Source organism: Nocardia sp. NPDC059236, assembly GCF_042754085.1.
Lineage (GTDB): Bacteria > Actinomycetota > Actinomycetes > Mycobacteriales > Mycobacteriaceae > Nocardia.
In genome coordinates this window covers 1-57,671 of record NZ_JBHZAF010000023.1, presented here as the reverse complement: position 1 = coordinate 57,671, position 57,671 = coordinate 1, and the positions used below count along the sequence as shown (strand labels likewise).

50 protein-coding genes and 1 pseudogene are annotated in these 57,671 nt (G+C 69.6%); 14 read left to right on the top strand and 37 right to left on the bottom strand.

The window, feature by feature from the left end; translation table 11 throughout:
- The first annotated feature begins 65 nt into the window (after positions 1-65).
- Positions 66-644: a TetR/AcrR family transcriptional regulator gene (locus ACFXIV_RS39735; RefSeq protein WP_379401658.1), complete on the top strand. Its 579-nt coding sequence runs from the start codon at positions 66-68 to the stop codon at positions 642-644.
- A gap of 52 nt (positions 645-696) precedes the next feature.
- Here the strand turns inward: ACFXIV_RS39735 and ileS are convergent, their stop codons facing one another.
- The 21 genes from ileS to ACFXIV_RS39630 all read right to left on the bottom strand — a co-directional run bounded on the left by ileS (position 697) and on the right by ACFXIV_RS39630 (position 25,848).
- Positions 697-3,876, bottom strand: coding sequence for an isoleucine--tRNA ligase (gene ileS / locus ACFXIV_RS39730; RefSeq protein WP_379401657.1), 3,180 nt, complete (start codon positions 3,874-3,876; stop codon positions 697-699).
- A gap of 311 nt (positions 3,877-4,187) precedes the next feature.
- Positions 4,188-4,391 (bottom strand): hypothetical protein, encoded by a 204-nt coding sequence (locus tag ACFXIV_RS39725; protein WP_379388941.1) that lies wholly within the window; start codon positions 4,389-4,391, stop codon positions 4,188-4,190.
- Positions 4,392-4,517: 126 nt separating this feature from the next.
- Positions 4,518-5,348, bottom strand: a complete 831-nt coding sequence (locus ACFXIV_RS39720; protein ID WP_357005481.1) for a DivIVA domain-containing protein — start codon at positions 5,346-5,348, stop codon at positions 4,518-4,520.
- A gap of 72 nt (positions 5,349-5,420) precedes the next feature.
- Entirely contained in the window at positions 5,421-5,723 is a 303-nt protein-coding gene (locus ACFXIV_RS39715) for a YggT family protein (RefSeq protein ID WP_040856625.1), read from the bottom strand.
- 449 nt (positions 5,724-6,172) lie between these two features.
- Positions 6,173-6,970, bottom strand: a complete 798-nt coding sequence (locus ACFXIV_RS39710; RefSeq protein WP_379401656.1) for a cell division protein SepF — start codon at positions 6,968-6,970, stop codon at positions 6,173-6,175.
- A 104-nt stretch (positions 6,971-7,074) separates the two neighbouring features.
- Positions 7,075-7,848, bottom strand: coding sequence for a YggS family pyridoxal phosphate-dependent enzyme (locus ACFXIV_RS39705; RefSeq protein WP_379401655.1), 774 nt, complete (start codon positions 7,846-7,848; stop codon positions 7,075-7,077).
- On the bottom strand, positions 7,845-8,585 hold the full coding sequence (gene pgeF / locus ACFXIV_RS39700; RefSeq protein WP_379401654.1) for a peptidoglycan editing factor PgeF: 741 nt from the start codon (positions 8,583-8,585) through the stop codon (positions 7,845-7,847). Before pgeF ends, ACFXIV_RS39705 begins: the two co-directional genes overlap by 4 nt.
- Before the next feature lie 140 nt (positions 8,586-8,725).
- Entirely contained in the window at positions 8,726-9,985 is a 1,260-nt protein-coding gene (gene ftsZ / locus ACFXIV_RS39695; RefSeq protein WP_379401653.1) for a cell division protein FtsZ, read from the bottom strand.
- A 320-nt stretch (positions 9,986-10,305) separates the two neighbouring features.
- A complete protein-coding gene (locus ACFXIV_RS39690; RefSeq protein WP_379401652.1) occupies positions 10,306-11,166 on the bottom strand; it encodes a cell division protein FtsQ/DivIB in 861 nt (286 codons plus the stop codon).
- A 6-nt stretch (positions 11,167-11,172) separates the two neighbouring features.
- A complete protein-coding gene (gene murC / locus ACFXIV_RS39685; RefSeq protein WP_379401732.1) occupies positions 11,173-12,618 on the bottom strand; it encodes a UDP-N-acetylmuramate--L-alanine ligase in 1,446 nt (481 codons plus the stop codon).
- A gap of 77 nt (positions 12,619-12,695) precedes the next feature.
- The gene (ftsW, locus tag ACFXIV_RS39680; RefSeq protein ID WP_379401651.1) at positions 12,696-14,189 is read right to left on the bottom strand and encodes a putative lipid II flippase FtsW; all 1,494 of its coding nucleotides are present in this window, start codon (positions 14,187-14,189) and stop codon (positions 12,696-12,698) included.
- Positions 14,186-15,628: a UDP-N-acetylmuramoyl-L-alanine--D-glutamate ligase gene (gene murD, locus ACFXIV_RS39675; RefSeq protein ID WP_379401731.1), complete on the bottom strand. Its 1,443-nt coding sequence runs from the start codon at positions 15,626-15,628 to the stop codon at positions 14,186-14,188. The genes ftsW and murD overlap by 4 nt, the downstream gene beginning before the upstream one ends.
- A 49-nt stretch (positions 15,629-15,677) precedes the next feature.
- Entirely contained in the window at positions 15,678-16,754 is a 1,077-nt protein-coding gene (mraY, locus tag ACFXIV_RS39670) for a phospho-N-acetylmuramoyl-pentapeptide-transferase (protein WP_354843024.1), read from the bottom strand.
- The gene (murF, locus tag ACFXIV_RS39665) at positions 16,751-18,235 is read right to left on the bottom strand and encodes a UDP-N-acetylmuramoyl-tripeptide--D-alanyl-D-alanine ligase (protein WP_379401650.1); all 1,485 of its coding nucleotides are present in this window, start codon (positions 18,233-18,235) and stop codon (positions 16,751-16,753) included. The genes mraY and murF overlap by 4 nt, the downstream gene beginning before the upstream one ends.
- Positions 18,232-19,848 (bottom strand): UDP-N-acetylmuramoyl-L-alanyl-D-glutamate--2,6-diaminopimelate ligase, encoded by a 1,617-nt coding sequence (locus tag ACFXIV_RS39660; RefSeq protein ID WP_379401649.1) that lies wholly within the window; start codon positions 19,846-19,848, stop codon positions 18,232-18,234. The genes murF and ACFXIV_RS39660 overlap by 4 nt, the downstream gene beginning before the upstream one ends.
- Positions 19,849-20,088: 240 nt before the next feature.
- Complete coding sequence (locus tag ACFXIV_RS39655) at positions 20,089-22,044, bottom strand: peptidoglycan D,D-transpeptidase FtsI family protein (RefSeq protein ID WP_379401648.1); 1,956 nt, start codon at positions 22,042-22,044, stop codon at positions 20,089-20,091.
- Positions 22,045-22,078: 34 nt separating this feature from the next.
- Positions 22,079-22,747, bottom strand: a complete 669-nt coding sequence (locus ACFXIV_RS39650) for a hypothetical protein (RefSeq protein WP_379401647.1) — start codon at positions 22,745-22,747, stop codon at positions 22,079-22,081.
- A 55-nt stretch (positions 22,748-22,802) separates the two neighbouring features.
- On the bottom strand, positions 22,803-23,783 hold the full coding sequence (gene rsmH, locus ACFXIV_RS39645; RefSeq protein WP_379401730.1) for a 16S rRNA (cytosine(1402)-N(4))-methyltransferase RsmH: 981 nt from the start codon (positions 23,781-23,783) through the stop codon (positions 22,803-22,805).
- Positions 23,784-23,967: 184 nt separating this feature from the next.
- The gene (gene mraZ, locus ACFXIV_RS39640) at positions 23,968-24,399 is read right to left on the bottom strand and encodes a division/cell wall cluster transcriptional repressor MraZ (RefSeq protein WP_213560465.1); all 432 of its coding nucleotides are present in this window, start codon (positions 24,397-24,399) and stop codon (positions 23,968-23,970) included.
- A 457-nt stretch (positions 24,400-24,856) separates the two neighbouring features.
- A complete protein-coding gene (locus ACFXIV_RS39635; protein WP_379401646.1) occupies positions 24,857-25,282 on the bottom strand; it encodes a DUF3040 domain-containing protein in 426 nt (141 codons plus the stop codon).
- A gap of 125 nt (positions 25,283-25,407) precedes the next feature.
- Positions 25,408-25,848, bottom strand: a complete 441-nt coding sequence (locus tag ACFXIV_RS39630) for an SAV_6107 family HEPN domain-containing protein (RefSeq protein ID WP_379401644.1) — start codon at positions 25,846-25,848, stop codon at positions 25,408-25,410.
- Positions 25,849-26,057: 209 nt separating this feature from the next.
- Between ACFXIV_RS39630 and ACFXIV_RS39625 the strand changes: the two genes are divergently transcribed.
- The 5 genes from ACFXIV_RS39625 (at position 26,058) to ACFXIV_RS39605 (ending at position 31,175) form a co-directional block, all read left to right on the top strand.
- Positions 26,058-26,669, top strand: coding sequence for a GNAT family N-acetyltransferase (locus ACFXIV_RS39625; protein ID WP_379401643.1), 612 nt, complete (start codon positions 26,058-26,060; stop codon positions 26,667-26,669).
- Complete coding sequence (locus ACFXIV_RS39620) at positions 26,666-28,282, top strand: phytoene desaturase family protein (RefSeq protein WP_379401642.1); 1,617 nt, start codon at positions 26,666-26,668, stop codon at positions 28,280-28,282. Before ACFXIV_RS39625 ends, ACFXIV_RS39620 begins: the two co-directional genes overlap by 4 nt.
- Positions 28,279-29,220 carry a carotenoid biosynthesis protein gene (locus ACFXIV_RS39615; protein WP_379401641.1) on the top strand — a complete coding sequence of 314 codons (942 nt, stop codon included), beginning with the start codon at positions 28,279-28,281 and terminating at the stop codon, positions 29,218-29,220. Before ACFXIV_RS39620 ends, ACFXIV_RS39615 begins: the two co-directional genes overlap by 4 nt.
- Positions 29,221-29,328: 108 nt before the next feature.
- Positions 29,329-30,012 (top strand): LppM family (lipo)protein, encoded by a 684-nt coding sequence (locus tag ACFXIV_RS39610; RefSeq protein WP_379401729.1) that lies wholly within the window; start codon positions 29,329-29,331, stop codon positions 30,010-30,012.
- Positions 30,009-31,175, top strand: coding sequence for a glycosyltransferase (locus ACFXIV_RS39605; RefSeq protein ID WP_379401640.1), 1,167 nt, complete (start codon positions 30,009-30,011; stop codon positions 31,173-31,175). Before ACFXIV_RS39610 ends, ACFXIV_RS39605 begins: the two co-directional genes overlap by 4 nt.
- A gap of 9 nt (positions 31,176-31,184) precedes the next feature.
- Here ACFXIV_RS39605 and ACFXIV_RS39600 read toward each other — a convergent pair whose 3' ends face one another.
- A complete protein-coding gene (locus ACFXIV_RS39600) occupies positions 31,185-31,970 on the bottom strand; it encodes a hypothetical protein (RefSeq protein ID WP_379401639.1) in 786 nt (261 codons plus the stop codon).
- A 93-nt stretch (positions 31,971-32,063) separates the two neighbouring features.
- On the bottom strand, positions 32,064-33,062 hold the full coding sequence (locus ACFXIV_RS39595; protein ID WP_379421417.1) for a methylenetetrahydrofolate reductase: 999 nt from the start codon (positions 33,060-33,062) through the stop codon (positions 32,064-32,066).
- A 175-nt stretch (positions 33,063-33,237) separates the two neighbouring features.
- On the opposite strand from ACFXIV_RS39595, the gene ACFXIV_RS39590 reads away from it, so the two are divergent.
- The 4 genes from ACFXIV_RS39590 (at position 33,238) to ACFXIV_RS39575 (ending at position 38,682) form a co-directional block, all read left to right on the top strand.
- On the top strand, positions 33,238-34,347 hold the full coding sequence (locus ACFXIV_RS39590) for a polyprenyl synthetase family protein (RefSeq protein WP_379401727.1): 1,110 nt from the start codon (positions 33,238-33,240) through the stop codon (positions 34,345-34,347).
- Between the two features lie 25 nt (positions 34,348-34,372).
- Positions 34,373-35,986 carry a phytoene desaturase family protein gene (gene crtI / locus ACFXIV_RS39585; RefSeq protein WP_379401637.1) on the top strand — a complete coding sequence of 538 codons (1,614 nt, stop codon included), beginning with the start codon at positions 34,373-34,375 and terminating at the stop codon, positions 35,984-35,986.
- 63 nt (positions 35,987-36,049) lie between these two features.
- The gene (locus tag ACFXIV_RS39580; protein WP_379401636.1) at positions 36,050-37,714 is read left to right on the top strand and encodes an alpha-(1->6)-mannopyranosyltransferase A; all 1,665 of its coding nucleotides are present in this window, start codon (positions 36,050-36,052) and stop codon (positions 37,712-37,714) included.
- Positions 37,715-37,740: 26 nt separating this feature from the next.
- Positions 37,741-38,682 (top strand): phytoene/squalene synthase family protein, encoded by a 942-nt coding sequence (locus ACFXIV_RS39575; protein WP_379401726.1) that lies wholly within the window; start codon positions 37,741-37,743, stop codon positions 38,680-38,682.
- An 88-nt stretch (positions 38,683-38,770) separates the two neighbouring features.
- Here the strand turns inward: ACFXIV_RS39575 and ACFXIV_RS39570 are convergent, their stop codons facing one another.
- Positions 38,771-39,139 carry an Rv2175c family DNA-binding protein gene (locus ACFXIV_RS39570; RefSeq protein ID WP_354843075.1) on the bottom strand — a complete coding sequence of 123 codons (369 nt, stop codon included), beginning with the start codon at positions 39,137-39,139 and terminating at the stop codon, positions 38,771-38,773.
- A gap of 120 nt (positions 39,140-39,259) precedes the next feature.
- On the opposite strand from ACFXIV_RS39570, the gene ACFXIV_RS39565 reads away from it, so the two are divergent.
- On the top strand, positions 39,260-41,260 hold the full coding sequence (locus tag ACFXIV_RS39565) for a PASTA domain-containing protein (RefSeq protein WP_379421416.1): 2,001 nt from the start codon (positions 39,260-39,262) through the stop codon (positions 41,258-41,260).
- A gap of 215 nt (positions 41,261-41,475) precedes the next feature.
- Here ACFXIV_RS39565 and ACFXIV_RS39560 read toward each other — a convergent pair whose 3' ends face one another.
- Complete coding sequence (locus tag ACFXIV_RS39560; protein WP_354843080.1) at positions 41,476-42,864, bottom strand: class II 3-deoxy-7-phosphoheptulonate synthase; 1,389 nt, start codon at positions 42,862-42,864, stop codon at positions 41,476-41,478.
- A 138-nt stretch (positions 42,865-43,002) separates the two neighbouring features.
- On the opposite strand from ACFXIV_RS39560, the gene ACFXIV_RS39555 reads away from it, so the two are divergent.
- The gene (locus tag ACFXIV_RS39555) at positions 43,003-43,500 is read left to right on the top strand and encodes a polyadenylate-specific 3'-exoribonuclease AS (protein WP_354843238.1); all 498 of its coding nucleotides are present in this window, start codon (positions 43,003-43,005) and stop codon (positions 43,498-43,500) included.
- A gap of 63 nt (positions 43,501-43,563) precedes the next feature.
- Here the strand turns inward: ACFXIV_RS39555 and ACFXIV_RS39550 are convergent, their stop codons facing one another.
- The 10 genes from ACFXIV_RS39550 to ACFXIV_RS39505 form a co-directional block, all read right to left on the bottom strand.
- A complete protein-coding gene (locus ACFXIV_RS39550; protein WP_357005413.1) occupies positions 43,564-44,289 on the bottom strand; it encodes a lysophospholipid acyltransferase family protein in 726 nt (241 codons plus the stop codon).
- 283 nt (positions 44,290-44,572) lie between these two features.
- The gene (locus tag ACFXIV_RS39545) at positions 44,573-45,568 is read right to left on the bottom strand and encodes an ROK family glucokinase (RefSeq protein WP_379388841.1); all 996 of its coding nucleotides are present in this window, start codon (positions 45,566-45,568) and stop codon (positions 44,573-44,575) included.
- On the bottom strand, positions 45,565-46,458 hold the full coding sequence (locus tag ACFXIV_RS39540) for a hypothetical protein (protein WP_379401634.1): 894 nt from the start codon (positions 46,456-46,458) through the stop codon (positions 45,565-45,567). Before ACFXIV_RS39540 ends, ACFXIV_RS39545 begins: the two co-directional genes overlap by 4 nt.
- Positions 46,455-47,780, bottom strand: coding sequence for an ArsA family ATPase (locus ACFXIV_RS39535; protein WP_379401725.1), 1,326 nt, complete (start codon positions 47,778-47,780; stop codon positions 46,455-46,457). Before ACFXIV_RS39535 ends, ACFXIV_RS39540 begins: the two co-directional genes overlap by 4 nt.
- A 47-nt stretch (positions 47,781-47,827) precedes the next feature.
- Positions 47,828-48,265, bottom strand: a complete 438-nt coding sequence (locus ACFXIV_RS39530) for an SRPBCC family protein (RefSeq protein WP_379401633.1) — start codon at positions 48,263-48,265, stop codon at positions 47,828-47,830.
- 19 nt (positions 48,266-48,284) lie between these two features.
- Positions 48,285-48,677, bottom strand: coding sequence for a polyketide cyclase / dehydrase and lipid transport (locus ACFXIV_RS39525; protein WP_364616259.1), 393 nt, complete (start codon positions 48,675-48,677; stop codon positions 48,285-48,287).
- 141 nt (positions 48,678-48,818) lie between these two features.
- A complete protein-coding gene (locus ACFXIV_RS39520) occupies positions 48,819-49,973 on the bottom strand; it encodes a glycosyltransferase family 4 protein (protein WP_379401632.1) in 1,155 nt (384 codons plus the stop codon).
- Positions 49,974-50,046: 73 nt separating this feature from the next.
- Complete coding sequence (locus tag ACFXIV_RS39515) at positions 50,047-51,057, bottom strand: peptidase MA family metallohydrolase (RefSeq protein WP_379401631.1); 1,011 nt, start codon at positions 51,055-51,057, stop codon at positions 50,047-50,049.
- Positions 51,058-51,168: 111 nt separating this feature from the next.
- On the bottom strand, positions 51,169-52,203 hold the full coding sequence (locus ACFXIV_RS39510) for an NlpC/P60 family protein (protein WP_379401630.1): 1,035 nt from the start codon (positions 52,201-52,203) through the stop codon (positions 51,169-51,171).
- A 227-nt stretch (positions 52,204-52,430) separates the two neighbouring features.
- Complete coding sequence (locus ACFXIV_RS39505; RefSeq protein ID WP_379401629.1) at positions 52,431-53,045, bottom strand: C40 family peptidase; 615 nt, start codon at positions 53,043-53,045, stop codon at positions 52,431-52,433.
- Between the two features lie 671 nt (positions 53,046-53,716).
- Here ACFXIV_RS39505 and ACFXIV_RS39500 point away from each other — a divergent pair.
- Both ACFXIV_RS39500 and ACFXIV_RS39495 read left to right on the top strand, forming a co-directional pair.
- Positions 53,717-55,456 (top strand): DEDD exonuclease domain-containing protein, encoded by a 1,740-nt coding sequence (locus tag ACFXIV_RS39500; protein WP_379401628.1) that lies wholly within the window; start codon positions 53,717-53,719, stop codon positions 55,454-55,456.
- Positions 55,457-55,564: 108 nt separating this feature from the next.
- A complete protein-coding gene (locus ACFXIV_RS39495; protein WP_379401627.1) occupies positions 55,565-56,185 on the top strand; it encodes a class I SAM-dependent methyltransferase in 621 nt (206 codons plus the stop codon).
- A 79-nt stretch (positions 56,186-56,264) separates the two neighbouring features.
- Here ACFXIV_RS39495 and ACFXIV_RS39490 read toward each other — a convergent pair whose 3' ends face one another.
- Together ACFXIV_RS39490 and ACFXIV_RS39485 are read right to left on the bottom strand one after the other, a co-directional pair.
- The gene (locus ACFXIV_RS39490) at positions 56,265-57,224 is read right to left on the bottom strand and encodes an AraC family transcriptional regulator ligand-binding domain-containing protein (RefSeq protein ID WP_379401626.1); all 960 of its coding nucleotides are present in this window, start codon (positions 57,222-57,224) and stop codon (positions 56,265-56,267) included.
- Positions 57,225-57,337: 113 nt separating this feature from the next.
- Positions 57,338-57,671: pseudogene (locus ACFXIV_RS39485) on the bottom strand (cytochrome b); the annotation flags it as partial.

The following is a 57,671-nucleotide window of genomic DNA, read 5'->3' as shown; positions in this document are numbered from 1 at the left end:
TTAGCCGCCGCCGCGACACCTGTCAAGACGAGACGTTCCGTCTCGTTCGGCGGTATGATGGAGCCATGCCCCAGCCGCCCAATCCCGAACTGCGCAGCGCCAAGTCCCACCAGGCGATCCTCGACGCGACCTTCGAACTCGCCGTGCGCAATGGCTACGGCAAACTCACCATCGAGGCCATTGCCGCCAAAGCCGGCGTCGGCAAGCAGACCATCTACCGCTGGTGGCCCTCCAAGGGCGCGATCGCCCTCGAGGCCATCAATGACCAGATCGGTTCGGCCACCGACTTTCCCGACACCGGTGACATCGCCGCCGATCTGAAGGCGCAGATCGGCGGCCTCGCCCGAATGCTGGCAGGCGATGTCGGCTGCGTCTACCGCGGCGTCATCGCCGAGGCCCAGAACGACCCGAAGCTCATGCAGATGGTCCGTGAGACCTTCGTCGAACCCCGGGCCCGGAAGGGTGGGCTCCGGCTCGAATCCGCCATCCGCGCCGGGCAGATCCGTGACGATCTGTCAGTGCTCGCCATGACCAATATGCTCTACGGCCCGGTCTACCTGCGGTTCCTGCTCGGCGTCGGCGGCGTCCTCGACGCCCCGGAACTGGTGGACCCCATCCTCGACGGACTGCGTCCCCGCTCCTGACGCAAAAGGGAAGGGGCGGAACCGGGTTCGGTTCCGCCCCTTGTCGCTTCGGCTACGCCTTGACGATCGAGACCTTCACGCCGCCGACGACCTCGGAGGCATCGGCACCCACCTCACCGAGAGACAGTGTGGTGGCGAGGATTTCGCCCGCGATCAGCTCGCGGTGGGTCTCCGCCCAGCCCAGGCGCTCGGCCGGGACGTCGAGCACGACCGTGATGCGGTCGGAGACGTCCAGGCCCAGGGACTTGCGGGTCTCCTGCAGGTCGCGGATGAGGTCGCGGGCCCAGCCCTCGGCCTCCAGCTCCTCGGTGACCGCCGAATTCAGCACCACCAGACCGATATTGCCGGGCAGGGCGGCGGTGGATTCGGGTTCGGCGGCGACCAGCCGCTGGGTGTACTCCTCCGGCAACAGGACGATGCCGGCGGCGGAGACGGTGCCGTCGGCGGCCTCGCTCCACTCCCCGGCCTTGACGGCCTTGATGACCGTCTGGACCTCCTTGCCCAGGCGCGGTCCGGCGGCGCGGGCGTTCACCACGAGCTCGAAGCGGCCGTGCGCGGCCACATCGGTGGTGAGGTCGACCTTCTTGACGTTCACCTCGTCGGCGATCAGATCCACGAAGGGCCGCAGGCGTTCCGCGTCGGCGGCGGCCACGGTGACCTCCGAGAGCGGCAGGCGCACGCGCAGGTTCTGGGCCTTGCGCAGGCTCAGCACCGTGGAGCAGACGGTGCGGACCTCGTCCATGGCCGACACCAGTTCGGCATCGTGCGGCAGGTCGGTGTCGCTCGGCCAGTCGGCCAGGTGCACCGAGCGCTCGCCGGTGAGACCGCGCCAGATCACCTCGGTCAGCAGCGGCAGCAGCGGGGCGGCCAGCCGGGTGGTCACCTCGAGCACCGTGTGCAGGGTGTCGATGGCGTCGCGGTCCTCTTCCCAGAAGCGCGAACGCGACCGGCGCACATACCAATTGGTGAGCGCGTCGGCGAAGGTGCGCAGCTCGTCGCAGGCCGTCGCGATGTCGTAGATCTCGAGGGCGTCGGTCATGACGTCGCGGGTCTGCGCCAGCTTGGCCAGGATGTAGCGGTCCAGCACGTTCGGCGAGTCCGTGCGCCAGGTACCCGGCTTGGAGGCGTAGAGCTGCAGGAAGGTCCACGCGTTCCAGAGCGGGCGCAGGGCCTGGCTGACACCCTCGCGGATGCCGCGCTCGGTGACGATGAGGTTGCCGCCGCGCAGCACCGGAGACGCCATGAGGAACCACCGCATGGCATCGGAGCCGTCACGGTCGAAGACCTCGTTGACGTCCGGGTAGTTGCCCTTGGACTTGGACATCTTGAGTCCGTCGTCGCCGAGCACGATGCCGTGCGCCACCACCGATTTGAAGGCCGGGCGATCGAACAGCGCGGTCGAGAGGATGTGCAGGTTGTAGAACCAGCCGCGGGTCTGGCCGTTGTACTCGACGATGAAGTCGCCGGGGCTGTGCGCGGCAGCGACGGCGGTGCCGTCCGTGGACTCCGTGGGGGTGCCCTCGAACCATTCCTTGTTCTCGAACGGGTAGTGCACCTGCGCGTACGGCATGGAGCCCGACTCGAACCAGCAGTCCAGCACCTCGGGCGTGCGCCGCATCATCGACTTCCCGGTCGGGTCATCAGGATTCGGGCGCACCAGCTCGTCGATGCCGGGCCGGTGCAGATCGCTCGGCCGCACGCCGAAGTCCTGCTCCAGCTGATCCAGCGAGCCGTACACGTCCACGCGCGGGTAGGCCGGGTCGTCGGAGATCCACACCGGGATGGGCGCACCCCAGTAGCGGTTGCGGCTGATGTTCCAGTCGTGCGCGTTCTGCAGCCACTTGCCGAACTGGCCGTCGCGGATGTGCTCGGGAACCCAGGTGATCTCCTTGTTGAGCTCCACCATGCGGTCGCGGAAGGTGGTGACCGCCACGAACCAGGACGGCACCGCCATGTAGATCAGCGGCTGGCCCGAGCGCCAGCTGTGCGGGTAGGAGTGCTCGATGGTCTCATGCCGCAACAGCTTTCCGGCGGCCTTGAGGTCCTTGATGATGACCGGGTTGGCGTCGAAGACCATGAGGCCCTCGTAGGGCGGCACCATGGAGGTGAACTTGCCGCCCGGATCGAGGGGCTGCACGACCTCGATTCCATTGGCGGAGGCCACATCCATGTCCTCCTCACCGAACGCGGGCGCCAGATGCACCACGCCGGTACCGGAGTCGGTGGTCACGTAGTCGGCGTTGAGCACCCGGTGCGCGTTGGGGTGGCCGAGGAAGAAGTCGAAGGGCGGCAGGTAGTGCAGGCCCTCCAGCGCCGCGCCCGAATACTCGGACAGCACAGTCGGTTCCTCGCCCAGCTCGCGCGCGTAGTGCGAGACCCGCTCGGCGGCAAGCACATACCGCTTGCCGTCCTTGCCCTGGACATGGGCGTAGGTGATGTCGGGGTGCACCGCGATCGCCAGGTTGGACGGCAGCGTCCACGGCGTGGTGGTCCAGATGAGGGCGTTGGCGCCATCCAGGGCGTGCAGCGGGTGCTCGGCGGGAACCCGCAGCACCATGTCGACGGTGACCGCCGGATCCTGGCGCATCCGGTAGGAGTCGTCGAGCCGCGCCTCCTGATTGGACAGCGGGGTCTGCTCGTACCAGCTGTAGGGCAGCACCCGGAAGCCCTGATAGATCAGGCCCTTGTCGTACAGCGACTTGAACGCCCACATGACCGATTCCATGAAGTCGAGGTCGAGGGTTTTGTAGTCGTTGTCGAAGTCGACCCACCGGGCCTGGCGTGTCACATAGTTACGCCACTCGTTCGTGTAGCGCAGTACCGAGGATTTGCACGCGGCATTGAATTCCGCGAGACCCATGGCATCGATCTGTGATTTGTCCGTGATACCGAGCTGCTTCTCCGCTTCGATTTCCGCGGGGAGGCCGTGAGTATCCCAACCGAATCGTCGTTCCACCTTCTTCCCGCGCATGGTTTGGAATCGCGGGATCAAATCCTTGACGTATCCGGTGAGCAGATGGCCGTAGTGCGGCAACCCATTGGCGAAGGGCGGGCCGTCGTAGAAGACGAATTCCTCTGCATCGGAACGGTTCTCGATGCTGGCGCGGAAGGTGTCGTCGGCGGCCCAGTAGTCCAGGACCCGCTGCTCCAACTCGGGGAACGACACCTGACCGGACGTCCGGCTCAGGTCAACGCGCGGATATGCGCTTCGGGTGGTGGTCTCGTCCGCCATCGCGGCCTCTCAGCTCCTCGTGCCAGCACTGTGGGCACGGGGACGATGCCGGCGCCCGGTGCGCCGTAACCGCGGTACCACCCCGCTTGCCCGGTCCAGGATCACGAAAACCCTGGCAGGACCGAGCCTCTCGTTGTGAGCTGTGACGGGCTCACCCGTTCGGTTCTAGTGAGCGAGGCCCTGTCGTTCACTGCTGAACGCAGATGCCCGCCGTTCTTCCGAAAGCTCCCCGGTGATGGCCGGATCAACGCCGTATAGCTCTCTACAGTCTAGCGGGGCCGGTCCAGCGGATATTCCGCGGACCCGCCCCACTAGTGCTTCGCATGTCTTCCGCTCGGCCGTGACGAGGTGTCCTCGTCATCGGTCCGCAGCGACAACGCACTGACGAGCAGCAGCACCGCGCCTATCACGCACACGATGATGCAGCCCCATGCCCAGATCACCGAACCGGTGGTCAGTGCGGTCACCAGCAGGCCGAAACCCACGGCTGCGAGCGCGAGCGTCACCACGAGCAAGTGCACCACCCCCTCGTTGGGCTTCGATAGCGATGGCTATCGGAGGACTCGAAAGGTTGGCGGCGATACCGCGCCACCCGGGAGTTCGTCCCGCGCGACCTGGCATCGCTGGCCGTATCTACGACTTTACTTGCTGCCCTTGAGAAGTGCGCCGTTGCCGGACGCATCCTGGCCGAACTCGCCGCCGTCGACCGGGACCGCCGAACCACGGTTCTCCAGCTCCTCCAGCTGCGATTCCAGGTAGGACTTCAGGCGCACACGGTATTCGCGCTCGAAGGTCTTGAGCTGCTCGATCCGGCTCTCCAGCACGCTGCGCTGCTGGGTGATGGTGGCCATGATCTCGGTGTGCTTGCGCTCGGCGTCGGCCTGCAGGGCGTCGGCCTTCTCCTTCGCCTGGCGCAGCTGGGAATCCGAGCGGGTCTGCGCGTCGGACAGCATGGCCTCGGCCTTCTGGCGGGCATCGGCGATCATCGCCTCGGAACGCGTACGCGCGTCGCTGACCAGGCGCTCCGAGTTGGCCCGGGCGTTGGCCAGCAGCTGCTCGGCCTCGGTCTTGGCATCGGAGGTGAGGCGGTCGGCCATCTCCTGGGCCAGCGAAAGCACCTTGGCGGCCTGCAGATTCGCGTCCGCGGAGGGTGCGTCCTGCTTGACGGCGGCCACCGGGACCGGAGCCGGCATCGGGGCCGGGGGCGGCGGCGGAGCGGCCTTGATGGGCTCCGGCGCGACGGGCGCCTTCACCGGCTGAACCGCGGGACCCCGATTCTTCTTGGCGTCAGCCAGTTCCGCATCCAGCTCGGCAACTCGCTGGCGAAGATCAGCGTTCTCCTCGATGAGGCGTGAGAGCTCCTGCTCGACCAGGTCGAGGAAGGCATCGACTTCATCCTCGTTGTAGCCGCGCTTCCCGATCGGCGGTTTGCTGAACGCGACGTTATGAACATCGGCGGGGGTCAGCGGCATGGAACGATCCCTTCACGCTTCGTATGGAGATCTAGCGGTAGATCTGGGCAAGCTTTCTTTCCGGCCATTCTGTCACACCTGAGCTATCGACTGCCCTGCCTGGCCCGTGATCGTCATCAAGATGAACACGATGAAAAGCAGGACCATAATGGACAGATCGAGCCGAATTCCCCCAAGATTCACTGGGGGTATCAAACGCCTCAGAAGTTTCACCGGAGGGTCGGTGACCGTGAAGATCACCTCCAGGATGATCACCACGAAGCCCGTCGGCCGCCAGTCTCGCGCGAAGCTGCGGATGAACTCGACGATGACTCGGCTGATCAGCAGCAGCCAGAAGAGGAACAGCAGTAGGTTCAACACCTGGAACAGGGCCACCGCACCACTGTGCCCTAGATTCCATGATCGGCAAAATAGAAACACTGGGCCCGATTGCCCTCCGCTTCGCTCCGGGCGGATTCGCGGCCCTGTCACCTCGGCCTTCCCTCCTCCGCTCCCCCGCTTCGCTCCTCCGCTCCAAGCGCGGGGAGGCGGAGCGCAGTCCAGGCCGAGGCGGGCCGCGAACTTCGAGTGGGACCGCAGCACGGACCGCATGAAGAGCAGCAAAGGACCACATCCAGAGCCCGAGTCCAGGCATGTGATTCATGACATGCCCATCTGAATGAGCGTGCGATACCCGACAACTCGGGCGCAAGACTCCCCCGCGAATCCCCCGCGACTATTTCGCAACCCCCGTTGACGAACGCAATTCGTTGCCGCCGTTCAGTTTTGGCGCAACGGTCGAACCCCGGCTGCCGCCTCCGCGCACTCGCGGCTGCGGCAGCTCGTCACTTCTGGTTGTAGAAGCCGTTTTCCGCGATCCGGCGGCGCTCCTCGGCGGAGACGTCCACATCCGCCGGTGAGAGCAGGAACACCTTGGTGGCGACCTTGTCGAACGAACCACGCAGGGCGAAGGCCAGGCCCGCGGCGAAGTCCACCAGGCGGCGGGCGTCGGAGTTGCTCATCTCGACCAGGTCCATGATCACCGGGGTGCCGTCGCGGAAGCGCTCACCGATGATGGCGGCCTCCGCGTAGGTGCGCGGGCGCAGTGTGGTGATCTTGGACAAGGTGCCTCCGTCCTCGAAGATCTGGGGACGGCGGGCCGCCTCGATCCGGCGCTCCTGCTCCCGCAGTTCCTCGATGCGCCGCTCCGCGTCGGTATCCATCGCGAGCGCGCCGCGGGTGCTGCCACGCACCGAGGGCGCGCTGCCGCCCATGGCACGGGTGCGGCTGGACGGGGCGGTGTCGATGCGGGTGGGACGACGGGGCGCGTCGTAACGGTCGTCGGCGTCGTAGCGGTCGCGGTGGTCGCGCTCGCGGTGATCGTCGGCGTAGTCGTCCCGGCGGGACGCGCTGTACCCGGGCTTGTAGGGCGCCTTGTAGGACGGCTCGTAGGCGGGCTCGTCGTCGTAGCGGTCCTCGCCGTATCGGTCGTAATCACGCTCGCGTTCGGCGTAGGGCCGGGGACGACGCTGGACACGCTCATCGGCGCTCCGGGCGGCTCCGCGGTCGTCGACGTAATCGTCTTCGTAATCCTCGAGCGGAACCATCCCGAAGTACGCCTTGAACTTGTGCAGCGTGCTCATCTGGTCGACCTTCCTTCGGCCCCGGTTGGCCTGGGGTGTTGTCCTGCTCAGTCCTCGTCTGCCACCAAGCATATGTTTCGAATGTGACTGGTGAGGTTTCTTTGCTACGCCGAGGTTATCGGTCGCGTGCCCATCAGGGCTGTACCGACACGCACGCAGGTGGATCCATGGCGGATGGCCGACTCCAAGTCGCCGGACATACCCGCCGACAGTTCTTTCGCATCGGGGTGGACGGTTGTTAATGCGGCGTGGATGCGGGCCAGTTGCTCGAAGGCGGCATCCGGTTCCATGTCCAGCGGCGGGATGGCCATCAGGCCTGCGAGCTGCAGGGATCGCGAGGCGGCGACCTGATCGGCGAGCGCGTGCAGGGCCGCGTCGCGGGCGCCGCCGCGGGACGGGTCCGCGTCCAGGGACACCTGGAGCAGCACGCGCAAGGGGGTGGTGCGGGATCCGTCGTCCAATGCGGCCTCCGCGGCGGCGTCGAGGGCGCTCGCGAGCCGGTCGCTGTCCACCGAGTAGACCGTATCGGCCCAGCGTGCAACGGATTTCGCCTTGTTCCGCTGCAGCCGTCCGATGAAGTCCCAGCGTATCTGGGACAGGTGTCGCAGCTGCGCCACCTTGCCCGCCGCCTCCTGCTCACGGGACTCGCCGAACTCGCGGCAGCCCAATCCATAGAGGATCTCGATATCCGAGGCGGGGAAGAACTTGGTGACCGGCAGCAGGCGCACCGACCCCGGCGCCCGGCCCGCGGCCGCGCACGCTGCGTCGATTCGCTCGATGAGTGCCGACAGGGCGGTGGCGAGCTCGCCGACGCGGCCGGCGCCGGACGTGACCTGCGCCGCATCGGATCCCTGTGCGGCGGTGAAGCTTTCGGTCATTCTGAAACTCCCTCGGATGACATCCAAATCACACCGGCGAGTCGGCCGGTCGGCGCGTCGCGGCGGTGCGAGAACAGCGTCCGGTCCTCGATGGTGCACCGCGGATCCACCGCGACCGCGCCCACGCCGGCCGCCTCCAGTTGCCGGCGGATGCCCGCGCGCAGATCCAGGCCGGGCGTGCCCTTGGCCGTGGTGGTCGCGCTGCCGGGCAGATGCGCCTCGACATCGGCGCGCATGGCGGCGGGCACCTCGTACTGGCGACCGCTGGCCGCCGGGCCGAGGAACGCGCCGATGCGCTCGGGCTTCGCGCCCACCGACACCATGGCCTCCAGCACTCGCGGCACGATCCCGATCCGGGCCCCGATCCGCCCCGCGTGCACGGCGGCGATGACGCCGGCCTCGTCGTCGGACAGCAGGATCGGCACGCAGTCGGCGGTCAGCACCACCAGCGCGAGATCGCGCCGGGTGGTCACCAGCGCATCGGTGGCGGGCACCGGCTCGGTCCGCGGACCGTCCACGATCTCCACGTTCCGCCCGTGGATCTGCTCCATCCACACCAGGTGGTCCGGCGCGAGCCCGATGTTCTCCGCAAGCCGAACCCGATTGCGCCGCACCGCCTCCGGATCGTCACCCACGTGATCGCCCAGGTTGAACGAGTCGTACGGCGCGGCCGAGAACCCGCCCGCCCGCGTCGTCACAACCCGTCTGGTCCGAAATATCCGTGCCGCTGCTGTCATGCCTTCGAGGGTAGTAGTCACCGCCGGGCAACCCCGAACTCACCACCGCCCCCCTGAACGACACCACCGCCCGGAAACGACATCGCGCCCGCTCCGGAGCCGGAGCGGGCGCGATGGATGAATCCGTCAGGGGCGCAACGTCAGCGGCGCATGAAGGAGGGGACGTCGACGTCGTCGTCATCGGCGTCCGGGGGCTGGATGTGGCCGCGAGTGTTGCTCGCGACCGTCGGGTCGACGGCCGGCCGGGGCGCGCTGTAGGACGGGGCCGGGCCGCGCTCGGCGACCGGCTGCGGCGGCGGGGCCGGCGCGGGCTCGGAGCGCGGGGCGGGAGCGGGCTCGGAGGTGCGGGCCGAGGTGTATTCGTGTGAGCGGCCGACGCTTCCGGCGCTGGCGCTCGCGGTGCCGCTGGTATTGGTGAACCGGCTGACCGCGGGTTCGATGCGCCGGGAGGGGCCGCTGCCGTCGAAGCCGGCGGCGATCACGGTGACGCGGACCTCATCGCCGAGGGAATCGTCGATGACCGTACCGAAGATGATGTTGGCCTCGATGTGCGCGGCCTCCTGCACCAGCGAGGCGGCCTCGTTGATCTCGAAGAGGCCGAGGTCGGAGCCGCCCGCGATGGACAGCAGCACGCCGTGCGCGCCGTCCATGGATGCTTCCAGCAGCGGCGAATTGATCGCTGCCTCAGCGGCCTTCACCGACCGGCCCTCGCCGCGGGCCGAGCCGATGCCCATGAGGGCCGAGCCCGCACCGGACATGACCGACTTGACGTCGGCGAAGTCGACATTGATCAGACCCGGGGTGGTGATCAGGTCGGTGATGCCCTGAACACCGTTGAGCAGCACCTCGTCCGCGGAGCGGAAGGCGTCCATCAGGCTCACGGCCGCGTCGCCGAGCTGCAGCAGCCGGTCGTTCGGAATGACGATGAGGGTGTCGCAGGACTCGCGCAGCGCCTGGATGCCGGCCTCGGCCTGGTTGCTGCGGCGCTTGCCCTCGAACGAGAACGGCCGCGTCACGACACCGATGGTGAGCGCGCCGAGCTTGCGCGCGATGGAGGCCACGACCGGCGCGCCGCCGGTGCCGGTGCCGCCACCCTCGCCGGCGGTCACGAAGACCATGTCGGCGCCCTTGAGGACTTCCTCGATCTCGTCCTTGTGATCCTCGGCGGCCTTGCGGCCGACCTCCGGATCGGCGCCGGCGCCCAGACCGCGGGTGAGTTCCCGGCCGACATCGAGCTTCACGTCCGCATCCGACATCAACAACGCCTGCGCGTCGGTGTTGACGGCGATGAACTCGACTCCCTTGAGTCCCTGTTCGATCATCCGGTTGACGGCGTTCACGCCGCCGCCGCCGATACCGACGACCTTGATCACAGCAAGGTAGTTGTGCGGGGGCGTCATGGGCTCTCGCCTTCCTTCGATCTGAAACAGCTTGTCGTCTTCGGCTACTCGCAAAATACCGGCACGATGGTCTCGGTCCGGTAAACCCTCAACCATAGCTTCAGCGTTATGTCAAGTATCCGACTGGTGCCGAACGGTATTCGCAGCCACCGCGTTACGGGCGCAGGCGCGCCGAACCGAGCATCAGAATCTTGTGTGATTCGACTCGTCCGACCCACCCGAGCATCGTATCGTGGACGGTTGCCCTCCGGTCCTGGATCGGAACCGACGGTGCCCTTCCGGCAAACCACCGAAAATTTCGGCAGCCCAATGGGTATCGCTCACTTTACCGTGACCAGATTCGGACTCGAAACATCGAATACCTTGCCCGGCTGGGAAAGCAGGGGTCCGACCACCGCGGCCTTGCGCGCGGAGTCCCCGGTTCCGCCCCAGAGCACGGTCCGGCCGTCACGCAACTCCAGGGCAATATCCGAAACCGAGCGGGCCACAACCGCTCCCACGCCGACCTCGTCGCGCAGCGGAACAGGAATCGCGGCCATGACGGCCACCGCGGCCTTGGTCACCGGGTCCGATCCGCCCGGATGATCGGTCACCAGTTTGGGTATCCCCGGTCCCGGCGGCTCGATCGCGAATTCCACGCTGTCGCAATCGAGCAGATGGGCACCGTCGGGACTGTCGAAGTACAGCACGGGGATGCGCTCCACCACCGTCACCCGGACCGTGGACGGGAACACCCGCTGCACGCGCACGGAACGGACCTTGGGCAGCTGTGACACCCGTTCGGCCATGGCATTGGTGTCCAGCCGCATCATGGACAGACCGTCCGGTACCTGCAGCGCGTCCTGAACCTGTTGTTCCGGAACGGCACTCAGCCCTTCCACCTGCACCGTGCGCACCGACAGCAGCGGCGTGAACCAGGCGACCAGTCCGAACGCGATCAGCACCACGACCCCAGCCAGAGCGCCCCACCGTACCCGGCGCGACCGCCACGAGGTCACGATCCGCGATTCGCGGCGAACCCGCCCACGGCGCAGCCGGGCCCGCCGGGCCGCCGCGCTCTCGCCCGCGGATTCGGCGCTGTTGTCCGCTGCCGCAGCGGATTCGGTGTCGTAATCGTCCGCGTCGTAGCTATCGCCGGCGGCCGGATCCGGCCGATCCGCCGCTCCCCCACCCGAGCCCACGGTGGCTCACCGTCCGTGTGAGGGTCGTGCGCGCAGCCCGTCCAGAATCTGGCTGCCCAGCATGGTCACATCGCCCGCGCCCATGGTGATCACCACGTCGCCGGGCCGCGCCAGCGCGCCCACCTGCTTGCCGACCCGGGACATATCCGGCTGGTAGTGCACGGGTTTTGTGACCGCGTTGGCCACCAACGCGCCGTTCACACCCGGCAGCGGTTCTTCACGCGCGCCGTACACATCGAGTACCACCACCTCGTCGGCCAGCGACAGCGCCGCGCCGAACTCGGTCGCGAAAGTGGCGGTGCGGCTGTACAAGTGGGGCTGGAACACCACGATCACCCGGCCCGGCCGCGAGCGCGCGCCGTCGCGCGCCTCCTGCGCGACCAGTTCGGCGGCTGCGGAGAGCACCGCGCGCACCTCGGTCGGATGGTGGGCGTAGTCGTCGAAGACGCGCACGCCGTTCTCACGTCCGGTGAGCTGGAAGCGGCGGTGCACGCCGCCGAAACCCTCCAGGCCCTGGATGATCTCGCCCATGTCGGCGCCGGTCGCGCGGGCGGCCAGCAGCGCGCCCAGCGCATTGAGGGCCATGTGCCGGCCGGGCACCGACAGGCGCAGGGTGCGCGGGGCATGCTCGTCGGCGAGCTGGAAGACAGCCACGCCGCCGACATCGCGCGGCTCCCAGGACAGCAGCTGCGCACCGACCGGGACACCGGACGTGGCGAAATCGCCGGAGCCGTAACCGATCACCTGGATGCCGCGCGGATCCTCGGCCAGCCGGGCCGCCGACCGCTGCGCCAGGCCCAGCGAACCCGGATCGTCCACGCACACCACCAGGCGGCCGCCCGGTTCCAGCCGGTCCACGAAGTCGTCGAAGACCTGGACGTAGGCCTCGTCCGTACCGAAGTAGTCCAGGTGGTCGGACTCGATATTGGTGACCACCGCGACGTCGGGCGCGTACTGCAGCAGCGACCCGTCGCTCTCGTCGGCCTCGGCCACGAAGATGCCGCCGGTGCCGTGGTGGGCATTGGTGCCGGCCTCGTTGAGTTCGCCACCGACGGCGAAGGACGGGTCGTACCCGCAGTGCTGCAGGGCCACCACCAGCATCGAGGTGGTCGAGGTCTTGCCGTGCGTGCCCGACACCAGCAGCGTCTTGTGACCCTGCATGAGCGAGGCCAGCACGGCCGGGCGCAGCAGCACCGGCACACCGCGCCGATGCGCCTCCACCAGCTCGGGATTGGTCTTGGGAATGGCGGCGTAGGTGGTCACCACGGCGGTGGGCCCGCCGGGCAGCAGGTCCAGGGCGCCGGCGTCGTGGCCGATGCGCACCTGCGCGCCGCGCGCCCGCAGGGCCAGCACGCCGCGGCTCTCCTTGGCGTCGGAGCCGGAGACCATGCCGCCACGCGACAGGAGAATTCGGGCGATCCCGGACATACCGGCACCACCGATGCCGATCATGTGCACGCGTTGCAGATGGTCGGGTAGGTCGGTGTGAGTCTCGGCGGTTCCCACATCGCTGTCCGGCCGCTCCACTGTCACCTCGAATTACCCCGTTCCCTGGCGTGTTTCATCGGATAGTTGGGCTCCCAGGCCCGGGTGCTGCGCCACGACTCCGTGGAGCGGCTGGTGCGCCGGGCCGAATCCGAATCTATCGACCGCCGCGCCGCCGACTCCGAGCCGCCCCGGCTCCGACCCGAGGGTAGCGCGCGCCGCTGCGGGGCGGACTTCACCTTGGCCTTCGCCTTGGCCTTGGTGCGGGCCCGGGAGGCCTGCGCCCGCGCGGGCGAGTACAGCTCGGGTTTCGGCAGGCGCAGCAGCCGGCTGAAGCGGCCGTCCTGGCCCGCGTGCAGGGCCGCCACCGCCTCGGGCTCGTGCCGGGCGGCATTGGCGATGATGCCGAACATGAGCAGCGTGATGGCCAGCGAGGAACCACCCGCCGACACCAGCGGCAGCTGCAGGCCGGTCACCGGCAGTAAACCGACGACATAGCCGACATTGATCAGCGCCTGACCGGTGATCCAGGTGGTGGCCGAGGCGGTGAGCAGCCGGATGAACGGATCCACCGAGCGGGTCGCGATGCGCAACCCGGCGTAGACGAAGAGTGCGAAAAGCCCCAGCACCAGCGCACATCCGAGGAACCCGAGCTCCTCGCCGATGATGGCGAAGATGAAGTCGTTGTGCGCGTTGGGCAGATAGCTCCACTTGGCCCGGGACTGACCCAGCCCGCGACCCCAGATGCCGCCGTCGGCGAGCGAGTACATGGCCTGCCGGGCCTGGTAGCCGATGCCCTGCGGGTCGTCGCCCGGGCTGAAGAAGGCGCGCATGCGGTCGGACCGGTAGCCGGCCGAGAGGGCCAGGATCGCCGCCGCGACACCGCCCGAGACCGCGATGGTCACGAACATGCGCAGCGGCAGCCCGCCGAACCACAGCAGGGAGGTCAGCACGATGCCCAGCGCGATGGTGGTGGACAGGTTGGGTTCCAGCACGACCAGGAAGCACACCAGCAGGCCCGCGGGCACCAGCGGCATGAGAATGTCCTTGTACCCGGCCTTTTCGGTCTGCCGGGAGGCCAGCAGGTGCGAACCCCACACCACCAGCGTGACTTTCACGATCTCCGACGGCTGTACCGACACCACGCCGAGGTCGAACCAGCGTCGCGAACCCTGCACCTCGCTGCCGATGCCGGGGATGAGCACCAGCACCAGCAGCACCACCGACAGCGCGAAGATCGGGAACGACAACCGGCGCATCACCCGCATCGGAACCCGCAGCGCGATATAGAACAGCACCGCGCCGAAGACGGCCAGCACCGCCTGCTGGATGAACAGCCTGTAGGCCGAGCCGCCGTCGGCGTAGGACTCCACGCTGGACGCCGAGAGCACCATGACCAGGCCGAGCACGGTGAGCAGCACCGCGATCGCCACCACGAGATGGAACGACGCCAGCGGGCGGGCCAGCCAGGCCCCGAACCATCCGATTCTCGGTCGCTGGGTCTGGTTCCCGGCCCGCCGCGGCGTCGCCGTCGTCATTCGGTTCTCCCGATGTCCTTCTCGTCCAGGGCCTGCACGGCGGCGGCGAAGCTGCGGCCGCGGTGCGTGTAGTCGGCGAACATGTCCAGGGACGCCGCGGCCGGGGCCAGCAGCACGGTATCGCCGCGGTGGGCGAAGCCGGCCGCCACGCGCACCGCGCGCGCCATCACCGCTTCGGGCTCGATCTCGGTGAAGGGGTCACCCATCCGAGCATCGTCCCCCGAATTCAGCTCCACGACCGGCACATCGGGCGCGTGTCGCGCCAGTGCGGCCGCGATCGCCGCCGCGTCCTGGCCGAACAGCACGGCCGCGACGAGATGGTCGCGGCATTCCTCGATGAGGTCCTCCACGCTGGCGCCCTTGAGCTGACCGCCGGCCACCCAGATCACGCTGGGGTGGGCCAGGATCGAGGAGCGCGCGGCGTGCGGGTTGGTGGCCTTGGAGTCGTCGACGAATTCCACGCCGGACAGCTCCCGCACGAAGGCCGCCCGGTGCGGGCCTACCTTGTGCTCCTGCAGGCCCTCCTTCACGAACTGCGGTGCCACGTCGATGGATCGGGTCAGGGCGGCGGCGGCCAGGGCGTCGGCCACACCGGCCGGGCCCTGCGGGCTGATGTCGCCGACCTCGGCCAGGATGGCGGCCTTGGTGAAGGCGCGGTCGAGCAGCTTGCCGTCCACCACGCCCAGCTCGCCGTCGGCGGGGACGCCGATGCGGAAGCCGACGGTGCGGCGCGCCTTGGACTTTCGCGCCAGCGCGGCGGCGACGGCGTCGTCCAGGCCGACCACGCCGACCCGTCCGGTCAGCGCGCGCGCCTTGGCGGCGGCGTAGGCGTCCAGGCCGCCGTGCCAATCCAGGTGATCCTCGGCCACGTTCAGCACCACGCCGGCCTCCGGTCGCACCGACGGCGCCCAGTGCAGCTGGAACGAGGACAGTTCCACCGCCAGGATCTGCGGGCCCGGGGTGCGGCGCAGCGCGTCCAGGATGGGCAGTCCGATATTGCCGCAGGCCACCGAGGGAATCCCGGCGGCGCGCAGGATGGAGTGCGTCATCTGGGTGGTGGTGGTCTTGCCGTTGGTGCCGGTCACCACCAGCCACTTGCGGACCGGGCCGTAGATCCGGGCCTGATCGACCCACCAGGCGAACTCGACATCGCCCCACACCGGGATGCCCTCGGTGACGGCCGAGACCAGCACCGGGGAGTCCGGCCGCCAGCCCGGGCTGGTGATCACCAGCGCGAAGCGTTGCAGCGCATCGGGTTTGAGCAGGTCGGCACTGGTGGCGGTGCCCAGGCCCAGTTCGGCGGCCTCGGTGAGCGCCTTCTCGCCGCTGTCGGTGACCACCGGGCGCGCGCCGATGTCCTGCAGCGGCTCGATCAGCGAGCGTCCGGAGACGCCCCAACCGGCCACCAGCACATCACGGCCACGCAGGAATTCGAGCATGGGCCCCGGCGATCGCAGGACCCTCGGAGAATGTTCGGACATTGCTCACTCACCCTGCCGCAGAGAGGTATTCGCTGTAGAACAGGCCCAGTCCGATCGCCGAGGCCATACCGGCCAGCAACCAGAACCGGATGATGACCGAGGTCTCGGCCCACCCGCTCAGCTCGAAGTGGTGATGGAACGGTGCCATCTTGAACAGGCGATTGCGCGTGGCGCGGAAGACCGCCACCTGCAGCACCACCGACGCGGCCTCGGCCACGAACAGCGCGCCGATGACGACCATCAGCAGCTCGGTGCGGGTGGTGATGGACAGGCCCGCGAGCAGACCGCCCAGCATCAGCGAGCCGGTGTCGCCCATGAAGATCTTGGCGGGCGCGGCATTCCACCAGAGGAAGCCGATACAGGCCGCGCCGCCCGCGGCGCAGACCAGGGCCAGATCGAGCGGATCCCGAACCTGGTAGCAGCCCGCGACCGCGTGTGCGGAGCAGGAGTTACGCCACTGCCAGAAGGTGATGATCATGTACGCGCCCAGCACCAGGCTCATCGAGCCGGCGGCCAGGCCGTCCAGGCCGTCGGTCAGGTTCACCGCGTTGGACCAGGCCACCACCAGCAGGCAGACGAATGCCAGGAAGACCACCACGCTCATCGACAGCGTATTGATGTCGCGCGTGTAGGACAGGCGCTTGTCGCCGGGGGTCAGGCCGTGAATGTTCTTGAACTGCAGGGCCAGGACGCCGAAGACGACGGCTGCGGTGAGCTGGCCGATGTACTTGCCGGCCGCGGTCAGGCCCAGGTTGCGCTGCTTGCGCAGCTTGATCAGGTCATCGGTGAAGCCGACGAAGCCCAGCGCGGTGGCCAGTCCCATGACCAGCAGGCCCGAGGCCGAGGGACCCGGCTCGCCGTAGGTCATGGAGATCAGGTGCGAGCCGAGGTAGCCGGCCCACATGCCGATCATGATGGCGACGCCGCCCATGGTGGGGGTGCCGCGCTTGGCCTTGTGGCTCTCCGGGCCGTCGACCCGGATCTCCTGTCCGAAGCCCTGTTTGGCGAAGTAGCGGATCACCACGGGGGTCAGCAGGATGGAGACGGTCAGCGCGATGGCCGCCGACAGCAGAATCTGGGTCATCGCGCGGCCTCCTGCTCCGCACCGATCAGGTGTTCGGCGACCGTCCACAGGCCGACCGACTTCGAGGCCTTCACCAGCACCACCGCACCCGGCTCCAATTCCTCGTCGAGCAGGGCGATGGCGGACGCGATATCGGGCACGTGGATGGCCTCCTCACCCCAGGAGCCCTCCTGCACCGCGCCCTGGAACAGGGCGCGCACCGGACGGCCCTGGCCGACCACGATCAGGCGGTCCACGTCCAGCCGCACCACCAGGCGGCCGATCCGGTCGTGTTCGAGGACGGATTCCTCGCCCAGTTCACCCATTTCGCCGAGCACCGCCCAGCTGGGGCGCGGCTCGGTCCCGGCCTTGGACATGGTGACCAGCGCCTTGAGGGCGGCGCGCACCGAATCCGGGTTGGCGTTGTAGGAGTCGTTGACCACGGTGACGCCGTCGGCGCGGGTGCGCACGTCCATGCGGCGGGCCGAGACGGGGGTCGCGCCGGACAGCGCCCGCGCGACGGTCGCGAGGTCCGCGCCCTGGTCCAGGGCGACGGCCGCCGCGGACAGCGCATTGCCGACCTGGTGCTCACCGTGCACGGCCAGCTGGATCTCGATCGATTCGCCGTTGGCGTGCAAGGTGAATCGGGCGCGGGCCCGATCGTCGAGCACCACGTCGGAGGCGCGGACATCGGCCTGCGCGGCGTGGCCGACGGTCACCACGCGGGCGGCGGTCCGTTCGGCCATCTTGGCGACCAGGTGGTCGTCGGCGTTCAGGACGGCCAGGCCGGAGGCCGGAAGCGCCTCGACGAGTTCGCCTTTGGTCTGCGCGATGACCTCGCGGCTGCCGAACTCGCCCAGGTGCGCGGTGCCGACATTGAGCACCACACCCACGCTCGGCGGGGCGATCTCGGTGAGGGCCTTGATGTGCCCGGGTCCGCGGGCGGACAGCTCGAGCACCAGGAAGCGGGTGCCGGCGTCGGCGCGCAGCGCGGTCCACGGGTGGCCGAGCTCGTTGTTGAACGAACCGGGCGGGGCCACAACGGGTCCCAGCGGGGCGAGCACCGCCGCCAGCAGATCCTTGGTGGAGGTCTTGCCCGAGGAACCGGTCACCCCGACCACCGTCAGGTTCCCGGCCCGGACCAGCCGGTCCACACTGACGCGGGCCAGGGCGGCCAGCGCGTCCAGCACCGCCGCGCCGGAGCCGTCGATGTCGTGGGCCAGCGCGATGGCGCGTGTGTTCCCGGGACGGGGTGCCACCACGATGGCGGGCACCCCGACGGGCCGGGCGGCCAGCACCGCGACCGCGCCCTGCGCGACGGCCTGCGCCGCGAAGTCGTGGCCGTCGGCGCGCTCACCGGGCAGCGCCAGGAACAGGTCACCGGAACCGATACGGCGCGAATCGAATTCGGCCGAGCCGGTGACCTTCGCCTCGGGATCGGGGGCGTCGTGCAGCGTGCCGCCGACGACCTCCGCGATCTCCCGCAAAGTCATCTCGATCATGAAAGCGTCAGGTTCCTCGTCTTTTCCGACAGGGCGGCCGCGAGTACCTCGCGGTCGTCGAACGGATGCTTCACGCCTGAAATCTCCTGCCCTGTCTCATGTCCCTTGCCCGCGACCAGCACCACGTCGCCGGGCTGCGCCCAGTCGACGGCGGTCCTGATCGCGGCCGCCCGGTCCCCAACCTCCCGGACCTCACCGCGTTCCGCGACCGGTACCTCTTCGGCACCGGCGAGCACCGCGGCGCGGATGGCGGCCGGGTCCTCGCTGCGCGGATTGTCGTCGGTAATGATGGCCAGGTCACTGCCGCGCGCCGCCGCCGCACCCATCAGGGGCCGCTTGCCGGCATCGCGATCACCGCCCGCGCCCACCACTACGGCCAGACGGCCCTCCCCCTGTTCGGACAACCACGTGCGCAGGGTCGCCACGACCGATTCGATCGCGGCGGGCTTGTGCGCGTAATCGACCACGGCCAGAAACTCCTGACCCTTATCCACCCGCTGCATACGGCCCGGCACATCGACCGTGCCGAGCGCCGCAGCGGCAGTCTCCGCCTCGACCCCGGCTGCCGCGCACACCGCGACGGCCAGGATTCCATTGGCGATGTTGTACGCACCCGGAAGCCGCAGCCGCACATCCACATTGACACCCGGCCCCGAAGCGGTGAACTCCTGGGTGCCGCCGAGCCCGGCGGTGGCCGCGCCGGCGGTCCAGTCCGCGGGCACCCCCGGCCGGATGGCCACAGTGCGGAGGCGGCCGGTGGTATCACCGGATCCCGCTGCGAGGCAGTCGGATACGTCGTCTGCCAGGCGCCGGCCCCACATGTCGTCGACGCAGATCACGGCCGTGCGCGCGGCCACCGACGGGCGCGCCGCGGCGGCCGAGTCCGGCCCGTCCGGAATGAACAGGCGGCGCTTGGCGGCGAAATAGTCCTCGAAATCGGAGTGGAAGTCGAGGTGGTCCTGGGACAGGTTGGTGAACGCGCCGACCGCGAAGCTCACCCCGTCCACCCGGCCCAGCGCCAGGGCATGACTGGAGACCTCCATGACCACCGCGTCCACACCCCGCTCGACCATGAGCGCGAACATGGCGTGCAGCTGCGGAGCCTCGGGCGTGGTGAGCGCCGAGGGCACCCGGACGCCGCCGATGCGGGTCTCGATGGTGCCGATGAGGGCGGTGCTCAGCCCGGCCGCGGCGAGCCCGGCCTCCACCAGATACGACGTGGTCGTCTTGCCGGACGTACCGGTGATACCGACGATGCGGAGTTTGCGAGACGGATCACCGTAAAGGGCCGAGGACAACTCGCCGAGCACCGCGCGCGGCGCATCATGCACGAGCACCGGGACGGCGATCTCGCCGATCAGTTCCGCGCCCGCCGGATCGGTGAACACCGCGACCGCGCCACGCTCGACCGCGTCGTGGGCGAAACGCGCGCCGTGCGCGTGGGCTCCGGCCAGACCGGCGAACAGGTCACCCGGCAGCACCGCGTTCGAGCGCTGCTCGATGCCGGTGACCTGGATGTCCTCGAGAGATGCTGCGAATTCCGCGGGCCGCGCGCCCGTCAGCTCCGCCACCGCGCGCAGGGTAGTCGCCGGCGGCGCGGCGGGCCGAAGCACCTGCGGCTCCGCCGTTCTTCCGCTCGGCGGCTCTGCTCGATCACCGCTGTACGGAACCGACTGCGCGGGCACGAAGCTCCTCTCCAAGGGGCGGTCATATGCATGAATCGGTCCGGATGACCGGATCGACGTGTCAGGTTACCTGTGTTCGATCGCCGCGCGATCGGCACGGCGGAGTTCGGTCACCCGCCGGTGCACGCACCACGCGGCGGTGGGCGTCACAACCATCCGCTCCCTGCTCTAACTCGCCTGCAGAATCAGCTGTTTGGCAGGCGGCGACGGCGGGATGCGGTCGCGCTGCAACAGCCACGAGGCGATGCTGTGGAACAGGGGCGCGGCCGAACCGCCGCCACTGCCGTCGGAGCTGCGCACCGGCGCATCCAGCATCATGCCGATCACATAGCGGGGATTGTCGGCGGGGGCCATGCCCGCGAAGGTGATCCAGTAGCGGTCGCTGGAGTAGCAGTGGCACTTCGGGTCGATCTGCTGGGCCGTGCCGGTCTTCCCCGCGATCTGATAGCCCTCCACGGCGGCCGGGCTGCCGGTGCCGCTCTGGATACCGCGCGGATCCTTCTGCACGATGGCCTGGAACATCTGGCGCAGCGTCTGCGCGGTCTGCGGGGTGACCACCCTGACGCCCTCCGGCGGCTCCTCCTCGGTGCGGGTGCCGTCCGGGGCGATCTTGGCCTTCACGATGCGCGGCGGCATCCGCACGCCATCATTGGCGATGGCCTGGTACATGGCGGTCATCTGCAGGGTCGTCATCGAAAGGCCCTGGCCGATGGGCAGGTTGGCGAAGGTGGAGCCGGACCACTGGTCCCGGGCGGGCACCACGCCCGCGCTCTCACCCGGCAGTCCGACACCGGTGCGCTGGCCCAGGCCGAACTTCTTGAGCATGTCGAAATAGCGGTCCTCGCCGACGCGCTGCGCCAGCATGAGGGTGCCCACGTTCGAGGACTTACCGAAGATGCCGGTGGTGGTGTACGGGGCCACGCCGTGCTCCCAGGCGTCGTGCACGGTGACACCGCCCATGAAGATGCTGCCCGGAACCTGGTGCACCTCATCGGGAGTGGTGAGGCCGTACTCGATGGCCGCGGCCGCGGTGACGATCTTGTTCACCGAGCCCGGCTCGAACACCTCCTGCACCGACGGATTGCCCAGATCGGTGGTGGACCAATACTGCGGTCCCATGGCGGGATTGAAGGTGTTGTCATTGGCCATCGCCAGCACCTGGCCGGTGTGCACGTCCAGCACCACCGCCGAGGCCGCGCTCGCGCCCGAGAGGTCCTTGGCCTGCTGCACCTGCTGCTGCACGTAGTACTGCAGATCCGAATCCAGGGTGAGCTCGAGGCCGTAGCCGTTCACCGCGGGCTGGCGATCACGCCACGAACCCGGGATCACCGCGCCGTCGGAGCCGCGGTCGTAGGTCTCCGAGCCGTCGGAGCCGGCCAGCAGCGCGTCCATCGAGGACTCCAGGCCGATCTGGCCGTGCCCGTCCCAGCCGGTCGCGCCGATCACATTGGCGGCCAGGGATCCACCCGGGTACTCGCGCATATCCTGCCGATCCATCCCGACCTCGGGGAACTGCAGAGTGATGTCCGAGGCGACCCGGGGATCCACATTCCGCGCGAGGTACACGAACGGCTCGTCGCTCTTCAGCTTGGCCAGGATGTCCTTCTCGGGCGCGTCATTGCCCAGCTTCTCGTGAATGTATTTGGCGATGGCCGCCAGCCGATCGTCCGGATCCGGCGCGGTCTTGGGCGTCTTGTCGTGCGCGTCCGCCAAATCCTTGCGCACCCGCACCGGCTGAAAGCTCAGCTCCTTCGCCGCGATGGTGAATGCCAGCGACTTCCCGTACCGATCCGTGATCGGCCCCCGGTTGGCCGGATCGGCCACCTTCACGGTGCGCTGGCTGGCCGCCTCCGCCGACAGCTTCGGCGCGGAAATACTCTGCACCCACAGCAATTGGATGGCCGCCACCGCGAGCGCCACCAGCATCACCAGCCGGCCCACCCCGAACCGGAAGCGCGCGCTCGAGTCCAATCCCGGAGCGGGCCGCGGTCTGGACTGCCGGCCCGGCCCCGAACCGGCACGGCCCGAACCCGACCGGCTCCGGCCGGCGGCGACCCGCCCTCGACCGGAATCGGACCGGCCCCGGCCGGAATCGCGCCCGCGCCCCGCGCGGGTAGGGCTCATCGACCAGCCCCGTTCGCCGGCGCTGCGGTGCGGCTCATCGGGGCGCTCCGTTCGCCTGCACCTGCGGGTTCTGCGGAGTCGCGACCGGCGCCGCCGGAACGGGATTCGCGGCGGTGGTGGTCGGCGGGGCGGGCGTCGTGGTCACCGGGACCACCCGCTCGCCCTGGGCCTGCTGCAGCTTCGGCGGCTGCGCGGCGGCCGACGGCGTCGTGTTGAGCGGCGGCGCGGGCGCGCCCTCAGCGGGCTGCGGGTTGCCGACCACCGTGACCTGACCGTCCGGGCCGATCACCAGCCGGGCCGGATCCTTGGCCGGAATCATGCCCAGTTCGGCTGCGCGCTTGGCCAATTCGGGAGCCGAATCGGCGGAGGCCACCTCACGCTGCAGCGCGTCCCGCTCGTCGGACAGCTTCTGGTTGGCGCGGCGCTGATCGCCGAGCTGATAGCTGTCCTCGGTGGCGCGGGTGGTGAGCAGCAGCGTCAGCGCCAGGCCGCAGCCCAGCAGCGCGATGATGGTGGCCACGAAGGACATACGGCCGCGCGGCATCGGATCGCTGCGCCGACCGCGGCGCATACCCGGCAGGTCGGCCCCGCCCTCCCGATTGCGCCGGCGCGCGTAGGCCCGTTGCGCCGCACCCGATTTCACTCGTTCGGCGGCCTGCACCCGGCGGGCCCCCCGGCCCGTCGCCTGCGTCCTGATCGTCATAGTGCGGCTCCGATCCAGCGGATGCCCGCTCGACGCGCCGTTCCACCCCGGAACCTCACGATTGCTCCTCCCCTACGATCCGTTCGGCCGCCCGCATGCGCACCGGAGCGGCCCGCGGGTTGTCCTCGATCTCCTGCTCGGTGGCCTTCTCCGCGCCGCGGGTCAGAATCCTGAATTCCGGTCCCATACCCGGCAATTCGACCGGCAGGTCCAGGGGGGTGCGCGACACCGACCGCTTGGCCAGCGCCGCCTTCACCACCCGGTCCTCCAGGGACTGGTAGCTCATGACCACGATGCGGCCGCCCGGGGCCAGCGCGTCCAGTGCCGCGGGCATCGCGGCCTCCAGGGACTCCAGTTCGCGGTTGACCTCCACCCGCAATGCCTGGAAAGTGCGCTTGGCCGGATGCCCGCCCGTGCGCCGGGCCGCGGCCGGGATGGCGTCGTAGAGCAGCTCCACCAGCTGCGCGCTGGTGGTGAACGGGGTGCGCTGACGACGCCGCACGATCTCGGCGGCGATCTTGCCCGCGAACCGTTCCTCGCCATAGGTTTTCAGCACCCGGGCCAGCTCACCGTGGCTGTAGGTGTTGAGCACGTCGGCGGCCGTGGGGCCGGTGCTGGAGTCCATCCGCATGTCCAGCGGTGCGTCGATGGAGTAGGCGAAGCCGCGATCGGCCTCGTCCAGCTGCATGGAGGACACACCCAGGTCCATCAGGATCGCGCTGACCGAACCCTTGTCGGGTAGCCCGGCCTGCTCGAGCGCGGGCGCGATGCCGTCATACCTGGTGTGCACCAGGGTGATCCGGTCCCGGAACGGGGCTAGTCGCTCGCCCGCCAGCTTCAGCGCCGCGGTGTCGCGATCCAGCCCGACCAGGCGGATGTTCGGATACGTCTGCAGGAAGTACTCGGCATGACCGCCGAGCCCCAGCGTGCAGTCCAGGTAGACCGCGCCCTCGGAATGCAGTGCGGGACCGAGGATTTCATCGGCGCGATGGAGGAGAACCGGAACATGGCGGGGGCCGTCACTGCCTCGGTGCACCTCGACCTCCCGGAATTCCTGCCTCACGTTTCATTCGCACGGCCACCTGGGGTCGCTAGCGAAAAGGACCTTCGAATTGGGCGAATGCCCCGTGGTCTCTGACCGAAGCACCGCACCTGGCGTTGGGGAAGTACGTCAGGGTCGGTGTCGGGCAGAGGCCGCAGGGCACTCGCCTCGCTGCGGGCTAGAAGATCTCGCCCAGCGACTCGTCTCTGGCCTGCGAGTAATCCTCCTCGTGTTCGGCGAGGTAGGAATCCCACGCCGTCTTGTCCCATATTTCGAGGAAGTCGACCGAGCCGATCACCACGCAATCCTTGGACAGATTGGCGTAGCGGCGATGCTCGGCCGACAGCATGATCCGGCCCTGTGCATCCGGACGCTGCTCATCACTGGAAGCCGCCAAGGCCCGGACGAATGCGCGGGCCTGCGGATTGGACCGGGATGCCGCCGCGGCTCTCCGCGCCAGCGCGGTGAACTCGTCCTTGGGATACACGGCAAGGCTGTGGTCCTGTCCCTTCGTGACCATCAACCCTCCCGCCAGCTCGTCCCGGAACTTCGCAGGCAACGTCAGTCGCCCTTTGTCGTCCAACCGAGGGGTATAGGTCCCGAGAAACAAGCCTCGACACCTCCTGCCGGATCACCCTCTCGACTGTTCGGCCTCCTGTAGTGCGGGCTCCACATTACCCCACTTTCCCCCACTTTCAATCGAAAGCGTCGGTGATCTCGGTCCCCGCTTGGCGAACTTCGCAGGTCACACCAGCTATCACCGAGGTGGGGAAGATTTCGTGCAGTTCCCCCGACACGCGCGACGCGCGCCGGCGAGCATCCGACAACCGCCAGCAAACCCGCAGATAGCGTGCATTTCCGGCATTCGTGGGGCGCGGCGGGGAGGCTCCGTGGGGAGGTGTGGGGAATCCTGGACCGCTCCCGACACGCCGAATCGGCACCAACGAGAAACGCCGTGACGCCACACCCCAAATCGGTGTGGCGCCACGGCGTGTCGCTGAATCTTCAGTTAGCCGATCATCCGCTGCCGCGCGACGCCGAAAGCCTTCGGCGGCACGGCAGCCCGGTCAACTGTCCTGTTCGAACCTCTTGCGGAACCGGTCCTCCATCCGCGCGGAGAACCCGCCCTGCTTACGGGGCTTCCCGCGGCCGGCGCCGGGAGCGCCACCCGCGCTGGGATGCGCGTCGGCGCCGCGACTGCTCGGCGCGCCCATCCGAGGGCCACCGATCAGCAACAGCACACCCGCGCTGAACATGACGATGAATCCGACCAGACTGATGATCGGGAAGCCGCCCGGCTTGAACGGTGCGGCAATACCGGCCACCAATAGGAACAGACCGAGGACGAACAGGGCGGCCGCCTGAAGTCTGCGTCGACCAGTGGCAGAACGTAACCGTCCACCCCGAACAGTCGAGGCGAACTTCGGATCCTCAGCATAGAGCGCGCTCTCGATCTGTTCGAGCATGCGCTGCTCGTGCTCGGAGAGTGGCACGGTACCTCCCCCGGCACTAGGTGGTGGCTGTCGTCTCCGGGTAGACGACGGATAGCCGACCTTGGCGGCTGTCTGCCACCAATAATACGAGTTCGATCAGACCGCGACCACCTACTCGCCGATACTCACGCCAGCATTCCGGTTACCCACCCTGAACTGGGCCGCAGCCGGGCCGCGGCGGCCAGCAGGTCCGCCACGTCGTGTAGGAATGCGTTTACCCGCGAAGCGAACTCGTCCGCGCGGCGATCATCGATGGGCCGCGGCAACCCGGCCTCCAGGGCCGCCCTGGTCTCGGATTGACCGGTGAAGTAGTCGGCCCACATCACGAATTCCGGTGCCGCGCGCTGCATCAGGACCCAGGCGTTGCGAGAACGCGCGCGGGGCGCGCGGTCTGCCCCCGTGAGGGCCAGCACGGCGCCCGCACCGCGGAGGGCGGCGAGGTAGGCCGTACGGAAGCGCTCCGCCGGGTCGGTTTCCCCCTGGGCTGCCAGCAATAGACCGTCCGCCTTGCGCAGTAGATCGCCGGCGCGGCCGGGATGGCTCGGTCGTTCAGTTTTCCCGCTCATTTCGGGTACCTCCCCACTCGTACACCTGATTCACCTTCCAGGAGGACATCCGGTCCCGATCAGGCATTTCGCCCGCTGGAAAGATCGAACAGATATTCGAAGGTTTCTCGTGGGTTTGAATATAGAGAGACCCACCGACAAGTTGACGCCGCCACGTGGCGCTACTGTCGACCACATCCGTCCGCGCCAACGAGAGTTGCGTCCAGCCGATGACCGCAGTCACCCCCAAACCGACGCCCGCGCCCGTGGTGGTCGACCTGTCGGCCGCGACCCTGCGGCACCGGCTGCACGACGCCCTCTCGGTCTACGTGGCGGCGATGGACTACCCGCGCGGCACCGAACACCAGCGCGCGCCGATGTGGACCGAGCACACCACCCGGCCCGGCTGGCAGGCCGTGGCGGCGGTGCTGCCCGACGACGACGGACGGCTCGACCTGCGCACCGCGCCCATCGTGGCCATCGCCTACGGGTATCACGGCGCGCCGCACCAGTGGTGGCACCAGCAGGTGTACAGCGGCATGCGGCGCACCGGATGGCCCGAACACGCCGCGCGAGAACTGCTTTCGGACTACTTCGAGCTCACCGAGCTGCACGTGCACCCGGCGGCGCAGGGCCGCGGGCTCGGCGAGATCCTGCTCACCCGGCTGCTGCAGAACCGGCCCGAGCCGACCGTGCTGCTGTCCACGCCCGAGGTGGATCGCGAATCCAACCGGGCCTGGCGGCTGTATCGGCGGCATGGGTTCGGAGATGTGGTGCGGCACTTCATCTTCTCCGGCGACACCCGGCGATTCGCGGTGCTCGGCCGGCGGCTGCCCCTGTGAGCCGCGGCGACCTCGGCGCCCGCCGCGTCGTCATCGTCGGTTCCGGGCACAATGCGCTGGTCGCGGCCTGCTATCTGGCGCGGGCCGGGCATCGGGTCGAGGTGCTCGAGCGCGACACCGTGCTGGGCGGGGCGGTGTCGACGGTGGAGCGGTTCCCGGGTCACCTGGTCGATCGGGGCTCGTCGGCGCACATCATGATCCGGCACACCGGGATCATCGAGGAACTGGAGCTGGCCCGGTTCGGGCTGCGGTACATCGACTGCGACCCATGGGCTTTCGCGCCCGCACCGCCCGGGAGCGGGCAGCCGCCGATCGTGTTCCATCGCGATGTGGACCGGACCTGCGCGTCCATCGCGGCGGCGTGCGGGGAACGAGATGCCGAGGCGTATCGGCGGTTCGTGACCGTGTGGGGGCCGCGCAGCGCCCGGGTGATGCGGGCGTTCTCGGCGACGCCGACCGGCGGGAACCTGCTGAAGGCGTTCTGGGGCATGGACCCTCGCGAGGCCGCCGGGGCGACCGGCCGCACCAGTGCCGGGGCCCTGTCGCGGGAGATGATGCAGACCGGAGACGCGCTGCTGGACAGCCTCTTCGACAGTGAACGGCTCAAGGCCGCGCTGGCCTGGTTCGGCGCGCAGTCCGGGCCACCCATGTCCGAACCCGGGTCCGCGCCCATGGTGGGATTCGCGGCGCTCATGCACACGCTGCCGCCGGGCCGCGCGGTCGGCGGCAGCGGGGCGCTGACCGCGGCGCTGGTGGCGCGGCTGGAATCCGATGGCGGCATCGTGAGCGCCGGGGACGCGGTCACCGCCATCGCCCGGGCCGGGGACACCTGGGAGGTACGCACCGCGGACGGCCGAAACGTGCAGGCGGACACCGTGATCGCGGGCACCCACATCCTCACCACGCTGAACCTGCTGGAGCAGGGCGGATTCGACGCCGGGGTGCTCGCCGGCTGGCGGCGGCGCATTCGGGTGGGGCCGGGCATCGGCATGGTGGTGCGGGCCGCGCTCAGCGACCTGCCCCGGTATCCGGGCGCGGAGACCGCCGAATCGGCCCACGGCCTACAGCTTCTCGTCACCGATCGCCGCGAGCTGCGCCGCGCGCACGGCGCCGCGCTGGCCGGGGATCTGCCGCCGCGACCGGTCGTGCTGGCCATGAGTTTCAGCGCCCTGGATCCGAGCATCGCGCCCGCGGGCGAACATCAGGTCACGCTGTGGTCGCAGTGGCATCCCTATGACCTGGCCGACGGCACCGCCTGGTCCGCGCACGCCGACCGCGAGGCCGACCGCATCATCGCCGAAGTCGACGCGCACGCACCGGGATTCGCCGGGACGGTGACGCAGCGCTTCGTCCAGACGCCCGCCGACCTGGAACGCGAGATGGGCCTGCTGGGCGGCAATGTCATGCACGTCGAGATGTCCATCGACCAGATGTTCATGTGGCGGCCGCTGCCCGAGCTCTCGGGGCAGCGGGTTCCGGGGGCGCCGGGGCTGTACCTGACAGGCGCGTCCACGCATCCCGGCGGCGGCGTCTCCGGTGCGAGCGGACGCAGCGCGGCCCGCCTGGTCGAACACGACCTGCGACCACGCCGTCTGTTTCCGCTGCGCCGATGACCTCCCCGGGCCTACCCGAGCCCACCACGAATCCCACTGCGGCCGCGCCCAAACCGGCGTGGCCGCGGTGGCCGGCGCAGGAGCCATCGCCTCGGCGCCCCGGACGTCCGACACCGATCGGCGCGGGACGAGCGGAGACCGGATTCCGCGGCCGGGCCGTGGCGATCGCGGCGACGCCGGCGGTGTTGCTGGTGCTGGTGCAGATCACGTACCCGCTGGCGCACGGGGTCGGGCGGGATGGGGTGACCGTGGTGGTCGTATTGCTCTCGCTGGGGACCGCTCTGGCGCATGCCGGGGTAACCCGCGGGGCGCGGTGGGCTGCAGGTTTGCTGGCGATCGTGTTCTGGATCGGGTTCGGTGCGGAGGTGCTGGGGATCGCGACGGGGTTTCCGTTCGGTAGCTACGACTATGTGAGCGGGCGGCTGGGGCCCGAGCTGCTCGGGGTGCCGCTGATCGTGCCGCTGGCCTGGACCGGTGGGCTGTATCCGGTGTGGGTGGTGGCCGGGATGCTGGGTCATGGTGCAGCCGGGCGGATTTCGCTGACGGCGCTCGGGGCCGTCGGGTGGGATCTGTTCCTGGATCCGCAGATGGTCGCGGATGGGCAGTGGACGTGGCGCTCGACGGTTGCGGGTTTGCCGGGTCTGGGCCAGATTCCGGTCACCAACTATCTCGGCTGGTTCGCGGTGGCGCTGGTGATGGCGGGACTGCTGGAGTGGTGGGATCGGACCGCTCCGGATACCGGCGCGGCGCGGATGGTTCCGGTGGCGGTGTTCCTGTGGACCTGGCTGGGCTCGACGCTGGCGCACGGGGTGTTCCTGGGGCTGCCGATCTCGGCCGGCTACGGGTTCTGCGGGCTCGGTCTGCTGGGGATTCCGCTGGTTCGGATGCTGAGCGCCCGTCGAATCACCCTGTGGCCCGGGGCGCATGGCACGATGTGACCCGTGCAGCCGAGTCCCAACATGTCGACAGCAGAGGAAACACCCGAATCCATGACACCGTCGGATCCCAGCGCATCGGGAGCGCGGCGACCGCGCTGGTGGGTGCGGATGCTGGCCGTGGTCCTGTTCGCGGGGCTCACCGTCATGCTGACCGGATGCCTGCGGGTGCAGGTGTCGATGGGTGTGTCCTCCAATGACCGGGTGTCGGGCCGCATCGTCGCGGCGGCCGTGCCCCAGAACGACAAGGACAAGGGGCCGCAGCTGAAGGCGCCCGACGGGTTGCAGGGCAAGGTGCGGGTGGATTCCTACGCACAGGACGGATACGTCGGCAGCCAGGTGTATTTCGACGACCTCACCTTCGGTGAGGTGCAGCAGCTGGGCGGCATGTCGGACCAGACCTCCGGCATGTTCAACCTGGTCTTCAGCCGCACCGGCGACCTGGTCACCCTGACCGGCCGGGTGGACCTGAAGAGCCTGCCGCCCCAGGGTTCCGACGTGCAGCTGACCGTGGCCTTCCCGGCCCGCGTCGCCACCACCAACGGCACCCGCGAGGGCGACTCCGTGGTGTCCTGGAAGCTCCCCGCCGGCGATGTCAGCACGCTGCGCGCGGAAGTCGGCTACGCGGACCCGAATACGCGCTCCTTCGCCGGCTGGGCGGGCATCGTCGGCGGCATCACCCTCGCGGTGGCGGCCGTGGTCGCGGTCCTCGCCTTCATGACCCGCAACCCCGACCCGCCGGCCTACGTCCGCGCGGCCCGCTGGCTGCGCCCCGATCGCACCAAGACTCGATGACCCTCGCCGCCAGGGCGGTGGCGGCCGGTAGCGCCGTCGCCGCCCTCGGCGCCGCCACCGCCCTGGCGAACCGCCTCGGCACCCGCCGCCTCCGGCCGACCGGCCGGGCCGTCACCGAACCGGTCACCGTCTGCGTCCCCGCCCGCAACGAGGCCGTCCGCCTCCCCGCCCTCATTGCCGATCTGCGCGCCCAGCAGGGCATTCCACGGCTCCGGATCCTCATCCTCGACGACGGCTCCACCGACGGCACCACCGCCGCCGCCCGCACCGCCATCGGCGACGACAACCGATTCCTGCTCTCCCGCAACGACATCGACCCCGCCCCCGGATGGACCGGCAAGACCGCCGCCTGTGCCCGCCTGGCCGACCTCGCCCTCGAGCCGCCCGCACCCGGATCCCCCGCCGGCGCGCTGATCTTCCTCGACGCCGACATCCGGCTCGCGCCCGCCGCGCTGGCGGCAGCCGTGCGCGAATTGCGTTCGGCCCGGGCCGACCCGCTGTGCCCGTGGCCCCGGCAGCGCGCCGAATCGCCCGTGGAGCGCCTGGTCCAGCCACTCCTGTGCTGGTCCTGGGCCTCGACCTTGCCCATCGCCCTGGCCAACCGCACGCTGCGCCCCTCGATGGCCGTAGCCTGCGGCCAGTTCCTTGTCTTCGACGCCGCGGCCTACGCCGCCCTCGGCGGTCACGCGGCCGTGGCCGACAGCAAGACCGAAGACCTGGCGATCGCCCGCCGCCTCCGCCGCACCGGACGCCACACCGCCCTGGTCACGGCCGGTCCCCTCGCCGAAACCCGGATGTACCGCAACACCACCGAACTCATCGAGGGATACACCCGCTGGCTGTGGTCCGCCTACGGCGGACCGGCCGGCAGCCTCGCGGTCGGTTCGATTGCGGCCCTGGCGTTCTGGGCCCCGCCACTGGCAGCGATCTGCGGGCGGGGACGGCTGCGCCGGATGGGACTGCTGGGTTACGGCGCAGCGGTTACCGCCCGGCTGCTGGCCCGCTCGACCGAGAGCGGGGGCACCGCGGGCGGCGCGGATCTCGCTGCCGCGCTGGCACACCCGCTGTCGGTCGCGGCCTACCTGACGCTGTCGCTTCGCTCCCATCGCGCGTACCGGGCGGGCGGGCTGCGGTGGAAGGACCGCTCACTCGGCACTCGCTGACCGTGCCGGTCAGGGGACGGGGGTCATGCCGACGGTCGGGAGGAAGAAGCAGGTGGAGGTGCCGTTGCGGACGGTGCCGAAGACGGCGGCGAGAACGGTGCCGGAGCCGGTGGTGACGGGGACCGCGCGGACGCCGCCGACGGGGAGGGCGGCGGTGAAGTAGTCGTGGACGGCCTGTTCGACCATGGGACGGAGTTCGGCGGGGACCTGGGGCGGGATCATGGCGTTGAGGACCTGGCTCAGCGGGCCCATGGGGACGAGGCCGCCGCGGCCGGTGGACAGGTTGAACCAGGCGACCTGCATGCCGGAGGTGTCGGCGCCGTCGGGGCTGATGCCGTAGGGGACGAAGGCGAACATGGTCTGACCCGCCTTGACGGCCGAAAGATCAAGGCCGGGAATGGAAACCGTGTACTTGGGCCACGGGCCGGGGATGGCGCCCGCCACGCCGGGGGCGATGCCGAGGGTGGTGCCGCCGAGGCAGAAGGGGGCGGCGGTCGGGTAGAGGAAGGGCTGGATGCCCAGGGCCTTCAAGCCGTCGACGGCTTGATCGTAGGCGGAGAGCCAGTCGGATGGGCCGGCGGTAGTGGATCTGGCCGATGGATCGGACCCGGCGGTCTTGCCCGCGGCGGTGATGGCTGCCAGAGCGGCCGCCGCCTCCTGGGCCACGGCCGCCGCAGGCGAATCGGCGGGGGCCGCGGCGGCTGGGCCGGCCAGGGTTGCCGGACCGGCGGCAGTCAGGACGGCGCAGGCGCCGACGGCGCCTGCGACACGGACGAGACTGTGGAACACGGACATGGGTAGCTCCCCTCGAGGTCACGATTCGAGGGCGACGCTACTCCGCTGACCAGCGCATACCGGGCATTTGATCCGGCATGCCGGGTGGTTGGATCAGGCGTTCGCGGGAGTCGCCGACATGGTGTAGCCAAGGTTTGCTAGGACTTCGCTGGTGGTCTTGGCGAAATTCAGGGTGATGAAATGCAGGCAGGGCGCGCCCTCGGCGATGAGGCGCTGGGCCATCTCCGTGGCGATCTCGATGCCGACCTCGCGGACCGCCGCGCGATCCTCCTCCGGCCCGTCGCCCGCGGCCTTCCGCAGCCGCTCCATCACCGCGTCCGGCAGCGGACGGCCCGACAGCTCCTCCGCGCGCTGCACGGTGCGCAGCGAGGTGACCGGCATGAGCTCGGGAATGATCGGCTTGGCGCCCTCGACCGGATCGCAGGCGATGGCCCGATCCCGCAGGCGCAGATAGTGCTCCACGTCGAAGAACATCTGGGTGATCGAATACTCCGCGCCCGCACGGAGTTTCGACACCAGGAAGTGGGTGTCCTGGTCGAGGTCGGTGGAGCGCGGGTGGCCCTGCGGGAACGAGGCCACACCCACGTGGAAGTCGCCCAGGTCGCGGACGATGCGCACGAGTTCGTCGGCGTACTCGACGCCCTCGGGGTGCTTGATCCACTCTCCCAGCACGTCGCCGGGCGGATCGCCGCGCAACACCAGCAGATTCCGGATGCCGGCGTCGGCGTAGGCGCCGACGATCGACCGCAGCTCGGCGACCGAGTGATCCACCGCGGTCAGGTGCGCGACCGTGAGCAGCGTGGTCTCGCGCGCCAGCTGGCCGGTGACCCGGATGGTGCGGTCGCGGGTGGAGCCGCCCGCGCCGTAGGTCATGGACACGAAGGCCGGATGCAGCCGCTCGAACTCGCGTGCGGCCCGCCACAGGCGCGCCTCACCGGCGGCGTCGCGCGGCGGATTGAACTCGACCGAGAACGGGATCGACCCGTCCGGGCGCGGGCCCAGCTGCTGAACTATGGAGCGAGTTCCGGACACTCGAGGCGTGCGGGAAACTCGGCCTGGGGTCGAATATCCCCGTACATTGTCGAAACTCACGCGGACATTTTACGAGCCCGTACCGGGTGCTGGACCGCGACCTGCGCTTATCCCAGCAGGTGAGACCGATTCGAACCCGACCGATTCCCGTCGGCGACCCGGTGGTCGGTAGAGTCGGACACAACCCCGCTGGCTGCGCACGCGCCGCGCCGCGGCTCTCACCAAGGAGGCCCCCCTGTCCGCCGGACCCGGTACCCCGACCCGCCACCCGGTCGGCGCGGGATCACTCGTCGCCGCCGTGGAGGACCGTCTCGCCGCCTTCTTCCGCACCCGGCAACCGATCGTCGCGCCGCTCGGACCGGTGTTCATGGACGCGGCGGCGGCCCTGGAGGACTTCGTCATTCGCGGCGGCAAGCGGACCCGGCCCTCCTTCGCGTGGACCGGCTGGCTGGGCGCGGGCCGCAGCACCGACGATCCGAACGCCGACGCCGTGCTCACCGCGTGCTCCGCGCTCGAACTGGTGCAGGCGTGCGCGCTCATCCACGACGACATCATCGACTCCTCGCGCACCCGGCGTGGCTTCCCGACCGTGCACGTGGATTACGAACAGCGGCACCGGGATCAGCACTGGGCGGGTGACAGCGACCACTACGGCGTGAGCGTCGCCATTCTCATCGGCGATCTGGCCCTGGCCTGGGCCGACGACATGACCCGCGACGCCGGCCTGCCCGCCGACGCCGCCGCGCGTTTCGCCCCGGTGTGGGCGGCCATGCGCACCGAGGTGCTGGGCGGGCAGCTGCTCGACATCCACGGCGAGTCCGCCGGCGACGAGACCGTGGAGGCCGCGCTGCGGATCAACCGGTACAAGACCGCGGCGTACACCATCGAGCGCCCGCTGCACATGGGCGCGGCGCTGGCCGGGGCCTCCCCCGAACTGGTCGCCGCCTACCGCGAGTTCGGCACCGATATCGGCATCGCCTTCCAGCTGCGCGACGACCTGCTCGGCGTCTTCGGCGATCCCGCCGTCACCGGCAAGCCCTCCGGTGACGACCTGCGCGAGGGCAAGCGCACCGTCCTCATCGCCGAGGCCCTGCAGCGCGCCGACGCCACCGCCCCGGCCGCCGCGGACCTCATCCGCTCCAGCCTCGGCACCGACGTCACCCCCGAGCAGGTCGCCGAATTGCGTACGGTCCTCACCGAACTCGGCGCGGTCGACGCCGTGGAGAAGCGGATCGGCTCGCTCACCGACCAGGCGCTCACCGCCCTGGACGCCAGCACCGCCACCCCGGACGCCAAGCGGCAGCTGCGCGCCATGGCCCTGGCCGCCACCGCGCGCTCCTACTGACCGGCCGGGCGCGAGGGTGCGGGGCATGAGAACTGTTGGGGGACCGGCCGATCGGGTCGTGGTGATCGGTGCCGGACTGTCCGGGCTGGCCGCCGCGCTGCACCTGGTGGCGGCCGGACGGCAGGTGACCATCCTGGAACGCGATGATCGCCCAGGCGGGCGGGTCGGCGCGTATCGCGGACCGGACTACGAGATCGACTCCGGGGCAACGATTCTCACCCTGCCCGAGCTCATCGACGAGACGCTCGCGATGGTCGGGCAGACGCGCGAGTCGGTCGGCCTGCGGATTCTAGACCTGGCCCCGGCGTATCGGGCGCGGTTCGCGGACGGCTCCCAGATCGGCGTCTACGCCGACGAGGAGCAGATGGCGGCCGAGGTCGCGCAGGTGCGCGGGCCGGGCACGGCACACCGCTACCGGCGGCTGCGCGGCTGGCTGAAAGACGTGTACGAGGCCGAGTTCCGGCAATTCATGGACACCAACTTCGATTCCCCGCTGGACATGGTGCGGATTCCGGAGAAGCGGGTGGCGCTGGCGAAACTGGTGCGGCTCGGCGCGTTCGGGCGGCTCGGGCCCAAGGTCCGGCGAATCGTGCGGGACCCGGAGGTCGCGCGGCTGTTCAGCTTCCAGGCCCTGTTCGCGGGGATGGCGCCGAACCGGGCGCTCGGGGTGTACGGCGCGATCCCGTACATGGACACCTGCCTGGGCGTCACCTACCCCGAGGGCGGGATGCGGGCCATCGCCGAGGCGCTCGGCCGCGCGTTCACCGCCGCGGGCGGGACGCTCGAACTGAACACCGAGGTGATCGGCATCGACTACGCGGGCCGATGGGCCACCGCCGTGCGCACCGCCGACGGACGTGCTTTCGACTGCGACGCCGTCGTGGTAACCGCCGACCTCGGATCGCTGCCGCGCTTCGGGCTGCGGCGCCGGATCGGACTGCGGGCCTCACCGTCGGCGGTGGTGGCGCACGGCACGATTCCCGCCGCCGTCGCCCAGAGTTGGCCCGTGCAGGCACATCACACCATCGACTTCGGCCAGGAGTGGGACCGGACCTTCCGCGAGATCGCCGCCCGGCGCGGCCGCGGGCGGCTGATGAGCGATCCCTCGCTGCTGCTCACCCGGCCCGCGCTCACCGATCCGGCCCTCTACATCGAGCGCGCCGAACAGCACATCGACCGGGACGGGCACCTGCGCGACACCGTCCGCTACGAGCCGCTCTCGCTGCTGGCTCCGTGCCCGAATCTCGAGGCCGCGCCACTGGCCTGGGAACAGCTCGGCCCGCACTACCTGCGCGAACTGCTCGCCACCCTGGAAGAGCGCGGCTATCAAGGCATTTCGCGATACTTCCGGATCGACCACCTCGACACCCCGCGCACCTGGCGGGACAAGGGCATGATCGCCGGCACCCCGTTCTCGGCCGCGCACCTGTTCCGGCAGACCGGACCGTTCCGCACCCGGAACCTGGTGCGGGGCCGCGCGAATGTGGTTCTCGCAGGCTCGGGCACCGTGCCCGGTGTCGGCGTGCCGACCGTGCTGTTGTCCGGGAAACTGGCAGCGGCGCGCCTGACGGGTGATCCACGACATGCCGGGCTCGGATCCGCCGACTCCGGGGCTGTGGCCCCCGCGCCCACACACTAGACTGACCGCGTCCTGAACCAACGCGGCTGCCGCCGCCTACCTTTCCGGGGGGAACGACCGCCTATGCCGACCCCCTCCATGGACGCCGCCACCCCGGAGGCCGCGGGCGCCACGCGCCTCGCACCGGCCGAACCGGCCATCCCGAGCGTCCCCGCCACCGACGGCACCGCCACGCAGCGCTGGCTGCGCCACGCCTCCGACTTCACCCGCAGCCCCGAAGGACACGCGGCGACGCTCGGATTCTTCGGCGCCCTGCTGATCACCTTCGGCGGGTTCGGCGCGGGCAGTGTGCGGCGCAGCGACCCACTGCTGGAGGTCATGCACCTGTCGTGGCTGCGGTTCGGGCACGGGCTGGTGCTGTCGTCGGTGTTCGTGTGGCTCGGCGTCATCGCCATGATCACCGCGTGGGTCCGGCTGGGGCGCATCGTGATCGGCAAGCAGCCGGGCGCCACCGTGTCGCTCAACGAGCTGCGCGCGATCGTCGGCATCTGGATCTTCCCGCTGCTGTTCTCGGTCCCCCTGTTCAGCCGCGACGCCTACTCGTATCTGGCCCAGGGCGCGATGCTCCGCGACCACATCAACCCGTACGTGTTCGGTCCGTCGGAGTTGAAGGCGAATGCCGCTGCGGTACTGGACAATGTGAGCCCCGTCTGGCTCAACACGACCGCGCCGTACGGTCCGGTCTTCCTGCTGATCGGGCGGGCCATCACCACCATCACCGGTGACAATGTGGTGGCGGGCACCATCGCGCTGCGGCTGGTGATGCTGCCGGGCCTGGTGCTGATGGTGTGGGCGATCCCGCATCTGACCAAGCACCTGGGCGGCAAGCCGACCATCGCGCTGTGGCTGGCGGTGCTGAATCCGCTGGTGCTGATCCACCTGATCGGCGGCGTGCACAACGAGATGCTGATGGTGGGCCTGATGGCCGCGGGCATCGCGCTGGTGCTCGAGCATCATCACGTGGCGGGGATCGTGGTGGTCGCGATCGGGGTGGCGGTGAAGGCGACCGCCGGTGTGGCACTGCCGTTCCTGGTGTGGATCTGGATGATTCACGAACGCGAGCGACGCGCGGCGCAGGACGAGGGCGATCTGCCGCATCCGATCCGGACCTTCGCCAAGATCACCGCGCTGGGCGTGGCCATCTTCGCGGCCGTGTTCGTGCTGGCCACCTGGGCCACCGGCCTGCGGGACCACCAGATCGGCTGGCTCACCGCGCTGTCCGGGTCCAAGAAGATCATCAACTGGCTGTCGCTGCCGACCATCATGGCGCACGTGGTCAGCTGGGTGACCCCGTTGCCGTTGGAGTCGGTGCTGCCGTGGACCCGCACCCTGTGCGCGGTGGTGATGGTGGCCGGCCTGGTGTGGGCCTGGTGGCAGTTCCGGAACAGTGAACGGGAGGCCGTGCTCGGCATTCTCGTCGCGTTCGTGGCCATCGTGATCCTCTCGCCCGCGGCACTGCCCTGGTACTACTCGTGGCCGCTGGCGCTGGCCGCCGGATTCGCGCTGTCGACCCGGACCCTGCAGGTGCTGGTGGGGTTGTGCACCTGGCTCATGCTGGTGTTCCAGCCGGACGGTTCGCCCGTGACCAATTCCGTGCACGGCACGCTGGCCATCCTCGCGGCCGTGGTGGCGGCGCTGTCGCTGTGCACGGTGGATCCGCTGAAACTGCGGGCCGCCCGCCCGCAGACCGATCAGCTCGGCGTCGCGCCCGCGCCCGGCCCGGCGTGAACCAGCCCGCCGCGCCCGACCAGGCCGTGCTGCCGGATCGGTCCGGACGACTCGACCGCGCCTACCGCGACTGCCGCCGGATCGCGGCCGCCCACGGCCGCACCTACTTCCTGGCCACCCGGCTGCTGGAACCGGAGCGAAGACCGGCCGTACACGCGCTGTACGCCTTCGCCCGGATGGTCGACGACATCGTCGACGCGAGCGACGCGCCCAGTCGCGCAGCGGAATCCGCGGCGCGGCTGGATCGGATCGAACACGAGCTGCGGGCCCGCCTGGTGGACGCGCCCGTCGACGCGGGCGACGGGCCCGAGGACCCGGCGCTGCTCGCGGTGTCCGACACCATCCTCCGGTATTCGATTGCCGCCGAACACTTCTGGGTGTTCCTGGACTCCATGCGGATGGACATCCCCGGCGGGCCGCAGTATCGCGACCGCTACCCCACCATGGCCGACCTGCGCGACTACATGCGCGGCTCGGCGGCCGCCATCGGACTGCAACTGCTGCCGGTGCTGGGCACGGTCGTCCCGGTGGCCGATGCCGAACCGGCGGCGGCGGCGCTGGGAGAAGCCTTCCAGCTCACCAACTTCCTGCGCGATATCGGCGAGGACCTCGATCGCGGGCGGGTGTATCTGCCCGCCGACGAACTGGCGGCCTTCGGCGTGGACGCCGAACTGCTGCGCCACTGCCGGGAATCCGGCCGCACGGACCCGCGGGTACGACGCGCGCTGGCCCACCTGATCGCCATCAACCGCGGCGTCTACCGCCGCGCCACCCCCGGTATCGAACTGCTCAGCCCCCGCGTGCGCCCGGCCATCCGCACCGCGGCCACGCTCTACGGCAGCATCCTCGACGAGATCGAACGCGCCGACTACGCCGTCTTCACCCGCCGAGCGGTGGTACCGCAGCATCGCCGGTTGCGCGTCGCGGCACGGGAACTTGCCACTACCCGGCGCATCAACCAGAACTGACCGCGGGCCGATCGACCTACATGAGGGGGCTCCCCACGACCGGCAAAAGGCGCGGAGAGGCGGACGAGCCGCGGGGAGGCGGGCGAGCTCAGAAGGGGTCGGCCGCGGCGCGGCGCAGGACCTCACGGGCCAGCGGGCCGTGGATGGCGTCGATGGGACGGCCGGGGAGGCTGTCGTCCTCGGTGTAGATCCACTCGAGGATTTCCTCGTCGGTGTACTTGCCGTCGCGCATCACCGTGATCAGACCGGTCAGATGCTTGGCGACGGCGCCCGTGGAGTCGAAGAACTCCTTCGGGATGCCGGCCACGCCGTCCCGGCGGACGGCGAGGATCTGGTGGTCGCGCAGCATCTGGTGAACCCGGGTGACCACCATGCCCAACTGGTCGGCCACGTCGGGCAGCGGGATCAGGGTCACCGAATCCGGCAGGACGTCTTCGCTGCATGGAAAGGCACTCACGCCGACCACGGTAGTCTCTCGCGTCGCGACCGTCGCATCACACCCCGACGCGACTACCATCGGGTGAGCCGCACCGGGCGGACTCGGGAAAATCGGAAGGGTTGCAGTTTGATCGGCCAGATGCTGGAAGGGCGCTACCGCATCGACGCGCCGATCGCGCGTGGTGGCATGTCCATGGTGTTCCGGGGGGTCGATACCAGATTGGATCGACCGGTCGCCATCAAGGTGATGGACCCGAAGTTCGCCAGCGACCCCCAATTCCTCACCCGCTTCGAGCTCGAGGCGCGGGCCGTGGCCAAACTCAAACACCCGTCGCTGGTCGCGGTCTACGACCAGGGCGTGGACGGCGACCATCCGTTCCTCATCATGGAACTGGTCGAGGGCGGCACACTGCGCGAACTGCTGCGCGAACGCGGGCCCATGCCCCCGCACGCGGTGCGGGCCGTCGCCGAGCCCGTGCTCTACGCCATCGGCGTGGCCCACGCGGCCGGGCTGGTGCACCGCGACATCAAGCCCGAGAACGTGCTCATCTCCGACTCCGGCGAGGTGAAGATCGCCGACTTCGGACTGGTGCGCGCGGTCGCCGAAGCCAAGATCACCTCCGACAGCGTGATCCTCGGCACCGCCGCGTACCTCTCGCCCGAGCAGGTCACCAGCGGCACCGCCGACGCCCGCAGCGACGTCTACTCCGCGGGCATCCTGATCTTCGAAATGCTCACCGGCCGAACACCCTTCACCGGCGACAACTCGCTGTCCATCGCGCTGCAGCGGGTCGAGAAGGACGTGCCCAGCCCGGGCCGCCTGATCAACGGCGTCCCACCGGAAATCGACGAGCTGGTCGCGCACGCCACCGCGCGCGAACCCATGCACCGCTACACCGACGCCACCGAGATGGCGAACGACCTGCGCCGCATCGCCCGCGAACTGCAGCTGCCCGACTACCGGGTGCCCGCGCCCACCGAATCGGCCGAGCATCTCAGCGCCAAGTACCGGATCGGGCCCACCCCCGCACCGCGCGGACCGGTCTCGCCGCCGTCCCGGCCCCTGCCGGGCGCGGCCGATCTCACCACGCGGCTGCCCGCGGACCCGCCGACCGTGCACATGCAGCCGCAGGCGCAGCAGACCCGGGTGATGACCGCGGCGCGGGAACTCCCGCCGGAGTACCAGCCGCAGCCCGAGTACGCGCCGCCGCCCGGAGCGCCGGGCGGCCACGGCTACGGCTCGGACCTGATCGAGGATCGCGGCAAGTCGCGGCGCAAGGTCGTCATCTGGTTGAGCATCGTGGTCGCGCTGGCGGTGCTGCTGGGCCTCGGCGGCTGGTGGCTCGGCGTGGGCAGATATTCGGCGGTGCCGTCGATCGCCGGCATGGACACCCAGAAGGCCGTTTCCACACTGCAGGGCGCGGGCTTCAAGACCGAGACCCGGCAGAAGGCCTCGGACATGATTCCGGTGGGCAATGTGGTCGGTACCGATCCGCCCGCCGGAACCCGGGTCACCAAGGGATCATTGGTCGCGGTGCTGGTCTCCAGCGGCAAGCCGAAGGTCCCCGACATCCAGCCCGGACAGGACGTCACCTCGGTCGACAAGGCCATCAGAGACGCCGGACTGACGCCGGTGGACGCCGGTGAGATGGGCAGTACCGCACCGAAGGGCACCGTCGCCAAGGTGGATCCGGGACCCGGCACCGTACTCCCGGCCAATGCCCAGGTGAAGGTCTACCGCAGCAAGGGTTCCCAGCCGGTCAAGGTGCCGGATGTGCGGGGCAAGACCGAGGACGAGGCCAGGACGGCCCTGCAGAAGGCCGGGCTCACCGTCAGCTCCACCCGCGACCAGTACGACGCCAAGATCAAGTCCGGGCAGGTGATCGGCACCGATCCCGCCACGGGCACCAGCACCGAATCCGGCAGTGGCGTGGTCCTCATCGTCAACAGCGCGATCGACATGCCGAACCTGCTGGGCGCCAACGTCTCCACCGCGCGCAGCAAACTGCAGGCCCTCGGCCTCTCGGTCACGGTCCGGCAGCTGGCCAACAACGACAGCTCGATCGTCATCTCGCAGAGCACCGCACCCGGCGACGCCGTCCAGCCCGGCTCCACCATCACCCTGGTGGCGATACCGTAGCCGCCTCCCCGGGACTTCAGCGGACAGCCGAGAGCCGTTGACCGCAATGCATCCGTGCCGGCGGTCGGGTTCCGAACCAATTATGGGCGTACCTGACGAGTTACCCCGCCGGTACGAAATCAGTTGTCGCCTTGGGCGACGAGATACGAAAAGCCGAGAGCCCAGGCCGCTTACGTGGCCCAGGCTCTTGGCTGTTACGGAGCGCTATCAGGCAATTAGCGCAGCATCTCCGCAACGAGGAAGGCCAGCTCCAGCGACTGCTGGGTGTTCAGGCGCGGGTCGCAGGCGGTCTCGTAGCGCTCCTCGAGGTTGAGGTCCGAGATGTCCTGCGCGCCGCCGAGGCACTCGGTGACGTTCTCACCGGTGAGCTCGATGTGCAGGCCGCCCGGGTGGGTGCCCAGCGCGTGGTGCACCTCGAAGAAGCCCTGCACCTCGTCGACGATGCGGTCGAAGTGCCGGGTCTTGTAGCCGGTGGAGGACTCGTGGGTGTTGCCGTGCATGGGGTCGCACTGCCAGATCACCTGGTGGCCGGTGGCCTGCACCTTCTCGATGATCGGGGGCAGCACGTCACGGACCTTCTGATTGCCCATGCGCGCGACCAGGGTCAGGCGGCCGGGCTCGTTGTTGGGGTCCAGGCGCTCGACGTACTCCACGGCCTGATCGGGCGTGGTGGTCGGGCCGATCTTGAGGCCGATCGGGTTGGCCACCAGTTCAGCGAAGGCGACGTGCGCGCCGTCGAGCTGACGGGTGCGCTCACCGATCCACAGGAAGTGCGCCGACAGGTCGTAGAGCACCGGCTCGCCCGAGACCGGGTGCTCGCTCAGGCGCAGCATGGCCCGCTCGTAGTCGAGCACCAGCGCCTCGTGGCTGGCGTAGAGCCGGGCGCTGGACAGGTTGGGATCGTTGACGCGACAGGCCTTCATGAAGGCCAGCGCGCGATCGATCTCGGTGGCCATCTGCTCGTAGCGGGCGCCGGCCGGGGACTGGCTCACGAACTCGCGGTTCCAGTCGTGCACCTTGTGCAGGTCGGCCATGCCGGCGGAGGTGAGCGCCCGCACCAGGTTCATGGCCGCCGAGGCATTGGCGTAGGCGCGGACCAGTCGAGACGGATCGTGTTCGCGCAGCGCCGCATCCGCGACCAGCGAGTTCACCATGTCACCGCGGTAGGACCGCAGGCCCAGCGAATCGATGTCGGCGGAACGGGGTTTGGCGTACTGACCCGCGATGCGGGCCACCTTCACCACCGGCAGGCTGGCGCCGTAGGTGAGCACCACGGCCATCTGCAGCAGGGTGCGGATATTGCCGCGAATGTGCGGCTCGGTGTTGTCGGCGAAGGTCTCCGCGCAGTCACCGCCCTGCATGAGGAACGCCTCGCCGCGGGCCACCTCGGCCAGGCGCAGGCGCAGCTCCTCGACCTCGGCGGGCACGCAGATCGGCGGCACGCTCTCCAGCACGGTGCGCATCTTGGCGGCCTGCTCTGGATCCCAGGACGGCTGCTGCAGCGCCGGGCGGGCCAGCGCGTCGTCGAGACGCCGACGGAGCTCAGCGGGCAGCGGAGGAAGTTCCGGCAAGCGATCGATCGGTACGTCGACGGTCCAGTTCACGAGTTCAGAATACGGATTGCTCTCCGTGAACCGGACCACCCCCAGGGCTCGAGTTCCTCACACCGGGTCGCCGCCTACGCTGGGACCCGATGATCTGCCCATCCGACCCGGACCTGAGCTGAGGAGAGACCCATCTCACTGCGGTACTTTTACGATTCGGAATTCATCGAGGACGGGACCGTCATCGACCTCGTGTCCATCGCGGTGGTGTGCGAGGACGGACGCGAGTTCTACGCGGTCTCCACCGAATTCGATCCCGAGAAGGCCGGGCCGTTCGTCCGCCGCAATGTCCTGCCCAAGCTACCGCCGCCGTCCTCGCCGCTGTGGCGTTCGCGCGAGCGCATCCGCGACGACCTCTACAAGTTCCTGGTCCCCCGCCCCGGCGTGGAACCCGAACTGTGGGCCTGGGTCGGCGCCTACGACCACGTGGCGCTGTGCCAGCTGTGGGGCTCCATGGTCGATCTCCCCAACGCACTGCCCCGCTACACCAATGAGCTGCGCCAGCATTGGGAGCAGCACGGCCGGCCGCCACTGCCGCCGGTACCGAAGGACGCGCACGACGCGCTCGCCGACGCCCGCCACAACCTCGCCAAATTCGAGGCCATAGAGGCGGCCCGGCGCCTGCGCGCGGTCTGAGATCAGCATGCGAAAGGCCCCGGGAGACTTGGTCTCCCGGGGCCTTTCCGGTGATCCGGCAGGCTAGCCCGCCATGGTCTCCGGAATGCGGTCCGCGTCGGGGCGGCTGCCCGACGGCACGCCCTTCTTCAGGCTCGCGGCGTACACATCGACGTACTCCTGATCGCCCATCCGCATGAGCTCGTACATGATCTCGTCGGTGACGGCGCGCTCGACGAAGCGGTTACCGCCCATGCCCTCGTAGCGCGAGAAGTCGATCGGCTCACCGAATTTCACGGTGACCTTGCGCGGCCGCCAGCGGAAAGGACCGGGCGGGCACACCTCGTCGGTACCGATCAGGGCGACCGGGATCACCGGCACTCCGGTCTCCAGGGCGAGGCGTGCCACACCGGTCTTGCCTTTGTAGAGGCGGCCGTCCGGGGAGCGGGTGCCTTCGGGGTACAGGCCCACCAGGCGACCCTCGTCCAGCAGCTTGCGCGCGGTATTGAGGGCGCTCTCGGCGGCGTCCGCACCGGAGCGGTCGATCGGGTACTGACCGGCACCGGAGAAGAACCATTTCTGCAACCGGCCCTTGAGACCGGGCGTGGTGAAGTATTCGGCCTTGGCCAGATAGGTGATCCGGCGCGGGCTCATCAGCGGAGTGAAGAGCCAGTCGGTGAACGACAAGTGATTGCCGGCCAGAATCGCTGCGCCCTTGGCGGGAATGTTCTCGACGCCCTCCACCTGGGGCCGGTTGACGAGATGCATCCATGGACCCGGGAACACATACTTCAGCAGCCAGTAGAACATTGCGTCCTTTCCCCTGTTTTCGATACCCGGGACCGGCCTCGTTGCGGGCACCACCACTCGCTTGCCTACCCTACTCCACCGCCTCCCCGAACCTTCAGCGGACAGCCCGGAGCCGTTGCCCGTCGTGCACCCGTGCCGGCGGTCAAGTGCCGAACCGATTTTGGGGGTACCCGACGAGTTACCCCAACCGGCACTAAATCAGTTGTCACTTCGAGTAACGAGACACCAAATCAGTTGCTACTTCTGGCAACGGGACGACAAAGCGGAATCGGTCGGGCGGTGATCAGCGGTGGGCCGGTACCGCGTCCTGTGGGGCTAGTACCGCAGCGCGTGCCAGTTCGGCCGCGCCGATCATGCCTGCGGCCTCACCCAGCTGAGCGGTGCGGATGCGGGCCAGATGGCGGTGCCGGGCGCCGGTGATGGAGGCCGCGTAGTGCTCACGGGCATCGTCGAGGAACAGTGGGGCCGAACTGCTCACGCCGCCCGCCACCACGATCAGGTCCGGGTCGAAGATGTCGCTCACGAAGGCCAGGCCGAGGCCGAGCCAGCGCGCGAAATCGGCCATCACGTCGAGGGCGACCGGGTCGCCGTCCTGCGCCGCGCCCGCCACCCGGCGACCGGTCAGCGAGCCGGGATCGCGCCCGGACTCCCGGGCCAGCACCGTGGAGCGCTGTGGATCGGTGGCCAGCAGTTCGATCGCGGTGTCCACCAGAGCCGTTCCGCTGCAATACCTTTCCCAGCAGCCGCGCTTGCCGCAGGCGCAGGCGCGGCCGTTGGGCACCACCTGCAGATGCCCGAGTTCCGGTGCGACACCGAAGCTTCCGCGATACAGCTGGCCGTTGCTGAGCAGCGCCGCGCCGATACCGGTGCCGATGGCCACCAGCACCACATTGCGGCCGCCCGCCGCCGCGCCGAAGCGATACTCCGCCCACAGCGCGGCATTCGCGTCGTGCTCGAGGATCACCGGCAGGCCGAGGCGGTCGGTGAGCCGCTGCGCGACCGGGGCGTCCTCCCACGGCAGGTGCGGGGCGAAACGCACGGTGGCGCGGTCCTCGTCGACGAAACCCGCCACCGCGAGACCGACCGCGCCGATGGCGTGGCGGGAGCACAGGTCACGCACCGCCCGGGCCAGACCGTCCTCGAGGGCGCGGGCGGAATGCGGGGTCGGCGCGGTCACGGTGTCGAGCACCTCGCCCGCACCGTCCACCACCGACGCCCGAATATTCGTGCCGCCCACATCGATACCCACGGTCAACGGCACGTCCTCACCGCCCGTCATGCCTTGATCGTCACGTTGATGGGCACGTACTTGGCGCGCTTGGACCTCCTGCCGCCACCGGGCTGCGTACTGCCGCGGCCGGCGGCCGGGCCCGAATCGCGGGCGGGCTGTCCGGTGGAGCCGGCCGGACCGGGCTCGGCGTCCGGGTGCGCGACCGGCGGGCCGAAGGGACGGTCGGGGGCGGGCTGATCACCGGTCACTCGTCCGCTGGCGGACTCTGTACGGAAATCGTTGTGCGGCACCGCGTCCGAGTCACCCGGGTCACTGCCTCCGGGGCGGCGTGCCGCGCCCGGGCCGGGACCGAAGGGGTCGTCCGACGCCTCGGCGGCCGGGTAGGCGTGGGATCGACTCCGGGCCGCCGCACGGCCCTGCGCACCGGCGAGGAAACGTGCGAACACCGCAGCCAGGCCCGCAGCACCGTGCGGGTCGCCGGATTGCCCGCCGGCGCGGGGGAATTCGCTCTCATCGTCCGGGCCGACATCCCCGCGTGCGTCGGCGAACGGCAGATCACCTGCACCGGAGCCGGTTTCGGCGACGTGCGAAAAGTGATGCCAGGCTTGATATTCCGGCGATTCCGGATCCAGGTCCGGCGGGATCACCGGATCCACCGGCACACCGGCGAGCGCCTCGCGCAGCACGGTCACGATGGCGGTGCCGTGTTCGGCGATGGCCGCCACCACATCGTGGTGCTCGCCGCGCACGATGGCCGCGGCCGCGCACACGGGACACCAGCTGCAGCTGGACCATTCGGTGCGGCCGTCGGCAGCGGTGCGGCGCAGCACCGGTTCGACGCGCTCGAGGACGGCCTCGGCCAGCAGCCGTAGCTCCTCGGCGAATTCGCCGAGATTCTCGTCGGGGTAGCCGGGACGCGGGTGGTGCGTGGTGGTCATTTCGGCCAGACCTCAGGATCGGGCCGGAAACGGATCACCAGGTGGTCGCCGTCGAGCTCGGCGGCCTCGACCGTGCACCGCCGCAATACCGGGGCCAGCCGCAACCGCCGCCGGACCCCGTCCGCTCCCACGATCAAATCGTCCTCCACTCGTCCCAGCCGCAGGGTCGACGAATCGACCACCGGCAGATGCATGCGCATCGCGAACACCGAGTGCACGCCTGCCCCGGACTCGAGCCGCACCACCGGCTCGGCGGCAGTACTTGTCTCGGGGCCGGGCAGCACACTGTCCGCATCTGTGCCAAGCATAGGGACCGGACGCCCTCCCACCCAGTTACCACTCGCGTCCACCGCGTAGGACAGCGCGGCCAGCGAGCCGATCCCCACCGGTTCGGCTCCCGCATGCGCCACGACCTGCACCGGAACCCCGTGTAATCGCTTGCGCAGCTCCCCCGCCACATCGAGTTGCTCGCCGCGCCGGTTGAAGTACCACTGCACCGCCGGATGCGGCGGCTCGACCGGATCCGGCGCGGGCATCTCCGGCAGCACCTTGTTCACCAGCACCGCGTCCAAGCGGATACCCAGCAGCGCCGCCGCCGACCGCACCCGCGCCGATTCGGCCACCGCGACCAGTTCCGCGGCGGTCACCAGGCGGGCGCCGGTGCGAGCCTGATCCGCCAGCAGGTCACGGGCTTCCGTCACCGCCTGCACGATCTGCTCGACGGTCACCGCGAGCACCGCCTTGCGGAAGTCCGCGCCGATCGCCTCCATCGTCCTGGCGTGCGCGGGCCACACCCGCTCCAGGTAACCGAGCACGGTGTCCGGCATGGTGACGATGCGCAGCATGTCCGCCGACGGCGGGCAGTCCACCACGATCACATCCCACCGCGCGTCGTTGGCGAACCGCGTGATCTCGAGCAGGGCCAGCAGTTCCTGCACCCCCGGCAGCCCGGTCAGCTCCGCGGGATCCAGTGCCCCCAGGTCGAATCCGTGCTCGTGCCCGGCCCCGGACGCCATCACCAGCACCTGCCGGAACCGATCCTCCAGCAGCGCAAGCGAATCCACCTCGATGACATCCAGCGCCGGCTCGGCGTCGGGGTCGCGGACGTCCGCGAAAGCCGGTGCCGGGCTGTGGAACATGGGGAGGGGCAGAGTGGCGACCGCGGGGGTCGCGCCGTGACGCAGGCGGTAGCCCAGGGCATCGCCGAGGGAGTGGGCCTGGTCCAGGGAAGCCAGCAGGACGCGGCGGCCGTTGCGGGCGTAGGCGAGTGCGGTGGCGCAGGCCAGGGTTGTTTTTCCGACACCGCCCTTGCCGATGAACAGCTCGACGCGGGTGGCGGGGTGCGGCGAGCGTTCGGTACCGCCGGCGGTCAGCCTTCGACCCGTTTCTTGAGTTCCTTGAGGGCGGTGTCGGTGATGACCTTCTCCGCTTTGCGTTTGAACATGCCGATCATCGGGATGTTCAGATCCACGGTCAGTTCGTAGACCACCTGGGTGGTGCCGTCGGGCAGCGCGATCAACTCGTAGGTGCCGTCCTGCGCCTTCTGCAGCTCACCCGAGACCAGGCTCCAGCTCACCGCGCGGCCGTCGGGCCGCCAGGTGTAGGAGAGGGTGTAGGTGTCCTTCACGACGCCGGCGTCCAGCACGAAGCGGGCGGTGCGGGCGCGGCCGTCCGGCAATTTGTCCAGCACCTCGACCGAGCGGGCCGCGGAGACCCATTCCGGATACGACTCCAGGTCGGCGATGACCGCCATCACTCGATCCGAGGGGGCGTCGATCACGATCGACCTCTGAGTTCGATCGGCCATGGGCGGCAACGCTTCCTTTCTAGTGAGCGGCCGCGGGAGCGACCCCGGCCTTGCGCCCCGCCTCGAGGCGGGCCTTGATCTCGAAGGACATGGCCTTGCCCGCGACGCGGCGAGTCCGGTTCAGGGCCAGCAGCTCACGCCCGGACATACCGCCGATGCCGCCGCGGGGTTCGGCGTGCATGAAGTAGTGCATGATGACGCCGTCCAGCATGGGCTCCAGCCAGACCTCCATGGTGCCGTCCGCACCACCGCTGACGGTCCAGCGAATTCCCTTGTCGCCCCGGTCTTCCCGGACCTCCAACTGCAGGTCGGGCCACCAGCGGCGCCAGCGGGCACGATCGGCCAGCACCTCGGCCACGGCCGTGCCCGGCGCGGCGACGAACGTCTGGTCGGCAACCTGGATACTGCTCACGGTGCCTATCTTGCCCTACGCTTCGCTCCGGGCGGGTTCGCGGCCCCGAAGTCTCGATTCTTCCCTCCTCCGCTTCGCTCCCCCGCTCCAAGGCGGAGGTCTATCAAGCCGCAGTCCAGAATCGAGACGGCCGCGAACCTTTCAGTGTTGTCTCAGTGCGGTTTCTGTCGGATTCAGTAGATGCTGTAGTCGCGCGCCCATCAGGTCCCAGCGCCACTGCTGCTGCACCCAGGCGCGCCCGGCCGCGCCCATGTGGGCGGCGGCGTCCCGGTCGGAGAGGATGTCGACGATGGCGTCGGTGAGCTCTTCGGCGGAGCGGCCGTTCACCACCCGTCCGGTCTCACCCTCGCGCACGGTTTCCGGCGCGCCACCGGAATTGCCCGCCACCACCGGCACTCCCGTGGCGGAGGCCTCCAGGAACACGATGCCCAGGCCCTCGACGTCCAGGCCGAAACCACGGGTGCGGCAGGGCATGGCGAACACGTCGGCGATGGTGTGGTGGGCGGCGAGCTCGCCCGACGGGACGCGTCCGGTGAAGACCACGTCATTGCCGAGGCCCATGACCTCGGCGAACTGCCGTAGCTTCTGCTCGTACGGCCCGCCGCCGGCGATGACCAGCACCGCCCCGTCGACTCGCCTGCGAATCTCGAGCATGGCCGTGATCAGCATGTCCTGGCCCTTGCGCGGCACCAGCCGCGACAGGCACAGAATGGTCGGCCGGTCCCCCAGCCCGTAGCGGGCCCGCAGTTCGGCGCGGGCGGCCGGATCCGGCTTGAACACCTCCGAATCCACGGCGGGGGGCAGGTATTCGAGCGCGGCCTGCGCCCCGAACGCGGACGAGAACCGCCGCCGCGTGTATTTGCTGACATAGGTGACGACATCGGTGTGATCGCCGATGATCCGCAGCGCCTGCCACGCCGCCGGCAGCATCGACCAGCCCACCTCGTGCCCGTGCGTGGACGCGACGATCCGTTCCGCGCCCGCCTGGCGCAGCACCGGCGACAGCAGCGCCAGCGGCGCCGCCGCCCCGAACCACACCCGATCGCACTTCTCGTCGCGCATGAGCTTCTTGGCCCGCCGCGCGACCAGCGGCGTCGGCAGCATCAGCGTCGTCGGATGCCGCACCACCTGAAAGGGCTGCTGCGCATCGAACTTCCAGTGACTGTCGCCCCGCCACCGCGGCGCGTACACCACCAGCTCGTCGGCGGGCAGCTGCCGGGCGAGCGCATGCAGATACGACTGAATCCCACCCGGTCGTGGCGGGAAATCATTGGTAACCAGCAGAGTTCGCCCCATGCCCTCAAACCTACTGCACCCGGGGCCCGCACTCTCCCCACCCCGAAACCTCGCACCCCCGGGCCTACGAGTGCTACGCGCCTTCGGCGGTGCGGGTGATGAGCCAGGCGCGCCAATCGGTGACGAGGTCCTGGTAGCCGGTGCCGAGGATGGCGCGCAGGGCGGTGTCGACGGCGGCGCGGTCCTTGGGGCCCGACGCCAGTTGGCGGTAGAGGGCGACGAGTTTCGGGTCGCCGTAGCGGTCGGCGATGAAAGCGCAGACGGACCAGCCCTGTTCGTAGGCCAGGGAGGCTTGGCCGCTGGTGGGCTCGAACATCGCGTCGGGCGGGAGGTCGGCGGGGAGGTCACCGGCGCGGACGCGGGTGGTGACGGTGGGGGCGATCTCGGTGATGGGCCGGCGCAGGTTGCGATGGGCCGAATACTCGGCGAAGCCCTCGAGCGTCCACATCGGGGAGCCGTCGACGGTGACCGCGCGCGAGGCCATGTGGGTGAGTTCGTGCCGCAGCACCGAGCGCAGGCCGTCGGGTCCCAGGCGGCGTCCGGCGTCGGGTCCGAAAACCACGCGCTGGCCGGTCAGTTGGGCGCCGGGGCGGAAGGGGTCGGCGACGGTCGAGGCCGCGACCTCGGCGGGCACGTCACCGGTGGCGTGGGTGAGGGCGGCGAATTCGGAGACGCTGGACGCCACCACCACGACGGGGGCCTGATTCCAGTCCGAACCCCACAGCGCGGTGACCGCGGCGGTGCTTGCCGCGAGTTCGCCTGCCAGCACATCGATATCGGCGCGCTGCCCGGAATGACCGAGCACGACACCGATCCGCCCCGACCCGGTCGCCGTGGTCTCGGCGACCACCTTGCCGTAGCCCTCCATGGTCCGTTTCACCAGCGGCACCTGCGGATCGGAGGCAGTCACCTGACCCGAGTCCTGCCCGGGCGCCACCGCACGCAGCTTGGGCAGCACCGAGTTCGGCAGCATCAGTAGCGCCCCACAGGCCGCGGTCAGCGCGCTGACCATGACCAGGGTGGCGACGAACTGGAACCGCCGCCGCGCCGCCAGCCAACCGCGCATCTGCCGCAGAGCGCTCATCGCCACCTCGTCGTGATCATGCTCTGTACATCGGGCATGGGTGGGGACCCTACGTGGTTACGCAAGCTGCCTCCTCCGGGTCCTGACCACTCATGCCGGGTCCGCGAGAGCTCAGAACCGGCGCGCCGAATGGAACGGTGTGGAGCTCATCGGCGCGACCTGAACCGGTACGCCGAAAGTGGAAGCGTGCAGCATCAATCCGTTGCCGGCGTAGATGCCCACATGCGAGATGTCAGAGTAGAAGAAGACGACGTCGCCGGGCTGGAGGTCCTTCTCGTCGACCGGCGTGCCGTAGCTGGACTGCTGCTGGCTGGTGCGCGGCACGCTCTTGCCAACCTGGTGGAAGGCCCACTGCACCAGGCCGGAGCAGTCGAACTGGTCGGGACCGGTGGCGCCCCAGACATACGGATCGCCGACGCGGGTGAGTCCCGCGGCCAGCGCGCTGGTGCCGGAACCGGGCACCAGGCCCCGGAGCAGGCTGTCGCGATCGAAGCCGGGCGGGAACATGGAGCCCGCGAGCGCGGACTTGTCACCGGCGGAGAGCTGACCCCAGGCGGCGATCACCTGAGCCATGGATCCTTGCAGCGCAGCACGTTTGGATTCCAGGTCCTTGCGGACCGCGTCGGCGGCGCCACTGGCGGCGCGCGCGGTGTCGGCGGCGGAGCGGGCGGCGGCCTCGGCGACCGAGGCCGCGTCGGTGGCCTGCTCGTACTGGCCCAGTTGATCATTCGTGCGTGCGCCCACGAAGTCCACGATGGACATCTGGTCGAGCAGCTGCTGTGGCGAATTGCTGACCAGTAGCGAAGTGAGCCGGTTGGTGCGGCTGCCGAGCAGCGCGGAGGTCGCGGCCCGATCGATCACCGGTTGGAAGCGACGGATTTCCGCCTTGGCCGCGTCCAGGGTGGCGGCCGCGTCGGCGGCCCGCTGGTCGGCGACGTCGGCGGCGGCGGCCTTGGTGTCCAGATCGGACTGCGCGTCGAGCGCCTGCTGATTGAGCTGTTCGGATTGCCGCGACAGGTCGATGAGCCGCTGCACTGCTTCCCCAGCAGATGCCGGTGCGGAGGCCGGATCGGCTGTCGCGGGTCCGAGGCCCAGGGTGCCGTAGGTGCCGACCATGAGTGCGCCTACCGTGAGGGCTTCACCCACCAGTCGCCTGGTTCGCTGACTGTGTGTCCGATGATGTCGCTGCTGCGCTGCCACCGTTGGTGTCGTCCCGTTCTCTTACCCCGAGCCGGTTCAGAAGGTCTCGATAAGATTACGAAACGGCGACCGCTTGTGTCCAGCAGGCCACGGAATCATCACGGTCACCGTCTCTTCCACAGGTCGGCCGCCTGCGGTCGGCTACGGGGAAGACTCCCCGGTCGAGCAGCGGATCAGATGCGGCGCGCGCCCGCGAACGGCATCGAGGAGATCGGGGCGACCTTCACCGGCTGACCGGAGGTCGACGCGTGCACCACATTGCCGTCGCCGACGTAGATGCCGGAGTGGCTGCCGCCGTAGAACGACACCACGTCGCCGGGCTGCAGATCGTCGTACGACACCGGGCTGCCGGTATTGAGCTGCTCATAGCTGGTGCGCGGCAGGCTGACTCCGGCCTGCGCGTAGGACCACTGCACCAGACCGGAGCAGTCGAAGGCGTCCGGGCCGGCGGCGCCGTAGACGTAGGGGTCGCCGACGCGGCTCAGAGCGGCGTTGACCGCGGTCTGGCGCGGGCCGCTCTGCGGTCCGGGGGCGGCCGGGCCCCACGGGGTGATGATGCCGGGGATGGCGGGGATGTTCACCGGGAGGCCCGGGATGCCGGCGGGGAGCTGGATCTGGTCGGGCACGTCGATGGTGCCGACCGGAGTGTTCACGGGTTGGGCCGACGCGGGGGTCGCGGGCAGCAGCAGCGCGCTCACCGCGGCGGCGCCGACGGCACCGGCCGCAGCGGCACGACGCGCAGTGCGCTGCATGCCCCGGACCTGTCGCTTGACGGTGGTGGTCGCCATGATGAGGTACTTCCAATCTCCCCCGCGACGCCGCACCGGGTGGTGCGTCGGACTCCGCGAGGTCTCAGGAAGATTACGAGTCCATAACGGTGCTTTGTAAAGCCGAGACGGTCGGCCCGTCACTCGAAATTGTTACGCGCCTCTATTTCGGTGCGATAAACGTCACAGCAATCACGAAACGATAACAGCGGCCATTTTCCCGAGAGCGCACCAATAGCTACCGACGAGTAGCCAGCGCTCGCCCGAGGCCCTCCCGACCTCGACAAATTACGCATAACACAAGGTCAGAGCCATGGCCCCCGACCTGGGCGATTTCGACACGCCCACGCGACACGCCCGACCGCAGGACAGCGGGGCGGCACACCCCGGAGGCCGGTGCGAACCGACCACCCCCACACCGGTGATTGATTCACTTTCCGAATAATTGTGACCCTGGCCACAATCTCGCATATTTCCGCAATTCGGGGATTTCATCTCGAGAATCTCCACCACATATTCAGAGCTTTCCCCAGGTCGCGCGGAGCAACTCCCAGAGCCCTGCCCGAGTTCCCGGCCCGACCTGCGGAAAGTGCCGGATCACGCGTTCCCGGAGACCGTCACGACCCTCCGGAGCTGCGGTGAATGCCTTGGCGGGGAAAGGTTGTCGGACCCTGCGCCTAGGCTTCCCGTCCGTGTCCGGACAGCTGGCCTTCGACGAGCTCGAAACCCCGCTCTATGACACGACGTTCGTGGTGGTGGACCTGGAGACGACCGGTACCAGCCCCGAGGGCGACTCGATCACCGAGATCGGCGCGGTGAAGGTGCGCGGCGGTGAGGTGCTCGGCGAGTTCGCGACCCTGGTGAATCCCGGCTGCGCGATTCCGCCGCAGATCGTGCAGATCACCGGGATCACGACCGCCATGGTGGTGGACGCGCCGCGCATCGAGCAGGTGCTGCCCGGGTTTCTGGAGTTCGCGCGCGGTGCGGTGCTGGTCGCCCACAATGCCCGCTTCGATACCGGATTCCTGAAGGCCGCCGCGGCCCGGTGCGAATTGCCCTGGCCCGCTTTCCAAACGCTGTGCACGGTCCAGCTGGCGCGGCGGGTGCTCGGCAAGGACGAAGCGCCCTCGGCCAAGCTCTGGTACCTGGCCCAGCTGCTGGGAGCCGAGACCCGGCCCACGCACCGCGCCCTCGACGACGCCCGCGCCACGGTGGACGTGCTGCACGCGCTCATCGCCCGGGTGGGCAATCAGGGGGTGCAGAGTCTCACCGAGCTGCTCGACTATCTGCCCGAGGTGACACGCCGCCAACGCGCGAAACGTGTGATGGCGGCGGATCTTCCGGCCACGCCGGGGGTGTATCTGTTCCGCGGTCCGTCGGACGAAGTCCTCTATATAGGGACGGCGGTGAATCTGCGCCGTCGTGTCCGCACCTACTTCACCGGTTCCGACACCCGCCCGCGTATGCGCGAGATGGTGCAGCTGGCCACCCGGGTCGACCATGTCGAGTGCTCGCACGGCCTGGAGGCAGGTGTGCGGGAGCTGCGGCTGCTGCTCGCCCACACCCCGCCCTACAACCGGCGATCGAAGTTCCCGCAACGCGCCTGGTGGCTGACGCTGACCGACGAGCCGTTCCCGCGGTTCGCGGTCTCGCGCACCCCGGCCCGGGACGCGCTGGGCCCGTTCACCTCTCGCGCCGACGCTCTGGAGATCGCCGCGACCGTCGCCGAGCAGGCGGGCCTGCGCACCTGCACCACCCGCATCCCGCGCACCGGCCGCCATGATTGCCCGCCGGCGGTGGTCGGCGGTTGCCCCGCGAGCGCCCACAGCAGCCCCCTATATATAGAGGAGTACGAGCGAGCTCCGGCCATGGTCCGCGCCCTGTTCGCGGGCGCCGACGACGCCCTGCTGCACGCGATTGCCGAGCGGCTCGAAAGCCTTTCCACCGCAGAACATTTCGAGGCCGCAGCCCGGCTGCGGGATCGCACCGTGACGGTGATCCGCGCCCTGCGTCGCACCCAGCGCCTGGCCGCCCTGGCGGCCATCCCGGAACTGATAGCTGCCCGCCCCGACGGTGCGGGTGGCTGGGAGTTCGCGATCATCCGCCACGCCCGCCTCGCAGCCGCGGGTACCGCCGTGCGCGGTATCTCCCCCATGGCGGTGGTGGACCGCCTGGCGGCCGCCGCCGAAACCGTCATCCCGCACCGACTCTCCGGCCCGGACGACGAGCCCGCCTATCCCCCACTGCGCGGGGCACTTCCGGAGGAGGCGGGCCTGCTGGTCCGCTGGCTCGAACAGTCCGGCACCCGCATCGTCCGCACCACCGAGGGCTACGGCGAACCCCGCCACGGTGCGGGCGCCTGGCTCGACTGGGTCGCCCGCGCCGAAGCCGCCGCCCAGATCACCACCCCGGATCAGTCCCCGCCGGGCTGATGACCGGCGCGATGAAAACGCGCGGCTTCGAGGCCATTCCGGGGTAGATGCGGATGTGAGTACCGGAACGTGCGGGCGGCGGGAGCGGCGCGCTGCCAGAATGGCGGGATGTATGTGCCAGATGCGGAGCGCTGGAATCACAACATCGAGTACCACCCACTGCTGGCGGCGGCGGTCGCGGGGGCACGGGATGTGCTGGATGTCGGATGTGGGGAAGGCATGCTGGCCAGGCGGATTCGGCGGGGCGGGGCCGCAGTGACCGGGATCGATCCCGATGCGCGGAGTATCGGGCTGGCCCGGGACCAGTCCGGGGTGGACGACATCACCTATCTCCAGGCGGATTTCCTCGAGTACCCCTTCGAGCCGGAGTCGTTCGACGGGATCGTGTCCATCTCGGCCCTGCACCACATGGACACCGTCAAGGCGCTCGCCCGGATGCGGGAGCTGCTGCGGCCCGGCGGGACCCTGGCCGTGGTGGGCATGGCGCGCAACGACTTTCCGGCGGATCTACCGTGGGAGGCCGCCGCCCTGCTCACCAGTTTCAAGGATCGGCTGTTCCGGGCGCAGTGGGCGCACCCCTCGCCGGTGGTGTGGCCGCCACCGCAAACCTATGCCGAGACGCGGCGGACGGCCGCCGAGATCTTGCCGGGCGTGCGCTACCGACGGCACGTACTGTGGCGGTTCTCACTGGTGTGGACCAGGCCGAATCCGGCTGCGCCGCAGGGTTAGCCGCCGAAGTGGGAGGTCGGCGCCGACCGCGAGTGCGGCACGTCGGCAGGAACGCAACCGCGCACTGTCGGAGCGATCGCTAGCGCGGAATGTCGTGAGTGCGGCCGGGTTGGGCGCCCGGGCGCCCTCGGTAACCGGGGCCGAAGACGGGCTGGGCAGGTGCACCGACCATGCGGGCGACGGTCTCGGCGGTGAGTCCGAGGTCGAGGAGTTCGGCGGCGAGCTGCTGCCGGATCTGATCGACCAGGCCGCGAAAGCTGATGTGCTGGTCGGCGAGTCGGCGGTGCAGGCCGCGTTCGGACAGTGAGAGTTCCCGGGCGACCTCGGCGAGCGACGGCGCGGTCGCAGGCGTCCGCAGCAGCGCTCGGCGCACCTGCGCTGCCGGACCGGTGTATCGATGCCGGCGGTCCAGTGCCAGCTCGCACTGCTGGATGCACAGCGCACCGGTGTGCGCGTCCGGCGGCCGGGCGGGCTGATCGAGCACCTCGGGCGGCACGGTGAACCCGCCTCGGCCGGGCTCGAATTCGAGGCCGAGCAGCAAATCGGTGTCCGACACCAGCGCCGAGACCAGCGTGCACGCGGCCGTCAGATCGCGGGCCAGCAGGAACGCCCGCACTTCGCCGCGCACCTCCCCGTCCCCGGCTGTGACCGCCAGCCCCGCCCGGGTCTCGGTGAACGACGGCCCGAACCGGACGGAGGTCACCGCGAAGTACCCGGGCAGCAGCCGGATCGCCTCCCGCACGGTCGGACTCGTCATCATGGCGTAGCCCACGATCCCCGCGCCGGGGAGCGCGTACCGCCGCCCGGTCGCGGCCCCCAGCTCGGCCGGGTCTCCCCCGTGCGCGATCAGATTCCGGATGACCCGCAGTTCCTGGCCCGACCGCACCTGTGCGCCGGGTTCTTCCAGGTCACTGCCGCGCAACCCCGTCCCGGCCAGGCAGGCCGAGGCCGGAATCCCCTGTGCCCGACCGGTCTCCACCGCATAGCGGGTCGCCACCGCGGGCCGGGCGACCGCCCGTCGATCCGGCTGGACAGCCATAGTCCGGAAGCTAACAGGTCCCGGTCACCTTGTCATCCGATCGGCCGAGTCCCAGGAACGGGGAAGGCCCCGAGTCGAATTCGACTCGGGGCCTTCCCGTGTGACGGCGACGATCAGTGCTCGTGCTTGCCGGCGGCGGCGTTCTGCGCCTCCTCCAGCACCTCGAGCATCTTGTGCTCTTCCTCGTGGGCGACGGCGACCAGGTCCGCCTGCTCCGACGCGGGGTCGGCGCGCAGGAAGGAGCCGGTGCCGGGCTTGCCCGCGGATCCCAGCTTGGCCATCTTCTTGGGCACCGGGGCGCCCTGGTACTCCAGCGGGATCGGGTGGCCGTGCGAGTCGACCGGGCCCAGCGGCTGGTGCACCTCGATGTACTCACCGTGCGGAAGCCGCTTGATGACACCGGTTTCGATGCCGTGCTCGAGCACCGCACGGTCACTGCGCTGCAGG

Bases quoted from the DNA above. Each gene is read 5' to 3' on its own strand.
- ACFXIV_RS39735 (WP_379401658.1), top strand. From the start codon at position 66: ATGCCCCAGCCGCCCAATCCCGAACTGCGCAGCGCCAAGTCCCACCAG.
- ileS (WP_379401657.1), bottom strand. From the start codon at position 3,876: ATGGCGGACGAGACCACCACCCGAAGCGCATATCCGCGCGTTGACCTG.
- ACFXIV_RS39720 (WP_357005481.1), bottom strand. From the start codon at position 5,348: ATGCCGCTGACCCCCGCCGATGTTCATAACGTCGCGTTCAGCAAACCG.
- ACFXIV_RS39710 (WP_379401656.1), bottom strand. From the start codon at position 6,970: ATGAGCACGCTGCACAAGTTCAAGGCGTACTTCGGGATGGTTCCGCTC.
- ACFXIV_RS39705 (WP_379401655.1), bottom strand. From the start codon at position 7,848: ATGACCGAAAGCTTCACCGCCGCACAGGGATCCGATGCGGCGCAGGTC.
- pgeF (WP_379401654.1), bottom strand. From the start codon at position 8,585: ATGACAGCAGCGGCACGGATATTTCGGACCAGACGGGTTGTGACGACG.
- ftsZ (WP_379401653.1), bottom strand. From the start codon at position 9,985: ATGACGCCCCCGCACAACTACCTTGCTGTGATCAAGGTCGTCGGTATC.
- murC (WP_379401732.1), bottom strand. From the start codon at position 12,618: ATGATCGGCATCGGTGGTGCCGGTATGTCCGGGATCGCCCGAATTCTC.
- ftsW (WP_379401651.1), bottom strand. From the start codon at position 14,189: ATGACGACGGCGACGCCGCGGCGGGCCGGGAACCAGACCCAGCGACCG.
- murD (WP_379401731.1), bottom strand. From the start codon at position 15,628: ATGCTCGAATTCCTGCGTGGCCGTGATGTGCTGGTGGCCGGTTGGGGC.
- mraY (WP_354843024.1), bottom strand. From the start codon at position 16,754: ATGACCCAGATTCTGCTGTCGGCGGCCATCGCGCTGACCGTCTCCATC.
- murF (WP_379401650.1), bottom strand. From the start codon at position 18,235: ATGATCGAGATGACTTTGCGGGAGATCGCGGAGGTCGTCGGCGGCACG.
- ACFXIV_RS39655 (WP_379401648.1), bottom strand. From the start codon at position 22,044: ATGAGCCCTACCCGCGCGGGGCGCGGGCGCGATTCCGGCCGGGGCCGG.
- ACFXIV_RS39650 (WP_379401647.1), bottom strand. From the start codon at position 22,747: ATGACGATCAGGACGCAGGCGACGGGCCGGGGGGCCCGCCGGGTGCAG.
- ACFXIV_RS39630 (WP_379401644.1), bottom strand. From the start codon at position 25,848: ATGAGCGGGAAAACTGAACGACCGAGCCATCCCGGCCGCGCCGGCGAT.
- ACFXIV_RS39625 (WP_379401643.1), top strand. From the start codon at position 26,058: ATGACCGCAGTCACCCCCAAACCGACGCCCGCGCCCGTGGTGGTCGAC.
- ACFXIV_RS39615 (WP_379401641.1), top strand. From the start codon at position 28,279: ATGACCTCCCCGGGCCTACCCGAGCCCACCACGAATCCCACTGCGGCC.
- ACFXIV_RS39610 (WP_379401729.1), top strand. From the start codon at position 29,329: ATGCTGGCCGTGGTCCTGTTCGCGGGGCTCACCGTCATGCTGACCGGA.
- ACFXIV_RS39605 (WP_379401640.1), top strand. From the start codon at position 30,009: ATGACCCTCGCCGCCAGGGCGGTGGCGGCCGGTAGCGCCGTCGCCGCC.
- ACFXIV_RS39600 (WP_379401639.1), bottom strand. From the start codon at position 31,970: ATGTCCGTGTTCCACAGTCTCGTCCGTGTCGCAGGCGCCGTCGGCGCC.
- crtI (WP_379401637.1), top strand. From the start codon at position 34,373: ATGAGAACTGTTGGGGGACCGGCCGATCGGGTCGTGGTGATCGGTGCC.
- ACFXIV_RS39580 (WP_379401636.1), top strand. From the start codon at position 36,050: ATGCCGACCCCCTCCATGGACGCCGCCACCCCGGAGGCCGCGGGCGCC.
- ACFXIV_RS39565 (WP_379421416.1), top strand. From the start codon at position 39,260: ATGCTGGAAGGGCGCTACCGCATCGACGCGCCGATCGCGCGTGGTGGC.
- ACFXIV_RS39550 (WP_357005413.1), bottom strand. From the start codon at position 44,289: ATGTTCTACTGGCTGCTGAAGTATGTGTTCCCGGGTCCATGGATGCAT.
- ACFXIV_RS39545 (WP_379388841.1), bottom strand. From the start codon at position 45,568: ATGACGGGCGGTGAGGACGTGCCGTTGACCGTGGGTATCGATGTGGGC.
- ACFXIV_RS39540 (WP_379401634.1), bottom strand. From the start codon at position 46,458: ATGACCACCACGCACCACCCGCGTCCCGGCTACCCCGACGAGAATCTC.
- ACFXIV_RS39530 (WP_379401633.1), bottom strand. From the start codon at position 48,265: ATGGCCGATCGAACTCAGAGGTCGATCGTGATCGACGCCCCCTCGGAT.
- ACFXIV_RS39520 (WP_379401632.1), bottom strand. From the start codon at position 49,973: ATGGGGCGAACTCTGCTGGTTACCAATGATTTCCCGCCACGACCGGGT.
- ACFXIV_RS39515 (WP_379401631.1), bottom strand. From the start codon at position 51,057: ATGAGCGCTCTGCGGCAGATGCGCGGTTGGCTGGCGGCGCGGCGGCGG.
- ACFXIV_RS39505 (WP_379401629.1), bottom strand. From the start codon at position 53,045: ATGGCGACCACCACCGTCAAGCGACAGGTCCGGGGCATGCAGCGCACT.
- ACFXIV_RS39495 (WP_379401627.1), top strand. From the start codon at position 55,565: ATGTATGTGCCAGATGCGGAGCGCTGGAATCACAACATCGAGTACCAC.
- ACFXIV_RS39490 (WP_379401626.1), bottom strand. From the start codon at position 57,224: ATGGCTGTCCAGCCGGATCGACGGGCGGTCGCCCGGCCCGCGGTGGCG.